Annotated in this window: 53 protein-coding genes, 1 tRNA gene and 1 pseudogene (1 of these 55 cut by a window edge); 32 read left to right on the forward strand and 23 right to left on the reverse strand. The window is 74.0% G+C overall.

Going from position 1 to position 55486, the window contains the following annotated elements:
- Positions 1 to 61: 61 nt before the first annotated feature.
- Complete coding sequence (locus IE329_RS14790) at positions 62 to 853, reverse strand: hypothetical protein (RefSeq protein WP_190211336.1); 792 nt, start codon at positions 851 to 853, stop codon at positions 62 to 64.
- A 323-nt stretch (positions 854 to 1176) separates the two neighbouring features.
- Between IE329_RS14790 and IE329_RS14795 the strand changes: the two genes are divergently transcribed.
- Positions 1177 to 2196 (forward strand): eIF2B alpha/beta/delta subunit family protein, encoded by a 1020-nt coding sequence (locus tag IE329_RS14795; protein WP_190211337.1) that lies wholly within the window; start codon positions 1177 to 1179, stop codon positions 2194 to 2196.
- Positions 2197 to 2489: 293 nt separating this feature from the next.
- Here the strand turns inward: IE329_RS14795 and IE329_RS14800 are convergent, their stop codons facing one another.
- Complete coding sequence (locus IE329_RS14800; protein WP_190211338.1) at positions 2490 to 3080, reverse strand: isochorismatase family protein; 591 nt, start codon at positions 3078 to 3080, stop codon at positions 2490 to 2492.
- A 129-nt stretch (positions 3081 to 3209) separates the two neighbouring features.
- Positions 3210 to 4523 carry a nicotinate phosphoribosyltransferase gene (locus IE329_RS14805; RefSeq protein WP_190211339.1) on the reverse strand — a complete coding sequence of 438 codons (1314 nt, stop codon included), beginning with the start codon at positions 4521 to 4523 and terminating at the stop codon, positions 3210 to 3212.
- A 369-nt stretch (positions 4524 to 4892) separates the two neighbouring features.
- Here IE329_RS14805 and clpS point away from each other — a divergent pair, with 369 nt between their 5' ends.
- The 7 genes from clpS (at position 4893) to IE329_RS14835 (ending at position 9718) form a co-directional block, all read left to right on the forward strand.
- The gene (gene clpS, locus IE329_RS14810; RefSeq protein WP_073923055.1) at positions 4893 to 5186 is read left to right on the forward strand and encodes an ATP-dependent Clp protease adapter ClpS; all 294 of its coding nucleotides are present in this window, start codon (positions 4893 to 4895) and stop codon (positions 5184 to 5186) included.
- Between the two features lie 85 nt (positions 5187 to 5271).
- Entirely contained in the window at positions 5272 to 5847 is a 576-nt protein-coding gene (locus IE329_RS14815) for a DUF2017 domain-containing protein (protein WP_073923056.1), read from the forward strand.
- A gap of 230 nt (positions 5848 to 6077) precedes the next feature.
- On the forward strand, positions 6078 to 7520 hold the full coding sequence (locus tag IE329_RS14820; protein ID WP_190211340.1) for an amino acid permease: 1443 nt from the start codon (positions 6078 to 6080) through the stop codon (positions 7518 to 7520).
- 35 nt (positions 7521 to 7555) lie between these two features.
- Positions 7556 to 7987, forward strand: coding sequence for a M67 family metallopeptidase (locus IE329_RS14825; RefSeq protein WP_190211341.1), 432 nt, complete (start codon positions 7556 to 7558; stop codon positions 7985 to 7987).
- Between the two features lie 171 nt (positions 7988 to 8158).
- Positions 8159 to 8278 carry a putative leader peptide gene (locus tag IE329_RS42030; RefSeq protein WP_329495163.1) on the forward strand — a complete coding sequence of 40 codons (120 nt, stop codon included), beginning with the start codon at positions 8159 to 8161 and terminating at the stop codon, positions 8276 to 8278.
- A gap of 98 nt (positions 8279 to 8376) precedes the next feature.
- Positions 8377 to 8655 (forward strand): MoaD/ThiS family protein, encoded by a 279-nt coding sequence (locus tag IE329_RS14830; protein WP_190211342.1) that lies wholly within the window; start codon positions 8377 to 8379, stop codon positions 8653 to 8655.
- A gap of 94 nt (positions 8656 to 8749) precedes the next feature.
- A complete protein-coding gene (locus IE329_RS14835) occupies positions 8750 to 9718 on the forward strand; it encodes a PLP-dependent cysteine synthase family protein (RefSeq protein WP_190211343.1) in 969 nt (322 codons plus the stop codon).
- Between the two features lie 268 nt (positions 9719 to 9986).
- On the opposite strand, the gene IE329_RS14840 is transcribed toward IE329_RS14835, so the two are convergent.
- The gene (locus IE329_RS14840) at positions 9987 to 10436 is read right to left on the reverse strand and encodes a type II toxin-antitoxin system PemK/MazF family toxin (protein ID WP_190211344.1); all 450 of its coding nucleotides are present in this window, start codon (positions 10434 to 10436) and stop codon (positions 9987 to 9989) included.
- Between the two features lie 225 nt (positions 10437 to 10661).
- On the opposite strand from IE329_RS14840, the gene IE329_RS14845 reads away from it, so the two are divergent.
- Positions 10662 to 10856: a MarR family transcriptional regulator gene (locus IE329_RS14845; protein WP_190211345.1), complete on the forward strand. Its 195-nt coding sequence runs from the start codon at positions 10662 to 10664 to the stop codon at positions 10854 to 10856.
- Positions 10857 to 11202: 346 nt separating this feature from the next.
- The gene (locus IE329_RS14850; RefSeq protein WP_190211346.1) at positions 11203 to 11949 is read left to right on the forward strand and encodes an MBL fold metallo-hydrolase; all 747 of its coding nucleotides are present in this window, start codon (positions 11203 to 11205) and stop codon (positions 11947 to 11949) included.
- A 228-nt stretch (positions 11950 to 12177) separates the two neighbouring features.
- Here the strand turns inward: IE329_RS14850 and IE329_RS14855 are convergent, their stop codons facing one another.
- Entirely contained in the window at positions 12178 to 13092 is a 915-nt protein-coding gene (locus IE329_RS14855; RefSeq protein ID WP_190211347.1) for a branched-chain amino acid transaminase, read from the reverse strand.
- Between the two features lie 142 nt (positions 13093 to 13234).
- Between IE329_RS14855 and IE329_RS14860 the strand changes: the two genes are divergently transcribed.
- Entirely contained in the window at positions 13235 to 14290 is a 1056-nt protein-coding gene (locus tag IE329_RS14860) for a helix-turn-helix domain-containing protein (RefSeq protein WP_190211348.1), read from the forward strand.
- Positions 14291 to 14330: 40 nt separating this feature from the next.
- Here the strand turns inward: IE329_RS14860 and IE329_RS14865 are convergent, their stop codons facing one another.
- The 4 genes from IE329_RS14865 to IE329_RS14880 form a co-directional block, all read right to left on the reverse strand.
- Entirely contained in the window at positions 14331 to 15617 is a 1287-nt protein-coding gene (locus tag IE329_RS14865; protein WP_190211349.1) for an LLM class flavin-dependent oxidoreductase, read from the reverse strand.
- Positions 15614 to 16651 carry an LLM class flavin-dependent oxidoreductase gene (locus IE329_RS14870; RefSeq protein ID WP_190211350.1) on the reverse strand — a complete coding sequence of 346 codons (1038 nt, stop codon included), beginning with the start codon at positions 16649 to 16651 and terminating at the stop codon, positions 15614 to 15616. Before IE329_RS14870 ends, IE329_RS14865 begins: the two co-directional genes overlap by 4 nt.
- Before the next feature lie 360 nt (positions 16652 to 17011).
- Positions 17012 to 18298 (reverse strand): PTS transporter subunit EIIC, encoded by a 1287-nt coding sequence (locus IE329_RS14875; RefSeq protein WP_190211351.1) that lies wholly within the window; start codon positions 18296 to 18298, stop codon positions 17012 to 17014.
- A gap of 974 nt (positions 18299 to 19272) precedes the next feature.
- Positions 19273 to 20562: a PTS transporter subunit EIIC gene (locus IE329_RS14880; RefSeq protein ID WP_190211438.1), complete on the reverse strand. Its 1290-nt coding sequence runs from the start codon at positions 20560 to 20562 to the stop codon at positions 19273 to 19275.
- A 362-nt stretch (positions 20563 to 20924) separates the two neighbouring features.
- On the opposite strand from IE329_RS14880, the pseudogene IE329_RS14885 reads away from it, so the two are divergent.
- From IE329_RS14885 to rdgB, 4 genes and pseudogenes are all read left to right on the forward strand, one after another.
- Positions 20925 to 21161, forward strand: a pseudogene (locus IE329_RS14885) (glucose PTS transporter subunit EIIB); the annotation flags it as partial.
- Between the two features lie 198 nt (positions 21162 to 21359).
- The gene (gene rph, locus IE329_RS14890; protein WP_190211352.1) at positions 21360 to 22085 is read left to right on the forward strand and encodes a ribonuclease PH; all 726 of its coding nucleotides are present in this window, start codon (positions 21360 to 21362) and stop codon (positions 22083 to 22085) included.
- A gap of 156 nt (positions 22086 to 22241) precedes the next feature.
- Positions 22242 to 22631, forward strand: a complete 390-nt coding sequence (locus tag IE329_RS14895) for a hypothetical protein (protein ID WP_190211353.1) — start codon at positions 22242 to 22244, stop codon at positions 22629 to 22631.
- 49 nt (positions 22632 to 22680) lie between these two features.
- Positions 22681 to 23289, forward strand: coding sequence for an RdgB/HAM1 family non-canonical purine NTP pyrophosphatase (gene rdgB / locus IE329_RS14900; protein WP_190211354.1), 609 nt, complete (start codon positions 22681 to 22683; stop codon positions 23287 to 23289).
- 69 nt (positions 23290 to 23358) lie between these two features.
- Here the strand turns inward: rdgB and IE329_RS14905 are convergent.
- The 3 genes from IE329_RS14905 to IE329_RS14915 all read right to left on the reverse strand — a co-directional run bounded on the left by IE329_RS14905 (position 23359) and on the right by IE329_RS14915 (position 24165).
- A tRNA-Leu gene (locus IE329_RS14905) sits at positions 23359 to 23443 on the reverse strand.
- A gap of 11 nt (positions 23444 to 23454) precedes the next feature.
- Positions 23455 to 23853, reverse strand: a complete 399-nt coding sequence (locus tag IE329_RS42035) for an HNH endonuclease (protein WP_190211355.1) — start codon at positions 23851 to 23853, stop codon at positions 23455 to 23457.
- Between the two features lie 111 nt (positions 23854 to 23964).
- Entirely contained in the window at positions 23965 to 24165 is a 201-nt protein-coding gene (locus IE329_RS14915; protein WP_190211356.1) for a hypothetical protein, read from the reverse strand.
- Between the two features lie 260 nt (positions 24166 to 24425).
- On the opposite strand from IE329_RS14915, the gene IE329_RS14920 reads away from it, so the two are divergent.
- Positions 24426 to 26918 (forward strand): chitinase C-terminal domain-containing protein, encoded by a 2493-nt coding sequence (locus tag IE329_RS14920; RefSeq protein WP_373311196.1) that lies wholly within the window; start codon positions 24426 to 24428, stop codon positions 26916 to 26918.
- 129 nt (positions 26919 to 27047) lie between these two features.
- Here the strand turns inward: IE329_RS14920 and IE329_RS14925 are convergent, their stop codons facing one another.
- Complete coding sequence (locus IE329_RS14925; RefSeq protein ID WP_190211358.1) at positions 27048 to 27755, reverse strand: hypothetical protein; 708 nt, start codon at positions 27753 to 27755, stop codon at positions 27048 to 27050.
- A 248-nt stretch (positions 27756 to 28003) separates the two neighbouring features.
- The gene (gene bcp / locus IE329_RS14930; RefSeq protein WP_190211359.1) at positions 28004 to 28480 is read right to left on the reverse strand and encodes a thioredoxin-dependent thiol peroxidase; all 477 of its coding nucleotides are present in this window, start codon (positions 28478 to 28480) and stop codon (positions 28004 to 28006) included.
- Positions 28481 to 28612: 132 nt separating this feature from the next.
- On the opposite strand from bcp, the gene IE329_RS14935 reads away from it, so the two are divergent.
- The 3 genes from IE329_RS14935 to IE329_RS14945 all read left to right on the forward strand — a co-directional run bounded on the left by IE329_RS14935 (position 28613) and on the right by IE329_RS14945 (position 30745).
- Complete coding sequence (locus IE329_RS14935) at positions 28613 to 28966, forward strand: DUF3618 domain-containing protein (protein WP_229927447.1); 354 nt, start codon at positions 28613 to 28615, stop codon at positions 28964 to 28966.
- 229 nt (positions 28967 to 29195) lie between these two features.
- Complete coding sequence (locus IE329_RS14940; RefSeq protein ID WP_229912727.1) at positions 29196 to 29498, forward strand: GroES family chaperonin; 303 nt, start codon at positions 29196 to 29198, stop codon at positions 29496 to 29498.
- A gap of 377 nt (positions 29499 to 29875) precedes the next feature.
- Positions 29876 to 30745 (forward strand): hypothetical protein, encoded by an 870-nt coding sequence (locus IE329_RS14945; RefSeq protein ID WP_190211456.1) that lies wholly within the window; start codon positions 29876 to 29878, stop codon positions 30743 to 30745.
- On the opposite strand, the gene IE329_RS14950 is transcribed toward IE329_RS14945, so the two are convergent.
- The gene (locus IE329_RS14950; protein ID WP_190211360.1) at positions 30733 to 31365 is read right to left on the reverse strand and encodes a hypothetical protein; all 633 of its coding nucleotides are present in this window, start codon (positions 31363 to 31365) and stop codon (positions 30733 to 30735) included. The genes IE329_RS14945 and IE329_RS14950 overlap by 13 nt on opposite strands.
- 194 nt (positions 31366 to 31559) lie before the next feature.
- On the opposite strand from IE329_RS14950, the gene IE329_RS14955 reads away from it, so the two are divergent.
- The gene (locus IE329_RS14955) at positions 31560 to 32744 is read left to right on the forward strand and encodes a winged helix DNA-binding domain-containing protein (protein WP_190211361.1); all 1185 of its coding nucleotides are present in this window, start codon (positions 31560 to 31562) and stop codon (positions 32742 to 32744) included.
- A gap of 96 nt (positions 32745 to 32840) precedes the next feature.
- On the opposite strand, the gene IE329_RS14960 is transcribed toward IE329_RS14955, so the two are convergent.
- Complete coding sequence (locus IE329_RS14960) at positions 32841 to 35240, reverse strand: transglycosylase domain-containing protein (protein ID WP_190211362.1); 2400 nt, start codon at positions 35238 to 35240, stop codon at positions 32841 to 32843.
- A gap of 398 nt (positions 35241 to 35638) precedes the next feature.
- Between IE329_RS14960 and IE329_RS14965 the strand changes: the two genes are divergently transcribed.
- From IE329_RS14965 to IE329_RS14985, 5 genes are all read left to right on the forward strand, one after another.
- Positions 35639 to 36508 (forward strand): ABC transporter permease, encoded by an 870-nt coding sequence (locus IE329_RS14965; RefSeq protein WP_190211363.1) that lies wholly within the window; start codon positions 35639 to 35641, stop codon positions 36506 to 36508.
- 70 nt (positions 36509 to 36578) lie between these two features.
- On the forward strand, positions 36579 to 37352 hold the full coding sequence (locus IE329_RS14970; protein ID WP_190211439.1) for an ABC transporter permease: 774 nt from the start codon (positions 36579 to 36581) through the stop codon (positions 37350 to 37352).
- Between the two features lie 93 nt (positions 37353 to 37445).
- The gene (locus tag IE329_RS14975) at positions 37446 to 38405 is read left to right on the forward strand and encodes an ABC transporter ATP-binding protein (protein ID WP_190211364.1); all 960 of its coding nucleotides are present in this window, start codon (positions 37446 to 37448) and stop codon (positions 38403 to 38405) included.
- A gap of 175 nt (positions 38406 to 38580) precedes the next feature.
- Positions 38581 to 39876 (forward strand): DUF445 domain-containing protein, encoded by a 1296-nt coding sequence (locus tag IE329_RS14980; RefSeq protein WP_229927448.1) that lies wholly within the window; start codon positions 38581 to 38583, stop codon positions 39874 to 39876.
- A gap of 99 nt (positions 39877 to 39975) precedes the next feature.
- Entirely contained in the window at positions 39976 to 41019 is a 1044-nt protein-coding gene (locus tag IE329_RS14985) for an adenosine deaminase (protein WP_268257283.1), read from the forward strand.
- 123 nt (positions 41020 to 41142) lie between these two features.
- On the opposite strand, the gene IE329_RS14990 is transcribed toward IE329_RS14985, so the two are convergent.
- Both IE329_RS14990 and IE329_RS14995 read right to left on the reverse strand, forming a co-directional pair.
- Complete coding sequence (locus tag IE329_RS14990; RefSeq protein ID WP_190211365.1) at positions 41143 to 42120, reverse strand: YidC/Oxa1 family membrane protein insertase; 978 nt, start codon at positions 42118 to 42120, stop codon at positions 41143 to 41145.
- 75 nt (positions 42121 to 42195) lie between these two features.
- On the reverse strand, positions 42196 to 42489 hold the full coding sequence (locus IE329_RS14995) for a DUF6412 domain-containing protein (RefSeq protein ID WP_073923084.1): 294 nt from the start codon (positions 42487 to 42489) through the stop codon (positions 42196 to 42198).
- Between the two features lie 159 nt (positions 42490 to 42648).
- Between IE329_RS14995 and IE329_RS15000 the strand changes: the two genes are divergently transcribed.
- Positions 42649 to 42930 carry a type II toxin-antitoxin system Phd/YefM family antitoxin gene (locus IE329_RS15000; protein WP_190211366.1) on the forward strand — a complete coding sequence of 94 codons (282 nt, stop codon included), beginning with the start codon at positions 42649 to 42651 and terminating at the stop codon, positions 42928 to 42930.
- On the forward strand, positions 42923 to 43345 hold the full coding sequence (locus IE329_RS15005) for a type II toxin-antitoxin system VapC family toxin (protein ID WP_373311190.1): 423 nt from the start codon (positions 42923 to 42925) through the stop codon (positions 43343 to 43345). Before IE329_RS15000 ends, IE329_RS15005 begins: the two co-directional genes overlap by 8 nt.
- A gap of 41 nt (positions 43346 to 43386) precedes the next feature.
- Here the strand turns inward: IE329_RS15005 and IE329_RS15010 are convergent, their stop codons facing one another.
- Together IE329_RS15010 and IE329_RS15015 are read right to left on the reverse strand one after the other, a co-directional pair.
- Positions 43387 to 44460: a Gfo/Idh/MocA family oxidoreductase gene (locus IE329_RS15010; RefSeq protein ID WP_190211367.1), complete on the reverse strand. Its 1074-nt coding sequence runs from the start codon at positions 44458 to 44460 to the stop codon at positions 43387 to 43389.
- Positions 44461 to 44523: 63 nt separating this feature from the next.
- Positions 44524 to 45603 (reverse strand): lytic polysaccharide monooxygenase auxiliary activity family 9 protein, encoded by a 1080-nt coding sequence (locus IE329_RS15015; RefSeq protein ID WP_190211368.1) that lies wholly within the window; start codon positions 45601 to 45603, stop codon positions 44524 to 44526.
- Between the two features lie 329 nt (positions 45604 to 45932).
- Between IE329_RS15015 and IE329_RS15020 the strand changes: the two genes are divergently transcribed.
- The 4 genes from IE329_RS15020 to IE329_RS15035 all read left to right on the forward strand — a co-directional run bounded on the left by IE329_RS15020 (position 45933) and on the right by IE329_RS15035 (position 50044).
- Positions 45933 to 46712, forward strand: a complete 780-nt coding sequence (locus IE329_RS15020; protein WP_073923088.1) for an HAD-IIA family hydrolase — start codon at positions 45933 to 45935, stop codon at positions 46710 to 46712.
- A gap of 98 nt (positions 46713 to 46810) precedes the next feature.
- Positions 46811 to 48049: a low temperature requirement protein A gene (locus tag IE329_RS15025; protein ID WP_190211369.1), complete on the forward strand. Its 1239-nt coding sequence runs from the start codon at positions 46811 to 46813 to the stop codon at positions 48047 to 48049.
- Positions 48050 to 48193: 144 nt separating this feature from the next.
- Positions 48194 to 48907: a uracil-DNA glycosylase gene (locus IE329_RS15030; protein WP_229927449.1), complete on the forward strand. Its 714-nt coding sequence runs from the start codon at positions 48194 to 48196 to the stop codon at positions 48905 to 48907.
- 102 nt (positions 48908 to 49009) lie between these two features.
- A complete protein-coding gene (locus tag IE329_RS15035) occupies positions 49010 to 50044 on the forward strand; it encodes a glycoside hydrolase family 6 protein (RefSeq protein WP_190211370.1) in 1035 nt (344 codons plus the stop codon).
- Positions 50045 to 50105: 61 nt separating this feature from the next.
- Here the strand turns inward: IE329_RS15035 and IE329_RS15040 are convergent, their stop codons facing one another.
- A complete protein-coding gene (locus IE329_RS15040; protein ID WP_190211371.1) occupies positions 50106 to 51383 on the reverse strand; it encodes a polysaccharide deacetylase family protein in 1278 nt (425 codons plus the stop codon).
- A 434-nt stretch (positions 51384 to 51817) separates the two neighbouring features.
- A complete protein-coding gene (locus IE329_RS15045; protein ID WP_190211372.1) occupies positions 51818 to 52417 on the reverse strand; it encodes a DedA family protein in 600 nt (199 codons plus the stop codon).
- A gap of 523 nt (positions 52418 to 52940) precedes the next feature.
- On the opposite strand from IE329_RS15045, the gene IE329_RS15050 reads away from it, so the two are divergent.
- On the forward strand, positions 52941 to 54056 hold the full coding sequence (locus IE329_RS15050) for an LLM class flavin-dependent oxidoreductase (RefSeq protein WP_190211373.1): 1116 nt from the start codon (positions 52941 to 52943) through the stop codon (positions 54054 to 54056).
- A gap of 56 nt (positions 54057 to 54112) precedes the next feature.
- On the opposite strand, the gene IE329_RS40605 is transcribed toward IE329_RS15050, so the two are convergent.
- On the reverse strand, positions 54113 to 55486 hold the 3' portion of the coding sequence (locus IE329_RS40605) for a putative bifunctional diguanylate cyclase/phosphodiesterase (RefSeq protein ID WP_229927450.1). 684 nt of this gene lie beyond the right edge of the window; only the last 1374 of its 2058 coding nucleotides appear in the window; its start codon lies off the right edge, out of view; the stop codon is at positions 54113 to 54115.

Genomic DNA, 55486 nt, shown 5'->3' on the forward strand with positions numbered 1-55486 from the left:
GGCCCCCGACGGCGCCGGGCGGCGCCCCGCCGGTCGCCCGGGCGGCCGGCGGCCCGTGCCCTCAGCAGGTGAGGCCGGCCTCCGCCGCGCCGACCCGGGCGCCCGGTCCGGTGCGGTCCGCGGCGGTCCGTGCGGTGCCCTGCGTCCCGGTGCCGGCCGGGCCGGCCCTCCGGGCCCGGTCGGAGCAGTCCATCCGGTCGGCCGCGGTGGTGCGTTCGACCTGGGCCGGGAAGCCCTCGACCGCGCGGCGCCTGGTCCGTTCGGCTGCTGCGGCCGCCGCCGCGCCCGCCGCAGCCGCGCTCGCCGCCGCGGCGGCGGAGGCCGCAGCACTTGCCGCCGCCGCTGCTGCGGCACTCGCGGCCGCCGCGGCCTTGGCGGTGTCGCGCCGGGTGCTGTCGGCGCGCGCGTCTCCCGTCCTGGTGCTGTCGGTCCGGGCGCTGCCGACTCTCGTACTGCCGGTTCTCGCGCCGTCCGCGTCCGCGTTCGCGGTGCCGGAACCGGTTTCGGGCGCGCCGTCCGTCCGTCTGCCGCGGGCCGCCCGGGCGGCGTTCTCCTCGACGGTCTGCCTGGCGGCGAGGTAGGCCTGGACGACCGCCATGCCGTACACCGGCTGGATCAGCTGGTGCCCTTTGAAGAACGGCCGGGCGGGGGCGAATCCGGCCGCGACCACCAGGTCCCGGATCTCGGCTATCTCGTCCTCGGTCCGGGCGGTGAAGCGGACCTCCCAGCCCTTCTTGTACGTATGACCCTGTTCGCCGCTGCGGCGTGCGAGGTCGGGCTGGCGGACGTATCCGGGGAGACGGCCGAGGCGCAGCAGAGCCGCGCGAAGGCCGGAGGTCTCGTCACGTGACATGGAGTAAGGGTAGGCAATCTTACGGACGGGAGTGACTCCCGTGAGGGGCTTCGGCGTATGGTCCTGGTCACCCACGGTCAAACGCCCTGGTCTGTGGTCCGGGCCGGCCGGTCCGACGGGCCGGGCCGCTCGCCGGAGGCGGCGTCGGGCAGCCGGAGAGGGGATGCCGGATCCGCCCACGATGACAACCTTAAGGCCGCCGATTACTCCGAACGAGTGAGGGTATGGGGACTTTAGCGCAGACCGGTCCCGGTTTCGCGACGGTTGGGTAACAGTGCGTCAGGCAACCGATGGCCGGACGGGCTGTTGGGGATGGTGTCGGCATGAGCTACCAGATCCCTTCGCCGCCGCCGTCTCTGGAAGAGCTGGCGAAGCGTCAGCAGAATGTCATCACCGCCGGCCAGCTGCGGGCCCGGGGTGTGCCGTCCCGGGTGATCAGCGAGCACTGCCGCCGGGGCGGCCCCTGGCAGCGGCTGCTGCCCAGGGTCTACCTGCTCCAGGACGGCGAACCGACCCCCGAGCAGCGGATCTGGGCGGCGTTGCTCTACGCCGCGCAGAACGGTCGTGAGGACGGCCGCCGGGGCGGTGCGGTGATCACCGGTGCGGCCGCCCTCGCACTGTACGGGTTCGCCGCCGTCCCGCGGTTGCCCGCCCTCACCGGGGTGGAGGTGCTGGTGCCGCGCCAGCGCCGGCTGAAGGACGCCGGGGAGGTACGGATCCGCCGCACGGCACGGGAGTTGGAGGCGCAGCAGGTGCACGGGCTGGCCTGTGCGCCGGTCGCCAGGGCGGTCGCGGACGCGCTCCGGGAATGGACCGACGCGGGCGGCCCGGCGGGCGGCGCCCAGCCGGTCCGGGCGGTGCTGCGCGAGGCGGTGGCGCTGCCCGAAGCCCGCTGCACGATCTCCGAGTTGCTCTCCGAGCTGATCGAGGCCGACCTGCTCGGCGAGGCCAGGATCCGGGCCGCCCTGGACGAACTGCTGACCGAGGCGCGGGAGTCGGCGATCGAGCTGGCGCTCCGTCTGGTCGACGACTGGCTGCTGCCCGTCCCGTTGGCCGGCCCCGAGCTGCGGATGCGCGGCGGGACCTTCATCGCCGTGCCGGACCTCTACTGGCCGAAGGCCGGCGTCGCGCTGGAGATCGACCCTGAGCTGCGCTGCGTCAGCGCGGGTGAGTCGGCCTGGGCGCGCGGCGGGAGGCACCGGCTGGAGTACGTGGGGGTGCGGGTGGTGCAGGTGTCGGGGCGGCGGCTGGCGGCCGAGCCCGAGGCGGTCGGCGCCGAGCTGCGGCAGGCCGTCGCGCTGGGCGGGACCGACCTGGTGGAGCTGCTGGCGGCCGGGCGCTGACCGCCCGCCCGGCGCCGCCGGGCGGTCCGTCCGTGCCCTTCGGCGCGTCGTTCACCTGCTCCTTCGTAGCGGTCCTGCCGTACCCGGCCGGTCCGTCACATCCCGACTTCCGCACCCGGCACGGCGCACCCGTCCGGTCGGAGCCGCCCGTGGCATCCGTCGCGTCCGTCGCGTCCGTCGCACCCGGCCGCGGCCGGCCCGCCGTACCCGGGCCGTTGCCGCGCCTCCCGGCGCCGGACAGTCCGCGCCTCCGGCCCCCGTCCAGGGCGACCCGCCCACCGTCGGGGTGAGGGCTACCCGCCCACCACCGGGGTGCCGACCAGTTCGACCCCCGCCGCCCTGAGCTCCGCCAGCGCGGCGGCGGTGGTGTCCGGTGCCACGCCCGCCGTGAGGTCCAGCAGGACGCGGGTGGTGAATCCGGCCCGCGCCGCGTCCAGCGCGGTCGCCCGGACGCAGTGGTCGGTGGCGATGCCCACCACGTCCACCTCGGTGACCTGGCGCTCGCGCAGCCACTCGGCCGCGCCCAGGTTGTTCTCGTCGAGGCCCTCGAACCCGCTGTAGGCCGCCGAGTAGGCGCCCTTGTCGAAGACCGCCTCGATCGCGCCGGAGGTGACGGAGGGCGCGAAGTTGGGGTGGAAGCCCACCCCCTCGGTGCCCGCGACGCAGTGCACGGGCCAGCTGTCGACGTAGTCGGGCTCGGCGGAGAAGTGCGCGCCCGGGTCGATGTGGTGGTCCCGGGTGGCCACGATGTGGTGGTAGGCGGGGGACGATTCGGCGATCAGGTCGGTGATCGCGGCGGCCACCTCGGCGCCTCCGGCGACGGCCAGGCTGCCGCCCTCGCAGAAGTCGTTCTGCACGTCGACGACGATCAGTGCCCGGTGCATGGGTCGCATCCTCGGTTGTGAAGGTGGTGGGGCAGGTAAGTGGTGGGGCTGGGTGCTGGCAACTCTAGGGAGTGACGTGCGCGGGCGGAAGTGCCGCGGGGCGCGTGCGCCCCGGCCCGCTCCGCCCGGTCAGGCGGTCCGCTCGGTCGCCAGGACCGGCTCGCCCTTCGACAGCTGGGTGGCGGACAGCGGCAGGGCGGCGAGGGACCGGAGGTGCCGCTCGCGGGCTGCCGCCAGCGGCTCGCGCCCCACGCTCTCGCCGTTCAGGACCAGCGGGACCTGCAGCAGGTGGCCGGCCAGCTCCTCGGGGACGGGGCCGGTGCCGATCACCTCGGCCTCGGCGACGCCGTCGGCGTCGGGCCGCCGGGCGGCCCACTTGCGCCCGCCGACGCTGCTCTTGGCGCCGGCCGAGCGCTTGGCGACCGGCACCAGCGGCCCGCCCGGGACGCTCTCCCTGGCGACCAGCTTGTAGACCATCGCGCAGGTCGGGTGGCCGCTGCCGGTGACCAGGCTGGTGCCCACCCCGTAGCCGTCGACGGGGGCGGCGGCCAGCGCCGCGATGGCGTACTCGTCCAGGTCGGAGGTGACGATGATCCGGGTCTTGCGGGCACCGAGGTCGTCCAGCTGGCGGCGGACCCGGTGGGCGAGCAGGGTCAGGTCGCCGGAGTCGATCCGGACGGCGCCGAGCTCGGGGCCGGCCACCTCGACGGCGGTGCGGACGGCCTCCTTCAGGTCGTAGGTGTCGACCAGCAGGGTGGTGCCGCGGCCCATCGAGTCGATCTGCGCGGTGAAGGCGTCCCGCTCGGTGTCGTGCAGCAGGGTGAAGGCGTGCGCGGCCGTCCCGGTGGTGGGGATGCCGTGGGTGAAGCCGGCCTCCAGGTCGGAGGTGGCGGTGAAGCCGGCCACGTAGGCGGCCCGGGCGGCGGCCACCGCGGCGCTCTCGTGGGCCCGCCGGGCGCCCATCTCGATGCACGGGCGCCCGCCGGCGGCCGAGGTCATCCGGGAGGCGGCGGCCGCGACGGCCGAGTCGAAGTTGAGGATCGACAGGATGACCGTCTCCAGGATCACCGCCTCGGCGAAGCTGCCCTCGACGGTGAGCAGCGGCGAGCCGGGGAAGTACGCCTCGCCCTCGGGGTAGCCGTGGATGTCGCCGGTGAAGCGGTAGTCGGCGAGGAAGCGCAGGGTCTCCTCGTCGACCACGCCCTGGTCGGCCAGCCAGTCGAGCTGCGGGGTGGTGAAGCGGAAGTTCTCGACCGCGTCCAGCACCCGGCCGGTGCCGGCCGTCACGCCGTAGCGGCGGCCGTTGGGGAGGCGGCGGGTGAACACCTCGAACACGGAGCGGCGGTGCGCGGCTCCGCTGCGCAGGGCGGCCTGCAGCATGGTGAGCTCGTAGCGGTCGGTGAGCAGCGCGGTCGAGCCGGCCGCGCGTGAAGTGGCGTCCATGGGGAGGATGCTACTACCACTTAGCGTCAGTTTGACGATTTCTCCGTGCGGATGTTCCGGCGAGCTTCGAATGTTCGTGCGCCCGTTACCCGGCACCCGCTCCGCCGCCGGTTCCCGGCCGCCGTGCGCGCGCGTCCGCCGGCCTGTCCCGCGGCCCGTTCCCGCCACCCGCCCCGGTCCCCGGCCACGGCCCGTCCCGCCCGGGGGAGCGCGGACCCGCCCGCCCCGCCCGGCCGCGTCCGGCCGTTCCGGCAGGGTCTGTCCGGTTCCTCCCGGCGATGGCGGGCCGGAATCGCCCACGGGTCCCCCGGATGGCAGCATGGGGAGCGAAAGAGCATGTGGGAAAGCGTGCGAGGAGGAGAGCCAGCGGTGAGTGTCGCGCCCGTCGAGATCGAGCGCCCGGAGGTCGAAGGCCTGCCGGTGGTGGAGCCGGACACACCGTGGGTGACGATCGTCCACAACGACCCGGTCAACCTGATGAGCTACGTCCAGTACGTCTTCCAGGCCTACTTCGGCTACCCGAAGGACAAGGCCAGGAAGCTCATGATGGAGGTGCACACCAAGGGCCGGTCGGTGGTCTCCAGCGGCTCCCGCGAGGAGATGGAGCGCGACGTCCAGGCGATGCACGGCTACGGCCTGTGGGCCACCCTTCAGCACGACTGACGGCCCGGCGCGGCCCGCGGGAGCGGGCCGGACGCGGGCGCACCGGTGCTACCGAGCAGACGACGAGACGGGCTGACCGATACAGATGGCTGGGTTGTTCGAGAGTGCCGGCGGCGGTGGCGCGGCGATCGCGCTGGACGAGCTGGAGGCCTCCATCCTGCGCTCGCTGGAAGTGCAGATGCTGGAGCTGATCGGGCCGGGGCCGGGGGAGGGCAGTGACGACCCGCTGGCGGCCCTGTTCGCCGAGGGCCCGAGCGAGGCCCCCAGCGACCCGGCGCTCGCCCGGCTCTTCCCGGACGCGTACGGCGAGCCCGGGGCGCCCGCCGACGCCGGCACCCGGGAGGCGGCCGCGGAGTTCCGCCGCTACACCGAACTCGACCTGCGGGCCCGCAAGCGCGACAACGCGCTGCACGTGGTGCGGGCGCTGGACGGGCTCGGCGGCGAGGGCGGCGTGCTGAAGCTCGCGGCGCCGGACTGCCTGCACTGGCTGGGCGCGCTGAACGACCTGCGGCTCACCCTGGCGGCCCGGCTGGAGATCACCGAGGAGGACGAGCAGGGCCTGTACCGGCTGCCCGACAGTGACGAGCGCAAGCCGCTGGTGATGGCCTACCTGTGGCTCGGCGGCATGCAGGAGTCGCTGCTGGAGGCGATGGCCGACTGACCCGCCGTCCGCCCGCGCGGGCGGCTGCTCCACGGCCCCGCCGGGCGCTCCGGCGGGCCGCGCGCGACCCTTCGACCCTCTGTCCGGATGCTGGACAGGGGGTCCTCGCATTACCGGGTGAACCGGGCGAAACGCTGACCTGACATGCTCAAATATCGCTCAGATGCGCACCGGTATCCGGGCACCGCGTGGTACGACTGCTCCACCCCACGAGAGCAGGACGGTGCACCATGGCCGAGCAGACCTACGACGAGGTGTCGGATCCCCGACCGGACGAAGAGGGCTACGCCCGCGGCCTGGGCAGCCGGCAGATCCAGATGATCGCGATCGGCGGCGCCATCGGCACCGGCCTCTTCCTGGGTGCCGGCACCGCGATCTCCAAGGCGGGGCCCAGCCTGATCCTGTCGTACGCCGTCGCGGGCGTGGTGATCTTCGTGATCATGCGCGCGCTCGGCGAACTGCTCACCTACCGGCCGGTGTCGGGCAGTTTCGCCGAGTACGCCCGGGAGTTCCTCGGCCCGTTCGCGGGGTACGTCACCGGCTGGACGTACTGGCTGTTCTGGGTCGTCACCGGCATGGCCGAGACCACCGCCGCCGCGGTCTACGTGCGGTTCTGGGAGCCGGGCATCCCGCAGTGGTGCAGCGCGCTGGTCTTCCTGCTGCTGCTCTACGCGGCCAACCTGATCTCGGTGAAGCTGTTCGGCGAGATCGAGTTCTGGTTCTCGATGGTCAAGGTGACGGCCATCATCGGCATGATCCTGATCGGCGTCGGGGTCCTCACGCTGGGCTTCAGCGACGCGGGTGACACCGCGTCGATCACCAACCTCTGGCAGGACGGCGGCTTCTTCCCCAAGGGGATCGGCGCCACCGTGATGACCCTTCAGATCGTCATGTTCGCCTACCTCGGCGTCGAGCTGGTCGGTGTCACGGCCGGTGAGAGCGAGGACCCGCAGAAGACCCTGCCGCGCGCCATCAACACCCTGCCCTGGCGGATCGGCCTGTTCTACATCGGGGCCCTGACGGTCATCCTGTGCGTGGTGCCGTGGACCGAGTTCCAGCCCGGCGTCAGCCCGTTCGTCGCAGCCTTCGGCAAGATCGGCATCCCGGCGGCGGCCGGCATCATCAACTTCGTGGTGCTCACCGCGGCGCTCTCCTCCTGCAACTCCGGGATGTACTCCACCGGCCGGATGCTGCGCGACCTCGCCCTGCGCGGCCAGGCGCCCCGCCGGATGGGCACGCTGAACGGCCGGCGCACCCCGGCGGCGGCGATCACCGCCTCGACCCTGCTGATGGGCCTGGGCGTGGTCCTCAACTACCAGGTGCCCGCCAAGGCGTTCGAGTACATCACCTCGGTCGCCACCGTCTGCGGACTGTGGACCTGGGCGATGATCCTGATCTGCCAGATCCGCTACCGCTCCTCCTGGCAGCGCAAGCACCTGCCGGAGCCCGGCTTCAAGGCGCCGACCGGCGTCTGGTCCAGCTGGGCGGCGCTGGCCTTCCTGGTCCTGGTGGTCGTCCTGATCGCCTTCGACGAGGACAGCCGGATCTCGCTGTACGTCTTCCCCGCCTGGGCCGCCTTCCTGGTGATCGGCTACCAGGTGCTCAAGCGCCGCAGGCCGGAGGCGGTCCACGGGGTGCCGCACGACCACCTGCACGCCGGCGGCGGACGGTGAGTCCGGGCCCGGGACGCGCTGGCTATCCTGACCGCATGCTGACCATCACCCGCGAACTGCACGACGCGATCGTCGCCCACGCCCGGGCCGACCACCCGGACGAGGCCTGCGGCGTCATCGCCGGACCGGCCGGCACCGGCCGGCCCGAGCGGTTCATCCCGATGCTCAACGCGGCGCGCTCGCCCACGTTCTACGAGTTCGACTCCGGCGACCTCTTCAAGCTCTACCGCGACATGGACGACCGGGACGAGGAGCCGGTGGTCGTCTACCACTCGCACACCGCCACCGAGGCCTACCCCTCGCGCACCGACGTCTCGCTCGCCTCCGAGCCGAACGCGCACTACGTGCTCGTCTCCACCGCCGAGGGCACCGGCCCCGGCGACCCGTTCCAGTTCCGCTCGTTCCGGATCGTGGACGGGGAGATCACGGAGGAAGACGTCCAGGTCGTCGAGGCCTACCAGCCCTGACCGCACCCACCTGGATTCCGGCCCGCCGGGCGCCCACCAGCGCCCGGCGGGCCTTCACGTGCCCCGGGCCGGACGACCGCCGTTCACCCGAATCTCATCAGGAGATACGGAAACATCCGGATCGCGAGACGGGAATGTCGGAGCGGGGCCGGGAATCTATACGATGAGCCCATGCGTTCCGTCGATGTGAGCACTCAGGCACCGGGCACCCGCCTCGTGGCGCGCCTGCACGTCGACCTGTGCCGGCTCGCCAGCGCGATCTGTCCCGGTACGTCCGCCGGCTCCCGCTGAGCCGCCCGCCCCGGCCTGCCGCCCGGCACCGACGCCCGGGGCCACCCCCTGCCGCGCCCCTGCGGCCCACCCATCCCGACCTGCACAGGAGCGCACTCATGGCCATCGAGGTCCGCATCCCGACCATCCTCCGTACCTACACCGACGGGGCCAAGTCCGTCGAGGGCTCCGGCGCCAACCTCGGCGAGCTCATCGCGGACCTCGACGCCCGCCACCCCGGCATCGCCACCCGGCTGCTGGAGGGCGGCGACCTGCGCCGCTTCGTGAACGTGTACCTGAACGACGAGGACGTCCGCTTCCTGGAGGGCATCAGCACCGCCGTCGCCGACGGCGACAGCGTCACCATCCTCCCCGCCGTGGCCGGCGGCGCCCGCTAACCGAGCCCGGGCCCGTCCGCCGGCACCCGGCGGACGGGCCGCCGCGCTCCACCACCCTCACCCACGCCGCACCCGCCCGCCGCCGGAGGCTCCCTTGCGTTACGACAGCCCGCTCGAAGCCGTCGGCAACACCCCGCTGGTGCGGCTGCCCCGGCTCTCGGCCGCCGTCCCTGGGAACGAGGCCGGCCAGGTCTCGCTCTGGGCCAAGCTGGAGGACCGCAACCCCACCGGCTCCATCAAGGACCGCCCGGCCCTGCACATGATCGAGCGCGCCGAGGCGGCCGGGCTGCTCACTCCCGGCTGCACGATCCTGGAGCCGACCAGCGGCAACACCGGCATCTCGCTCGCCATGGCGGCCAAGCTCAAGGGCTACCGGATGGTCTGCGTGATGCCCGAGAACACCAGCGAGGAGCGCCGCGAACTGCTGCGGATGTGGGGCGCCGAGATCATCGGCTCGCCCGCCGCCGGCGGCTCCAACACCGCGGTGCGGATCGCCAAGGAGATCTCCGCCGAGCACCCCGACTGGGTGATGCTCTACCAGTACGGCAACCCGGACAACGCGGGCGCGCACTACGCCACCACCGGCCCCGAGATCCTCGCCGACCTGCCGACCGTCACCCACTTCGTGGCGGGCCTCGGCACCACCGGCACCCTGATGGGCGTGGGCCGGTTCCTGCGCGAGAAGGTCCCCGGTGTGCAGATCGTGGCCGCCGAGCCGCGCTACGACGACCTGGTCTACGGGCTGCGCAACCTCGACGAGGGCTTCGTCCCCGAGCTGTACGACGCCGAGGTGCTCACCACCCGCTTCAGCGTGGGCTCGGCGGACGCCGTCCGCCGGACCCGTGAGCTCCTCCAGGAGGAGGGCATCTTCGCGGGCGTCTCCACCGGCGCGATCCTGCACGCGGCCGTCGGCGTCGCCCGCAAGGCCGCCGCGGCCGGCGAGCGCGCCGACGTGGTCTTCGTGGTCGCGGACGGCGGCTGGAAGTACCTCTCCACCGGCATCTACACCGCGGAGAGCACCGAGGACGCGGTGGAGGCCCTGCAGGGCCAGCTCTGGGCCTGACCGGCCCGGCGCCCGGCCCCCGCCGCACGCGGGGCGGGGGAGTGGCGCCGCGGTTCGCGCCCCGGTGGGGCGTGCCCCGGGCGGGCTCCCGGGCCGCCCGCGCGTCCGACGGCCCGCACGTCTGAAGACCCCCGCGTCCGAACACCCGCGCGTCCGAAGACCCGTGCGTCCGACGATCCGCCCGCCTGACGACCCGCGGACCGACGCCGGGCCCCCGCAGGGCCCGCGCAGGGCCCGCGCGCCGACGGCCCGCGCCGGTCCGGCCCGGTCAGCCGCCGCGCCGCGCCCGCGCCCAGGTCCGCTCGTCGAGCGGCCCGACCCGGCGGCGGAAGGCGGCCAGCGGCACCTCGCGCTGCTCGTCCGTCTCCAGCCAGCTGGTCCGGCCCCGGGCGTCGCCGACCGTGTCGGGCGGCAGCGCCAGCACCCCCGGGCGCTCCGCGTGGTGCTTGCTGGTGATCTTCGCGACGGTCGCCGTCCGGCCGTTCACCCGCAGGACCAGGCACGGCCGGTCCTTGGCCCCCGGACCGTCCTCGAACGGGACCTCGGCCCACCAGATCTCCCGCGGCGCCGGCCGCCCCGCCGCCCCGCCCCGCGCCGGCCTGGCCCCGCCCCGCGGCGGGCGCCCCGGCCCGGGGCCCCGCCGCGACCTGCGCGCCAGCACTCCCACCAGCACGGCCAGTCCCACGGCCGCCGCGCCGGCCACCCAGTACGCGTTCACACCCAGTACCCGTTCATCCGCCCGACCGTACCCGGCCGGGCCGGGGTCCGGCACTCCCCCCACCACGGTGACCGCCGTGACAGCCGGGCATTTATCCGTTCTCTGCTCCTGATTCGTCACAAAACAGTCACCGGGGCCGATCCCCGGCGAAGTCGCCCCGCCGGGCGGAAAGGCTGGACCCGCAGCCGAGGCCGGCCTCGGAGCTCCCCGCCCGAAGGTGGCCCCATGACCGCGCACCGTGCCGACCTCTGGTCGTACGCCGAGATCGCCCGCCACATCAGCGTCCAGCCCGAGACGGTCCGCAACTACCGCCGGCACGGGCTGCTGCCCGAGCCCGACCTGCACGACGCGGCCGGACACCCCCGCTGGTACGCCGACACCATCAGGGCCTGGGCCCGCAACCGTCCGCGCCACCGCTGACCGGCCACGCCCCCGCCCGCCCCCGGCCCCACCGCCGGCCCGCCGCCGCGGCCCCCGCCGAGGCACCGCCCGCACCGTCCCCGGGCCCGGCGTGCACCCCCGGCCCCGGCGCGCCGGGGGACGCGCGCGCCGTCCGCCAACGCCCCCGTCCCGCAGCGTTCTGGTGATTCCAGCCACAGCCCGGCACGGAGACGGGGGCAAAGTGCCTCTGCGCCCTTACTCTCGACACGCGAACGCAGTGCTACCGACCGGTGTACCGACGGGTAGCGACGGGCCCGCCGGACGACCGGGCCCGGACAGCCATGACCAACAGCAGCCAGGACGTGTCGGGGCGGAGGGGCTCGGTATGAAACTGACCGTGGTGGGGTGCTCGGGAAGCTTCCCGTCCACCGAATCGCCGTGCTCCAGCTACCTCGTGGAGGCCGACGGCTACCGAGTCGTGCTCGACCTCGGCAACGGCGCCCTCGGCGCCCTGCAGCACTACTGCGGCCTGTACGACGTCGACGCCGTCCTGCTCAGCCACCTGCACGCCGACCACTGCATCGACCTCTGCGCCTACTGGGTCGCGCGCAACTACCGGGCCGAGGGCTGCCCCGAACTCCTCCCCGTCTACGGGCCGGCCGGCACCGCCGAGCGCCTCGCCCGGGCCTACGACATGCCCGAGGAGCCCGGCATGCGCGAGGTCTTCGACTTCCGCACGCTGCGCCCCGGCAGCTTCGCCCTCGGCCCGCTGCGGATCACCGTCGCCCAGGTCAACCACCCCGTCGAGGCCTATGCCTTCCGGGTCGAGCACCGGGGCAGCTCGCTCGTCTACTCCGGCGACACCGGCGAGTGCGCCGAACTCGTCGAGCTCGCCCGCGACAGCGACCTCTTCCTCTGCGAGGCCGCCTACACCGACGGGCGGGACACCTACCAGGCCGTCCACCTCAACGGCCGCGAGGCCGGCGAGCACGCCACCGCGGCCGGCACCCGCCGCCTGGTCCTCACCCACATCCCGCCGTGGACCGACGCCGAACGCAACCGCAAGGACGCCGTCGCCGCCTACGCCGGCCCTGTCGAGGTCGCCCGGCCCGGCGCGGTCTACGAGATCTGACCGCTCGGCGGCCCTTCGCGGGAGTCCGGGAATTCCTCCGGATCCACCTGCCACCCCCCGGGCCCCCGCACGTCCTTGTGAGTGGGCGGCACGGAAGCCGCGCACGGTCGCCGGGCCCGTCGACACCCGCACCGTCACGGTGGAGGCGGTCTCCGACGAACTGGCCGGCGTCCCGGCCAGGGCCGCCGCCGCGGCCGGGCCGGGCGGACCAGGAGGGCCGGGGGCGGGTCACTCCACCAACGTCAGCCAGCGCCGGTAACGCGGGTCGGCGCCCGAGACCGCGGCGCCGTACGTCTCCCGCAGCCGGTCGGTGACCGGGCCGGGCGCGGCGGGCAGCTCGCGGTCGTCCAGCGAGCGGACCGCGACCACCCCGGCCGCCGTGCCGCAGACGAACAGCTCGTCCGCCGCGTACAGGTCCGAGCGCAGCAGGTTCTCCACCCGGACCGGCAGGCCGAGATCGCGGGCCAGCGTCAGCACGGTGTCCTGGGTGATGCCCTCCAGCGCCCCCGCGCTGGCCGGCGGTGTGCGCAGCACCCCGTCGCGGACGGCGAACACGTTCTCCCCCGTGCACTCGCTCACCGAGCCGTCCGGACCCAGCAGCAGCGCCTCGTCGTAACCCGCGTCGTTCGCCTCCCGGCGGGCCAGCACCGAGTTCAGGTAGGGGCCGGTGGCCTTCGCGGCGGTCGGCACCGCGTTCGGGTCGTTCCGCCGCCAGCTGCTGGTCTTCAGAGTGATCCCGGCGTCCGCGCCCGGGAGTTGGCCCTGCCATTCCCAGCTCGCGATCGACACCGTGACCGGCGAATGCCGCATGTCGATCCCCATCGAGCCGTACCCCAGGAACGCGAAGTGCCGCAGATAGCAGGACCGGTGGCCGTTGGCCCGGACCAGCTCCGCCGTGGCCTTCGTCAAGTCGTCCGTACTGTAGGGAAGTCGCATGCGCAGCATATGGGCGCTGCGCTCCAGCCGGCGCAGGTGCTCGGGCAGCCGGAACACCGCCGGGCCGTCCGCGGTCTCGAACACCCGGGTGCCCTCCAGCACCCCCGTGCCGTAGTGCAGGCCGTGCGTCAGCACATGGGTCCGCGCCTCGTGCCAGGGCACCAGCGCGCCGTCCAACCAGATCGTCGAAGCTTCGGGAAGAGCCATGCCCACCATGGTGGCCACCGCGGCCGGCCGGGTCAGCCTCCCCGGCGCGGCCGGAACAGGCGTGGCCGGGAGCGGAACCGGCGGCCGTCTCGCCCCTCGGAAAAGCAGGACCGGCCCGCCCGTGCCTCACTAGGCTGCGCCGATGGAGCGCACCGAGCACGCGCAGACGCCCGCCGACAGCGACGCCGTCCGGCTCTACGCCCGCCTGCTCACCGACCCCGCCGGCCCGCCCGGCGCTCCCGGCCCCGGCTGGGACGGCCCGCGACTCGCCGCCGCCACCGCCGAACTGCGCGCGCTCGGACTGCTCCAGCCCACCGCCGCCGACACCGGCGGGCACGCCACGGTCTCCGTCGACACCGCCGTCCGCCAGCTGCTGCTCGACGCGGACCAGCAGATCGGCGCGCTGTTCGACGCCGTCCGCCGCACCCGGGACACCGTCGAGCGGCTGCACGACGGCTACCTGCTCGTGCAGGAACGCCACCGCGCCGAGCACCCGCTCGAACTCGTCCGGGGGGCCGACCGGATCGCCGCCCTGCTGGAGGACGCCGCCCGCGGCGCCCGGACCGAGGCGCTCTCGCTCCGGCCGGGGCAGGACGCCTCCGAGCCGGCCCTGGCCGGCAAACTCGCCCGCGAACGCCTCGCCCTCGCGCACGGCGTGGCGATGCGCACCGTCTACCCGGCCGCCGCCCTGCGCCGCCCCACCGTCCTCGCCCACCTGCGGGAACTGACCGCGGCGGGCGCCCAGATCCGGGTCGCCCACACCCTCCCGCTCTGGCTGATCGGCATCGACGCCCGGGTGGCGATCCTGCCCGCCCCCGGTTCGGTCCACGCGCCCGGTTCGGCCCCCGCCGCCGGGGCCGGCCCGCCCGAGGCGCCCGGGCCGCAGGCCGCGGCGGCCGTCGTGGTCCGCGAACCGGCCCTGGTCGCCATGGTCCGCGAACTCTTCGAGTACTTCTGGGCCGGCGCCTGGACCCCTCCCGAACTCCTCGCCGGCAGCCGCACCCCCGCCGCACCGGAGGGCCGCCACCACGAGGTGCTGCGGCTGCTCGCCGCCGGACTCACCGACGCCGCGATCAGCCGCAAGCTGGAGGTCTCCGAGCGGACCGTCCGGCGCCTGGTCGCGGAGCTGATCGCCGACCTGGGAGCGGAGAGCCGCTTCCAGGCCGGCGTCCACGCCGCCCGCCTCGGCCGGCTGTAGGCCGCGCGGGCCGCCCCCGCAGGGGCGGCCCGCCCCGGGCTCAGCGCCCGCCCGGGGACGGCAGCCCGAGGTGCTCGCGCAGCGTCCGGCCGGTGTACTCGGTCCGGAACACCCCGCGCTCCTGCAGCAGCGGCACCACCTGGTCGACGAAGTCGTCCAGCCCGCCCGGGGTGAGGTGCGGGACGAGGATGAAGCCGTCCGCGGCGTCGTTCTGCACGTGCTCGTCGAGCTGCGCCGCGACGGTGCGGGCCGAGCCGATGAAGGACTGCCGCCCGGTCAGCTCGATCACCAGTTCACGGGTGGTCAGGTTCTTCTCGGCGGCGGTGGCCCGCCACTTGGCGGCGATCTCCAGCGGGTCCCCCAGCCGGGTGCGGCCCTGCACCAGCGCGCTGTCCGGCACCGGGTCGGCCGCCGGCAGCGGCCCGTCCGGGTCGTGGTCGGAGAGGTCGACGCCCCAGACCTGCTCCAGGAACGCGATCGCCGTGCGCGGCCCGACCTGGGCCCGGCGGATCTCGGCCGCCCGCTCGTGGGCGTCCGCGTCGGTGTCGCCGAGCACGTAGGTCACCCCGGGCATGATCTTCAGCTCGTCCGGCTTGCGCCCGTACGCGGCGAGCCGCCGTTTCACGTCGGTGTGGAAGGCCTGTCCGGCCGCCAGCGTGCTGTGCCGGCTGAACACCACGTCCGCGGCCGAGGCCGCGAACTCCCGCCCCTCCTCGGAGTCGCCCGCCTGGATCACCACCGGGTGCCCCTGCGGCGGGCGCGGCAGCGACAGCGTGCCCGTCACGTCGAACTGCGGCCCCGCGTGGCTCACCTCCGCGCCGTCGGCGTCCCAGAACTCCCGGGCGAGCCGGACGAACTCGGCGGCCCTGGTGTACCGGTCCGCGCGGTCCAGGTAGCCGCCGCGGCGGAAGTTTTCCCCGGTGAAGGCGTCCGAGGAGGTCACCACGTTCCAGGCGGCCCGGCCCTCGGACAGGTGGTCGAGCGAGGCCAGCCGCCGGGCCAGCTCGTACGGCTCGTTGAAGGTCGCGTTCACCGTCGCCGCCAGCCCGAGCCGGTCGGTGACGGCCGCCAGCGCGTTCAGCACGGTGATCGACTCCGGCCGGCCCACCACGTCCAGGTCGTGGATCCGGCCCTTGACCTCCCGCAGCCGCAGGCCCTCCGCGAGGAAGAAGAAGTCGAACTTCCCGCGTTCGGCGGTCTCGGCGAGATGCCGGAACGAGGAGAACTCGATCTGGCTGCGGGAGGCCGGGTCCGTCCACACGGTGGTGTTGTTGACCCCGGGGAAGTGGGCGGCGAGGTGGATCTGCTTCAGCGGACGGCCGGTCATCGGGACACCTCGGCGGGGGAGCGGGTGGTGGCGGGGGCGGGAGCGGCGGCTGCGACCGGGTCGGGGCCGGCGGCGTACCGGCTGGCCGGCCGGGCCAGGCCGAGGTGGTCGCGCAGGGTGCGGCCGGTGTAGGCGGTCCGCAGCAGTCCGCGGGCCCGCAGGGCCGGCGCGACCCGGTCGGCGAACGCGGCGAGATCGCGGCCGGGGTCGGCGGGGACGAGGTGGAAGCCGTCCACCCCGCCGGTCCCGGCGATCCGCTCGGTCAGTGCGTCCGCCGCCACCGCGTCGGGGAGGGCGAGGCCGAGCCGCAGCAGGATCCGCAGCTGCTCGCCGGCCTGGAGCCGGAGCCGGTCGGCGGCGGCCCTGGCGGCCTCCGGCCCGGGGGCGTCGAGCAGGACGACGTCGGCGTACCGGGTCGCCAGGGCGGTCCGCTCGGGCAGGTCGTCGGCGTTCAGCGCCACCACCACGACCGGGCGGCCCTGGGGCGGGCGCGGGGTGATGGACGGGCCGCGGACCGAGAAGTACCGGCCCTGGAAGTCGGTGTAGTGGAGCTTGTCGCGGTCGACGAAGCGGCCGGTGGCGACGTCGCGGATCTCGGCGTCGTCCTCCCAGCTGTCCCAGAGCCGGGCGGCGACCTCCACGGCGTCCGCGGCCTCGGCCCAGAGTTCCGGCGGCGGCGCGACCGGCCGCCGGCCGAAGGCGCGGGCCTCCTCCTCGGTGCCGGAGACGGTGACCAGCCAGCCGGCGCGGCCCTCGCTCACCCAGTCCAGGGTGTTGACGGAGATCGAGGTGTGGAAGGGCTCGGTGTGGGTGGTGGTGACGGCCGGCACCAGGCCGACCCGGCCGGTCGCCGGGGCGAGCCGGGCGAGGGCGGCGAGGGCGTCCGGCCGGTGCGGCGCGGCGGTGAAGGAGTCGTCCAGGGTGACGAAGTCCAGGGTGGCGCGCTCGGCGGCGAGGGCGAGCGCGGTGTAGTGGCCGGCCCGGACGTGTCCGGGGCTGTCGAGGGCAGCGGAGAAGTGCAGCTGGCGGGGCATGGGGCAGCCTTGATTTCCTCGTGCGGGTACGTGGCGGGGAGCCCTTGGCGGGCGACACGAGTTGCTGGGGGCGGGCAGGGCCGGGCGGGACGTCAGCCGGGCGGCCGCGGGGAAGGGGTCAGGCGCGACACGCCGCGGACCACACGCGACCGAAGTCGATGTGGCTGCGGGTGACCAGAATGCGCCGGGCCTTCATCGCCCCAGTGGACCAGCGATCTTGCCGATTCGTCAACCGTCTTCCGGCGGACGCCCCGTCCGGCCCGGGCCGGACGGCCCCGGGCGGGCACGGGAACACCCCGCCCCACCGCTCGGGCAGCGAGCGGCGGGGCGGGGTGCGGTGGAGCGTGGTGCGGTGGGGCGTCAGGCCTTGGTGACGTCCTCGACCTCGTCGTCGTCCTCGCGACCGGGGGTCTTGAGGTCGAACTTGGCGATCGCGAAGCGGAACAGGAAGTAGTACAGGGCCGCGAAGACCAGGCCGATCGGGACGATCATCCAGGGGCTGGAGGCCTTGTTCCAGGCGAGCGCGTAGTCGATCAGGCCGGCCGAGAAGGTGAAGCCGTCGTGCACGCCGAGGGCCCAGGTGACGGCCATCGAGACGGCGGTCAGCAGCGCGTGGATGACGTACAGGGCGGGGGCGATGAAGACGAAGGCGAACTCGATCGGCTCGGTGACACCGGTGACGAAGGAGGTCAGGGCCAGCGACATCATCATGCCCATCACGGCCTTGCGGCGGTGCGGCTTGGCGGCGTGCGCGATGGCCAGGGCGGCGGCGGGCAGCGCGAACATCATGATCGGGTAGAAGCCCGACATGAACTGTCCGGCGGTCGGGTCGCCAGCGAAGAAGCGGTTCAGGTCGCCGTGCACGACGGTGCCGTCGGGCTGGGTGAAGTCACCGGTCTGGAACCAGGCGTAGGAGTTGACGAACTGGTGCATGCCGACCGGCAGCAGACCGCGGTTGACCAGGCCGAAGGCGCCCGCGCCGAGCGCCCCGGCGCCGATCAGGGTGTCGTTCAGGCTCGTGATGGCGTCGCCGACGGGGCCCCAGAGGAGGGCGAACAGCACGCCGACGGCGGTGCCGACGAAGGCCATGATGATCGGGACCAGCCGGCGGCCGTTGAAGAAGCCCAGCCAGTCGACCAGCCGGGTGCGGTGGTACTTCTGCCAGAGCACGGCGGCCAGCAGGCCGATCACGATGCCGCCGAGGACCCCCGGGTCCTGGAAGGTCGCCGCCTTGTCCTTGCCGGGCAGGATCTCGTACGGCGTGATCGGGAAGGCGGTCAGCACGTTCTTGTAGACCAGGAAGCCGACCAGGGCGGCGAGCGCGGTGGAGCCGTCGGCCTTCTTGGCGAAGCCGATCGCGATACCCACCGCGAACAGCAGCGGCAGGTTGTCGAACACCCCGTGGCCGGCGGTGGAGAAGACGGAGGCGACCTTGTCCCAGCCGAGGCCGTCCTTGCCGAAGACGTCGTCCTGGCCCAGACGGAGCAGCAGACCCGCGGCGGGCAGCACGGCGATCGGGAGCTGGAGGCTGCGGCCGACCTTCTGCAGACCCTGGAGGACGCTCTGGCCGTACTTCTTGGCGGGGCTCGGCGACGGGGCCGGGGCCGGGGCCGCACCGGGCGCCGGTGCCTGCGCAGACGTAGTCATGGGGGAGGTTCCTTACGGCAGGGGCGGTCGGGTGGTGCAGGGGACGAGGACCGCCGCGAACTGGTCTACACCACACGTGGTGTAGACCAGTTTTCTAGCATGAGCCGAGAAGGGGGGGAACCCCGGATAGGGGCGCGGGCCGGAAGCGCTATGAAATCGAAACCTTCCCGAGGATTCGCGATCATGATTCCGCGGGCCGGATTGGGACTTTGGCGATTTGCGCAACAAAATGCCCGCCCGGTGCCGGCCGGCGGGTCCGGGCGGGCGGTGGTGGACGAACGGTCGGCCCCCTGGGGATGTCCGCGCGGCCGTCTCCGCCGGCGGGGCGCAGGACCGGACGACGGTGAACGGCGGGCGGCCGTCGTGAAGGCCGGGTGAGCACGGTCCGGACCGGCCGGCCGGCGCCGCCGGGACGCCCCGGGCGCCGACTGCAGGGGCCTGGCCTGCGGCGGTGTGCGCGGCGCTCCGCCTGACCGGACATCATCACGAACAAGTAGCCTGCCACGAACCGGGGGCGATGGAATCCGAAGTGGTCGATCATCGCCGGAACTGCACAACTTCGCCCGGATCACGACACGTGCCGCGCGGCCGGGCCCGAGGGCATTCCGCGGATTTCCGGCCCCCCGCCGTCCGGCCGCCCGGAACGGCCGCCGGGACCGCCCGGAATGCCGCCGACCTGCCCCGGGACGACTCCCTCGGGGCCGCCGGGCGGCCCGCCCGCCCCGCCGTCACCGCCCCGCCGTCACCGCCGCCCGGCCCCGGGGCGGGCCCCTCGAGCACCGGTCCCCGCCGCCCGGCCCCGGCGGCACCGGCCGCCCGGCCGGCTCCTCGGGCAGGAGTCGGCGAATGGGCGTGGAATTCGGCCGCCGGAATTCGGTGCGGGCGTTTGTGCCGGTCGCCTTCCCGGCCGTTCCGGAACGGAAAAGGCCCCCGGACCGAAAGGGCGGGGGCCTGCTCCGCGGGAGAATTCCCGGCTACGCCTTGGTGACGTCCTCGACTTCGTCCTCGTCCTCTCGGCCGGGCGTTTTCAGATTGAATCTCTTGATGATGAAGAGGAACAGCAGGTAGTAGACCACCGCGAAGCAGAGGCCGATCGGGATGATCAGCCAGGGCTTGGTGGCCAGCGACCAGTTGATGACGTAGTCGATCAGGCCGGCCGAGAAGCTGAAGCCGTCGTGCACCCCCAGCCCCCAGGTGACCGCCATCGAGGCGCCGGTCAGCAGGGCGTGCACCGCGTACAGGGCGGGGGCGATGTAGGCGAAGGAGTACTCGATCGGCTCGGTGACGCCGGTGACGAAGGAGGTCAGGCCGACCGACAGCATCAGGCCGTAGATCTCCTTGCGGCGGTGCGGCTTGGCGGCGTGCGCGATGGCCAGGGCGGCTGCGGGCAGGGCGAACATCATGATCGGGAAGAAGCCGGAGGTGAACTGCCCGGCCGTCGGGTCGCCCGCGAGGAAGCGCGGGATGTCGCCGTGCACCACCTCGCCGTTCGCCTTGGTGTAGTCGCCGAACTGGAACCAGACGAAGGTGTTCAGCAGCTGGTGCATGCCGATCAGCAGCAGGGTGCGGTTGGCCACGCCGAAGATCCCGGCGCCGCCGGAGCCGAGGTCGACCAGCCACTGGCTGAAGTCGGTCATGGCCCGCCCGATCGGCGGCCAGATCCAGACGGCGAGGCTGCCCAGCACCATGCCCATCAGGGCGGTGATCATCGGGACCAGGCGGCGGCCGTTGAAGAAGCCGAGCCAGTCGACCAGCTTGGTGCGGTGGAACCGCACCCAGAGCCAGGCGGAGAAGAGGCCGATCAGGATGCCGCCGAGCACGCCCGGGTTCTGGTAGACGGCGGCCTCGGCCTTCGCGTTGGCCACGTCCACGCAGGCGTTGGCGACCAGCTTGGTCGGCGCCGGGCAGTCCTCCGGGAAGGACTGGAGGATCTTGTAGTAGACCAGGAAGCCGACCACCGCGGCGAGCGCGGTGGAGCCGTCGGCCTTCTTGGCCATGCCGATCGCGACGCCGATGCAGAACAGCAGCGGCAGGCCCAGCCCGGAGTCCAGCAGGGCGCCGCCGGCCGCGGCGAAGACCTTGGCGACGTTGTCCCAGCCGAGGCCGTCGGCCCCGAAGACGTCGGGCTGGCCCAGCCGGTTCAGGATGCCCGCGGCGGGCAGGACGGCCACCGGCAGCTGGAGGCTGCGGCCCATCTTCTGGAGGCCGCCGTAGAAGCCGTGCCACCATTTCGCCTGTGACGATGCGGCGCCCGCTGAACTCATCATGGCCCTCCGAGAGCAGTGCCCGGTCCGTGTCGGTCGGCGTGAGCTCCCGGAACACCTGGGGCGTTTCCCGCGTTCACCGGAGTGGACGTAAGATTGGTGTAGACCACTCGGGGCGCCGTGGGTGGCGCGCCGGGCGGCCGGAGGTCCCGCTCCCCGCCATCCTCGGACGAAGATCCAGAGGGCGCGCGCCGAAGTGCGCCAAACGTGGACTAACCTGGCAAACCGGTCGAACTCGGGTGATGCTGGTCGCGCTGCTGACGCAACACGGCACATGAGCCCGCGTCAGCACCGACCCCACACCGCAGCACAAGGCAGTACGGCACCCGGCAAAGCAGCCGACGCCGAGACAGAGGGAGAAAGACATGGCCAGCAAGGCTGAGAAGATCGTCGCCGGTCTCGGCGGCATCGACAACATCGAAGAGGTCGAAGGCTGCATCACCCGCCTGCGCACCGAGGTCAAGGACGCCTCCCTGGTCAACGAAGCAGCCCTCAAGGCCGCCGGCGCCCACGGCGTCGTCAAGATGGGCACCGCCATCCAGGTCGTCATCGGCACCGACGCCGACCCCATCGCGGCCGACATCGAAGACATGATGTGACCTGACCCCACGGTCACCCACACGGCCCGCCCAGCAGCACCCGCTGCCGCGCGGGCCGTCCGCGTATACGGCCGCCCCCACGCCCCCGTGCCCGCCCCCGTACGCCCCCGCCCACCTGCCCCTACGCCCGCGCCGGCCCGCGCCGCACACCCCCGCCGCACACCGGCGGCACCCCGCGACCGACTACGCTCGGACGCTATGTCACGCATCGACGGCCGCACCCCCGACCAGCTCCGCCCCATCACCATCGAACGAGGCTGGAGCAAGCACGCCGAAGGCTCCGTCCTCGTCTCCTACGGCGACACCAAGGTGCTCTGCACCGCCAGCGTCACCGAAGGCGTCCCCCGCTGGCGCAAGGGCAGCGGCGAAGGCTGGGTCACCGCCGAGTACTCCATGCTCCCCCGCGCCACCAACACCCGCGGCGACCGCGAAGCCGTCAAGGGCCGCATCGGCGGCCGCACCCACGAGATCAGCCGCCTCATCGGCCGCTCGCTGCGCGCCGTCATCGACCACCGCGCCCTCGCCGAGAACACCATCGTCCTCGACTGCGACGTCCTCCAGGCCGACGGCGGCACCCGCACCGCCGCCATCACCGGCGCCTACGTCGCCCTCGTCGACGCCGTTTCCTGGGCCCGCGACAAGAAGATCCTCCGCGCCAAGGGACAGCCCATCACCGGCGGCGTCAGCGCCGTCAGCGTCGGCATCATCGACGGCGTCCCGATGCTCGACCTCCAGTACGAGGAGGACGTCCGCGCCGAGACCGACATGAACATCGTCTGCACCTCCGACGGCCGCTTCGTCGAGGTCCAGGGCACCGCCGAGGGCGCCCCCTTCGACCGCGCCCTGCTCGACCAGCTCCTCGACCTCGGCACCCTCGGCTGCGCCGAACTCGACGAGATCCAGCGCAAGGCCCTCGGCGCCTGACCGGGCCGACCCGCCGCGCGCGACACGGGCTCCGGACATCGGCTGCTGTACAGGCCGGGCCCGGAGCCCGTACCGTTCCCGCAGCACCCCGAACCGGAACCGCCGGCACGTCACCAGCGTCATTCCCCGCGGAACCCGCGCACCCAGGAGGACCGGATGCCCCAGAGCATCGCCCGCCCCGCCACCCTCGCCGCGGCGGCGCTCATCGCGATCCTCCCGCTCAGCGCGGTCAGCTGCTCGGCCGCGCAGAAGGCCCTCGACTGCGGCAACACCGCCATCAGGATCAGCAGTGACATCACCGACGTCACCACCGCCTTCAACAACGCGAGCAACGACGCGGCCGCCGCCGGACAGGCCCTCCAGAAGCTCAAGAACGACCTCGACCAGCTCGGCAAGAACTCCAAGAACACCGACGTCTCGAAGGCCATCACCGACCTCACCACCCAGGTCGACAAGGTCCAGCAGGCCGTCGACGCCAAGCAGGTCCCCGACCTCAAGCCGCTCGGCGACGCCGCCGGCAACCTCACCCAGGTCTGCACCGGCTGACGCCGCGCCCGGCCCGGACACCCGCCCCGACTTGGCTAGGGTGGAGCCCATGAGCACCCGCCGACTCGTCCTCGCCACCCGCAACCAGCACAAGGTCACCGAGCTGCGCGCCATCCTCGGCGCCGCCGGACTGGACGTCGAGCTGGTCGGCGCCGACGCCTACCCCGAGATCCCCGACGTTGCCGAGACCGGCGTCACCTTCGCCGAGAACGCCCTCCTCAAGGCGCACGCCCTCGCCAAGGCCACCGGACTGCCCGCCGTCGCCGACGACTCCGGCCTCTGCGTCGACGTCCTGGGCGGCGCCCCCGGCATCTTCTCCGCCCGCTGGGCCGGCAAGCACGGCGACGATCGCGCCAACCTCGACCTGCTGCTCGCCCAGCTCTCCGACATCGCCCCCGGGCACCGCGGCGCGCACTTCGCCTGCGCCGCCGCCCTGGCCCTGCCCGACGGCACCGAGCGGGTCGTCGAGGGCACCCTGCCCGGCACGCTGCGCACGGCCCCGGCGGGGGACGGCGGCTTCGGCTACGACCCGGTGCTCCAGCCGCTCGGCGAGACCCGCACCTGCGCCGAGCTGACCGCCGACGAGAAGAACGCGATCAGCCACCGCGGCCAGGCCTTCCGGGCGCTGGCGCCGGTGGTGCGGGAGCTGCTGGGCTGACGGAGCGTCCGCCGACACGTCGAAGGCCCGCTCGGAGTGATCCGAGCGGGCCTTCGTTTCTGAGGCAAGTGCGGCCGGAGGGATTCGAACCCTCACGGGCACAAGGCCCACTGGCACCTAAAGCCAGGGCGTCTGCCGATTCCGCCACGGCCGCATGCGCTCAGTCTAGGGGGTCTGCCGCTCCGTGGACACTGTCATTTGCCGCTGCGGCGGTACCTGACCGGCCTTCATGGATGACGCCCGCCTGTTCTTGTTCCTGCCGCAGCAGGTGTCCGTGGTGGCGTGGCAGTTCGGGCGGAGCAGCCGGACGTTCTCGGCGCGGTTGTCCGACCGGTCCCCGCTGATGTGATCCACTTCGAGGGTGAGCGGCCTTCCCTGCCGCTCGGGCCCGATCCCGCAACCTTCGCAGACCTCCGCCCGGCCGAGTTCGGACAGGGCCTGCCGGATCCGGCTTCCCGGGAGCCGCTTGAGTCCCTCTGCGCGCCGGACGAGTATCTCCTCGGGGCGGAACCTGCTCGGGAACTTCCTGCCGCGGTTGTGCGCCTGGCCGGTGAAGTGCGACATGTCGATCCCGAAGCGCCTGAGCCGGCGCCCGGTGTGGGCTTGGGTGCCTCCGGTCTGACGCCGGCCCAGGTGGCGGACGGCGCCGGCGATGCTGTGCGAGGCCGCCGCGGCCTACTCCAGCGGTTCCTTCGTGCATGTCGTGCCGGTCGGCCTGAAGCGGGAGGCGTCGATCGCCCACTCGGCGAGCCTGTCGCACAGGTGCCTGCGGCTGCAACGGTTCGGCTCGCGTCCCGGCACGAGCAGGGCCTCGTCCGGCGAAGCCGCTGCCGCCACCGCTGCCTGCACGGCTTCCTGGTCGTACTCGACGGTCATGCGGGTCCCTCCGGGTCGAATGGCGCACCCGTCCCCCGCTCGTAGAAACGACTGTTGGGGCGTCTGGGTCGCGGGTATGCAAGAGAGTTGGGCCGGCGCAGGGCGCTGAGGTGGCAAGTTGGTAACTTCTTTGCCAATTGGTACGGACCTATTGACCGGAGTGGTCCAGACCACATAGCTTCAGCGCCAATCTTGTATCCCCCACGTGCGTGCTCCCCACAGGTACGCGCCGGCACTCTCTCCTGGAGGACCGAGTGTTGATCCGAAGCACGGCCGAGGAGCGTCCCACCGCTGCTCGCCGCGAGAAGAGCCCCGGCGTCCGGGCGGGCCTCGCCACGCTCGCCGCCGCCGGGCTGGCCGGCCTGCTGGTCGCCACCCTGGGCGCGGCGCCGTCGCAGGCGTCGGCCACCGTCGACAACGCCAGCTGTCGCCCCGACGGCATGTACACCACGCCCGGCGTGGACGTGCCCTACTGCTCCGTCTACGACGAGGCCGGCCGCGAGAAGATGGGCGCCGACCACCAGCGCCGCATCATCGGCTACTTCACGGGCTGGCGCACCGGTAAGGACGGGACCCCCGCCTACCTGGTGAACAACATCCCGTGGGACAAGGTCACCCACCTGAACTACGCGTTCGGGCACATCGGCAGCGACAACAAGCTGTCGGTCGGCACGGACGGCCCGAACAACGAGGCCACCGGGATGACCTTCCCCGGCGTGGCCGGCGCGGAGATGGACCCGACGCTCCCGTACAAGGGCCACTTCAACCTGCTGACCAAGTACAAGAAGCAGTACCCGAACGTCAAGACGATGATCTCGGTGGGCGGTTGGACCGAGACCGGCGGCTACTTCGGCGACGACGGCAACCGGGTCAACTCCGGCGGCTTCTACTCGGTGACCACCAACGCCGACGGCACCGTCAACCAGGCGGGCATCGACACCTTCTCGGCCTCGGCGGTCGACTTCATCAAGAAGTACGGCTTCAACGGCGTCGACATCGACTACGAGTACGCGACCTCGATGAAGGACGCGGGCAACCCGCAGGACTGGACCCTCGCCAACGCCCGTCGCGGTGCGCTGGCCAAGGGCTACGCGGCGCTGATGAAGACGCTGCGCGAGAAGCTCGACCGGGCCGGCGCCGCCGACGGCAAGCACTACCTGCTCTCGGTCGCGGCCCCGTCCTCGGGCTACCTGCTGCGCGGCATGGAGACCTACCAGCCGGCGCAGTACCTCGACTACGTGAACATCATGTCGTACGACCTGCACGGCGCCTGGAACAAGTACGTCGGCCCGAACGCCTCGCTGTTCGACGACGGCAAGGACGGCGAGCTGGCGGCCGCCAACGTCTACGGCACCGCGCAGTACGGCGGCATCGGCTACCTGAACGCCGACTGGGCGTTCCACTACTTCCGCGGCGCGATGCCGGCCGGCCGGATCAACGTCGGCCTGCCGTACTACACCCGCGGTTTCAAGAACGTGACCGGTGGCACCAACGGCCTCTGGGGCACGGCGAGCGCCACCACCTGCCCGGCCGGCGCCGGTCTCACCGCGTGCGGCGACGGTGCCGTCGGCATCGACAACATCTGGAACGACAAGGACACCGCGGGCAAGGAGTCCCCGGCCGGGTCGAACCCGATGTGGCACGCCAAGAACCTGGAGAAGGGCGTCGTCCCCGACTACCTCGCCAAGTACGGCGTGACCGACACCGCGCTGCAGGGCACCTACACCCGCAACTACAGCTCCTCGCTGGTGGCGCCGTGGCTGTGGAACGACACCAAGAAGGTCTTCCTCTCGACCGAGGACGAGCAGTCGGTGGGCGCCAAGGCCGACTACATCGTCAACCAGGGTGCCGGCGGCACGATGATCTGGGAGCTCGCGGGCGACTACAAGTGGGACGCGGCCGCCAACGGCGGCAAGGGCCAGTACGTGCAGGGCTCGACGCTGACCTCGCTGATGTACGACAAGTTCAAGGCCGCCTCGCCGTACGGCGCGACCCGCTCCACGATCGCGCTGCCGCAGCAGACCCTGCCGATCGACGTGACGTACACCAACTTCGCGCTGGGTGACTCGAACTACCCGATCAACCCGAAGATCCACATCGTCAACAACTCGACGCTGACCCTGCCGGGCGGCACCGAGTTCCAGTTCGACTACAGCAACTCGGCCCCGGGCAACGCCAAGGACCAGTCCGGCTTCGGCCTGACCGTCATCAAGCAGGACAACCCGGGCCCGGGCAACGTGGGCGGCCTCAAGGGCACCTACAACCGCGTCTCGGTGAAGCTGCCCGGCTGGCAGTCGCTGGCGCCCGGCGCCTCCGTCGACCTGGACTTCACCTACTACCTGCCGGTCTCGACCCCGGCCAACTGGACGGTGAACGTCGCGGGCACGCTCTACGGCCTGACCGGCGACCTGACCCGCGGCGCGACCGGCGGCACCTCCTCGCCGAGCCCGACCGCCACGGCCACCGCCTCGCCGACCGTGACGGCCTCGCCCACCGCGACCGCCTCGCCGACCGCCACGGCCACCGCGACGGCCTCGCCGACCGCGACCGCCACGGCGACCGCCTCGCCGACCGCGACGGCCACCGCCGGTGCCTGCACCGGTGCCCCGAGCTGGGACGCCGGCGCCACCTACGCGACCACCACCAAGGTGTCGTGGAAGGGCCACTACTACAGCAACAAGTGGTGGACCAAGGGTGAGGACCCCACGACCACCGGTGCGTGGGGCGTCTGGAGCGACCTCGGGGCCTGCTGATCGGATGACAGCGGCTCACCGAGGTGAGTGACGGCGGTGGCGGTGCACCCGGTCGGGGGGTGTGCCGCCACCGCTTCGTCGTCCCCCGGCGGTCCGGCCGCCGGGATCAGCGCTCGACGGCCGCCGGGATCAGTGCTCGATGTCGGAGCGCATCGCGATGAACAGCGCGGCGGCCTCCTTGACGGTGCTCTTCGGGAACAGCGCGACGCCCGCGGTGGAGGCGTCCGCCCAGCCGCAGAGCACGTCGGTGGTGGCGGCCTCGGGCAGGCCCAGGCACTCGACCGAGCCGCCCAGCGGCCCGGGCCCGTACGGCGCGGCGGTGCCCGGGCTGCCGGTGGAGCCGCCGTCCAGCGCGTAGTCGATCAGGCCGCGCCACAAGTGCTCGCGGCGCTTGTTCGGGTCCTCGGGGACGTTGTCGACCGCGACCAGGAGGATCCGGCGGCCGTCGCCCTTGGCGGCCGGCGCGTACTCCGAGACGACGAGGTTCATGCCGTCCCGCATCTCCCCGGGGTCGATCGCCACGTCGGACACGGCACCCTGCCCGGTGTACACGGCCAGTCCGCCGGCCGTCCGGGCCGCCGCGACCTTCCGCTTCCCGGCCGGGGCCGCGGTGGCGGTGGGGGCCGGCGCGGGGGTCTTCCCCGTCGCGGGCGGGGTGGTGGCGGGGGCGGCGGCCGGGCTGCTCGGGGCGGGCCCGGTCGCGGCGGGGCCGTCGGCGACCCCGGGGGTCTCCTCCGGTCCGCAGGCGGTGAGCGCCAGGGCGAGGGCCGCACCGGCGGCGGCCAGGCTCAGGCGGGCGGGAAGGCGGCGGGCGGTGACGGGTCTGTGGCTCGGCACGGTCACTCCAGGGGCGCGGCGGGAACCGGGCTGCTGGACCCGGTGCGCTGAACCCTAGGGGTACCCGGGTGGGGTGTGGGTGCGACTACGCGCGTTCAGGACACCATCGATACAGCTTGGTGACAGATCCGCGGGGGAGCGACCCGGCCGGGCGCCGCCGGGCGGCCGTTCGGTGCGGGGCGGCCGGTTCGGCCGGGCCGCCGGGGGCCCGGCGCGCCCCGCCCGGGGCGCGCCGGTGCCGGGACGGATCAGGCCGCGGCGATCTTCAGGTCGCGGAGCAGCTTGGCGACGTGGCCGGTGGCCTTCACGTTGTACAGGGCGTGCTCGACCTTGCCCTGCTCGTCCACGATCACGGTGGAGCGGATCACGCCGACGACGGTCTTGCCGTAGAGCTTCTTCTCGCCGAAGGCGCCGTAGGCCTCCAGGACGGACTTGTCCTCGTCGGCGAGCAGGGTGACCTTGAGGTCCTCGGTCTCGCGGAACTTGCCGAGCTTCTCGGGCTTGTCCGGGGAGATGCCGATGACGTCGTACCCGGCGCCGGAGAAGGCCTCCAGGTTGTCGGTGAAGTCGCAGGCCTGGGTGGTGCAGCCGGGGGTGAGGGCGGCGGGGTAGAAGTACACGATCACCTTGCGACCGAGGTGGTCGGCGAGGGACACCTGCTTGCCGTCGGCGTCGGGCAGGGTGAAGGCAGGCGCGGTGTCTCCGGCCTGGAGGCGCTCGCTCACGGTGGATCTCTCCTCGTGTGGACTGGTGGTCGTACCACGGCAAACTTACCTCTGTTGGTGGGTGGGGCCGCGCGTGGCGCCGGGTCAGCTGACAAACTGGGGCGGTCGCACAGGACAACATCGGTGAATGGGGTGGCCCTAGTGGGCGAGGCGAGCACGAAGGACAAGGCGGACACGCGGACGGCCGCCCAGATCGAGGCGGACATCGCGCGTACCCGCACCAAGCTGGCGTCGACCCTGGACGAGCTCGCGGTGCGGGTGCACCCGTCGACGGTCGCGGCGCAGGTGAAGGCGAAGGCGGTGGCCTCGGTCGAGCAGAAGGCCGGCCGGGCGTACGTGGCGGCGAGCGGGGCGGTCGAGAAGGCGAAGGCGCAGTTCACGGACGAGAAGGGCCGTCCGCGCAAGGAGCGGATCGTGCCGGCCGCGCTGGTGGGCGTCGGCGTGGTGCTGCTGCTGGCGTCGGCCCGCAAGCGCCGGCGGGGCTGAGTCCCGCGGCGCCCGCCGGGCCGGCCCTCGCGGGTGCGGCCCGCGGTGCCGGGGGCGGGGGTGCGGGCCGGGTGCGCCGGATGTGCGTACCCGGCCTTCCGCATGCCGGGCCAGGGTCACGCGGGCGCACGCGGGCGGGTACGGTCGGGGCGTGAGTACCAACGACGCGCGGACCCCGCAGGACGAAGCACCTCGCCATGACCGGCTGGGCGAGAAGCTGCCGATCAAGATGCTGCACGACCGGGTGCTGGTGAAGACCGAGGGGGCGGAGGGCGAGCGCCGTTCGACCGGCGGCATCCTGATCCCGGCGACCGCCGAGCTGAGCAAGCGGTGCACCTGGGCGGAGGCGGTGGCGGTCGGCCAGAGCGTCCGTTCGGTGGAGCCCGGTGACCGGGTGCTGTACGACCCGGAGGACAAGCTGGAGGTCGAGGTGCGCGGCGCGACGTACGTGCTGCTGCGCGAGCGTGACCTGCACGCGGTGGCGGCGACCCGGTTCGGTGACACCGAGGGGTCCACCGGCCTCTACCTCTGACCCGCCGCGTTCTCGGGCCCGGCCGCGTCCGCCGACCCGCCCGCCTTCTCCGGCCGCCCGCTGCTTCCGGCCGTCCGGTGCCCCCGCGGGCCTGCGCCCGGGGCGGGACCGGCTCCTGACGGCCCGTCCCCACGGCGCCCCCGCCGGCGGGTTCGGTGCCGTCCGACGGCGGAGCAGCGGATGCGTGGCCGGCGCCGGCGGCGCAGGCTGGGCGTATGCCCGAGCCGCGCCGTCGACGAGTACCGGTCCGGCCGCCGCGGAGCAGGTTCCCGGGCGCCGGCCGGCGGCCCGGGGCCGGGCGGCCGGGCGGGGCGCCCGGGCCGGCGGCGGGACGGGCGGAGGGCGGCCTCGGCCCGCTGCTCCGGAAGGCCGCGTACGTGCTGGCGCCCGGGACGCTCGTGATCGGCCTGCTGTACTACTTCGGGAGCACCTACACGGCCGCGTACTACGCGTTCTTCGGTGTGCCGACGAGTGACCTGTCCTTCTCGGTCCAGGGGTATCTGGCGAACAGCGCGAACGCGGTGTTCCTCCCGGTCTGGTCGGTGCTCTGCTGCGCGCTGGTGGTCACCCTGGTGCTCTGCGCGGCCGACGGCAGGGTGCGGCTGCGCCGTGGCGCGGCCGGGTGGCGGCGGGCGTACCCGGTGCTGCTCCTGGTGGGGCTGGCGCTGCTGCTGCTCGGGTTCGCGGTCTTCCTGGAGCCGCCCTGGTGGTCGCGGTCGGTGCTGTCCCGGCTGCGGCCGGGCTGGCCCAGGGAGCTGGTTCCCCCGCTGGTGGTGGCGGCGGGGGCGGGCCTGGCGGTCGGCGCGGTCTCGCTGCGCCGGCTGGGGAGGCGGCCGGTGGGGGGCGGTGCGCCGGGGGAGCGGGTCTGGACGGCGACCGCGGCGGTCCTGGTCGCGATGCTGGTGCTGACGGTCTTCTTCGCGCTGGCCCGCTACGCCGGCGACACCGGGCGGGCGAGGGCCGGCGCGGACGCCGCCTCGGGGTTCAGGGGCGGGACGTTCGCGCTGCTGTACCTGCGGCACCCGATGGTCTACGACGTCACGGGCATCTCCTTCCACGACATGGGTGAGGGGGGCGGGCCGTTCCGCTACCGGTACGCGGGGTTCGTCGTGCTCGCGAAGTCGCCGTCCAGCTACTACCTGGTCTCGCACGAGTGGCGGCCGGGGAACGACGTGACGGTGGTCCTGCCGGAGGACGATTCCGTGCGGGTGGAGGTGCGCGGGAACTCCGCGCGTTACGGCGAGTAGCCGGTGGCGGCCGGGGTGCGGACGGCGGTCGGGGTGGCGGGGGCGGTGGTGCGCCGCGGCGAGGAGGCGGGCGATCCGGTGGGCCGCGGGGTGTCCGGTCCGCCGGTGGCCGTGCCGGAGAGCAGACCGAGGATGTCCGGGCCGGTGGTCTCGACGCGCAGGTCGGCGGTCTTCAGGCCGGCGGACTTCGGGACGAAGCGGACGGCGACCGTGCAGGAGGCGGTCGCCCCGATGGTGGCGCCGGTGCAGTTGTCGTCCGTCACCTGGAAGTTGCTGTTCGACAGGACGACCCGGCGTACGGTCACCGATGCCTGGTCCGGCTCGTCGGGGGCCGCTCCGCGGAACACCAGGTTCTGCAGGGGCGGGCCGGACGAGCCGACGGAGGTGGTGGGGAAGTCGACCTTCTGCACGCCGCCCTTTCCGCCGCTGCCGGGGAACAGGGTCTCGACCGTCGTGGGCCGGGTGGTGGCGGCGGGCGAGGAACCGGTGCCGGCGTCGTCCGGGCCGGTGCCCTGGCAGCCCAGGGCGAGGAGCAGCAGGCCCGCGGCGAGCGACAGCCGGGCAGTTGCGGGAGCGGTGGCGGTAGCGGCGGGGGGAGCGCCGGCGCGCGATCTCGGCAAGGGTTCCTCCATGGGTGCCCGGAGCACGGCTGACCTTGTTCGTATGCGGTCATGTTTGCACGGCCGGGCCCGGCCGTGCCGTCTCCGGGGGCGGTTTCGGCCCGTGGCCACCCGGTTGGCACCGACCGGCACCGGCCGGCCGGTCCCGCCGATCGCCGTGATCGGGCGGGACGGCTGCATTACTGTCCCCGGGTATGACCGGAACGAGTGGCAGTCGCCCGAGGATCAGTGACGAGCAGCGCCGGGCCCGGCTGGGGGAGCGGCATCTGCTGGTGCCCGCCCGGCGGGCGGAGTCGGTGGAGCAGGTGGCGGACGCGGTGGTCGGGCTGCACGCGACGGACGCCGCCACGGTGTACCTGTCGGCCTGCGCGCGGCTGGCCGAGCCTTCGGCGGCCGAGGTGGAGCGGGCGCTGTACGACGACGTGACCCTGGTGAAACTGCTGTCGATGCGGCGCACGATCTTCGCGGTGACCGAGGGGTTCGCGCCGTTCGTCAGCTCCTCGACGGCCCGGGCGATCGCGGCCAGGGAGCGGGCGACGCTGGTGAAGCACCTGCGGGACTTCGCGGAGGGCTGGGACGAGGCGCGGCTGGCCCGGACCGAGCGGGCGGTGCTGGCGGCGCTGGAGGTGCGCGGCGAGGCGACCACGGCGGAGCTGTCGGCGGACGTGCCGGCCCTGCGCGAGACCATGCTGATGGCGGAGGGCAAGCCGTACGAGGCCCGGCAGAGCGTGGGCAGCCGGCTGCTGCGCCTGCTGGCCTCGGACGGGCACGTCCGGCGCTGCCGGCCGCGTGGCTCCTGGCTGAGCAGCAACTACCCGTACGCGCCGGTGCGGCAGTGGCCGGAGCTGCCGGTGCGCGAGTCGAAGGCCGAGGTGGCGCGCCGCTGGCTGGCCTCGTACGGGCCGGCCACGGTCGAGGACCTCAAGTGGTGGACGGGCTGGACGCTCGGGGACACCCGGCGGGCGCTGGCGGACGTGGGCGCGCAGGAGGTGGCGATGGGGGACGGCGTCGCGGGGGTGGTGCTGCCCGGTGACGTGGGTGTGGTGCGGGCGTCAGGGCCGTGGGCGGCGCTGCTGCCGGCGCTGGATCCGACGGTGATGGGGTGGCGGGGCCGGGACTGGTACCTGCGGGCGGAGGACGTGCCGGCGCTGTTCGACCGGGCGGGCAACGCGGGGCCGACGGTCTGGTGGGACGGCCGGGTGGTGGGCGGCTGGGCGCAGCGGGCGGACGGTGAGCTGGTGTGGCGGCTGCTGTCGGACGTGGGGGCGGAGGCGGAGGCCGCGGTGGCGGCGGAGGCGGTCCGGCTGGCGGGGTGGCTCGGCGAGGTGCGGGTGACGCCGCGGATCCGGACGCCGTTGGAGCGTGAGCTGGTGCGGTAGGCGGGTGCCGGCCCGGGGGCGGGGTGGGTGCCCCCGGGCCGGGGCGGCCCGGGGCTGTCGGTCCAGGGCTGACGTATGGGGCTCACGGTTTGGGGCTCACGGCTTGGGCGGGGGCGGGGAGGGCGGGAGCGCGCCGGCCGGGGTGGGGCCGGCGGCGCCGGGCGGGGTCGGTGCCGGGGACGGCGTGCCGCGGCCGGGGGCGCTGCGGCTGGGGGTGACGACGGGGCTCGGCTGGGGGGTGGGGCCCGGCCCCGGCGGCGGGGTGGGGCTGCCGGCGGGGTTGCCGGTGGGCGCGGGGGTGGGGGTGGGGCTGGCGGCGGCCGTGGGGGTGCCGGCCGGGCGGGTGCCCGGGATGGTGGTGCCGCCGGTGCCCGGGGTGGCGGTCGGGCTGGGCTGGGTGTTGCCCTGGGTGGGGTGCAGGTCGAACTGCTGGACCCGGCTGCCTTCGAGCGCGTCGGACATGTAGGAGGTCCAGATCTCGGTGGGGAAGGTGCCGCCGTTGATCCGGGTCAGGCCCGCGGTGCCGGCCAGCGACTCCTTGGCGTGGGTCTTCGGGTTCTCCCTGAACAGGCTGACCGTGGTGGCGAGTTCGGGGGTGTAGCCGGCGAACCAGGCGGCCAGGTTGGCGTCGGTGGTGCCGGTCTTGCCGGCCGCCGGCCGGCCGAGGGCGAGGGCGGCGGCGCCGGTGCCGCGGCCGCTGATCACGTCGCGCAGGACTCCGGTGACGGCGTCGGCGGTGCCCCGGTCGAGGGCGGTGGTCGGTTCGTGCTCGGGCAGCCGGGGGATGTCGGAGTAGCCGGTGTGTTCCAGCTTGAGGACGGACCACGGGCTGAGCGCCTGGCCGTGGTTGGCGAGGGCGGCGTAGACGCCGGCCAGGTCGATGGCGCTGGGGGTGACGGTGCCCAGGGTCATGGAGGTGTTGGCGGGGTCCATGCCGGGGACGTCGGCCGGGATGCCGAGGCGGACCGCGGTGTCCCGGACCTCGGGCAGGCCGGCGTCCACCCCCTCCTGGGCGTACACGGAGTTGACCGATTTCACCATGGCGAGCCGCAGGGACACCGGGCCGTAGTCGATGTCGTCCTCGTTGGGCGGGTCGTAGGGGGTGGGGCCGCCGACCACGTCGCGGCCGCTGGTGCCGTCGTAGACGGTCTCGGTGGTGATGCGGCGGCCGTCCTGGGTGGTGGCCTCGCCCTCGATGGCGGCGGCGAGTTCGAGCGGTTTGAAGGTGGAGCCGATCTGGTTGTCCTGGCGCAGGGCGTCGTTGAACGGCTGCCTGGCGTAGTCGGGCCCGCCGTAGGCGGCGACGATCCGGCCGGTGGCGGTCTCGACGGAGGCGCCGGCGACCCGGACGTCGGTGTCGGTGCCGGGCCGGGCCCGGGGGTCGAGCTCGTCGGTGAGCTCCTGCTGGACGGCGGCGGCGAAGGCGTCCTGCTTGGCCTTGTCGAAGCTGGTGGTGATCCGCCAGCCGCCGGCCTTGAGGGTGGCGGCGTCCACGGTGCCGGTGCCGGCCAGGTAGGTGTCGGCGATGTCGACGAGGTAGCCGGTCTGGCCCGCGAGTCCGACCGCGGGCTTGGGGTCGACCGGTTCGGGGAAGCTGGTGGCGGCCCGGGTGGCGGGGTCGAGGAAGCCGAGCGAGACCATGCCGTCCAGGACGTAGTTCCAGCGGGCGACGGCCCGGGTGCGGTTGGCGGGGGTGGCGTTCTTGACGTCGTACGCGCTGGGGGCCTGGAGCAGCGCGGCGAGGTAGGCGCTCTGCGCGGTGGTGAGCCGGGAGACGTCGGTGCCGAAGTAGGCGTTGGCGGCGCTCTGGATGCCGTAGGCGTTGCGGCCGAAGTAGCTGGTGTTGAGGTAGCCGGCGAGGATCTGGTCCTTGCTCTGCTGCTGGTCGACCTTGAGCGAGATGAAGAGTTCCTTGACCTTGCGGGAGAGGGTCTGGTCCTGGGTCAGGTAGTAGTTCTTCACGTACTGCTGGGTGATCGTCGAGCCGCCCTGGGTGCCCTGGCCGGTGACGGTGTTCCAGCCGGCCCGGACCATGCCTTTGAGGTCGACGCCCTTGTTGCGGTAGAAGGTGCGGTCCTCGGCGGAGACCACGGCGTGCTGGGTGTCGGCGGGGATCTGGTCGAGGGTGACGTCGCTGCGGTTGACGGCGCCGGTGCGGGCGAGTTCGGTGCCGTCGGCGTAGTAGTAGATGTTGTTCTGGGCGACGGCGTGGGCGTTGGCGTCGGGCACGGGGACGATCAGGTAGAGCGTCACGAAGGCCGCGATGCCGAGCAGGAGCAGGCCGGCCAGGCCGGTGAGGAGCATCCGCCAGGTGGGGATGGCGCGGCGCCAGCCGGGCAGGGCGCGCCGGGCCCGGCGGCGGTCGGTGCGGCGGGCGCGGCGGCGGTCGCGCCGGGTGCCGTGGGCGGGGCCGCCGGCCGGTGGCCCGGTGAGCGCGGGGGGTGTGCCGGTGTCGGGCTGCGGGTCGGGCCGGTGGTCGGCGGGCTCCTGGCTCATGGGGTGATTATGTCGATTTGAGCGGTGATCAGGTGGTTCTTCCGGGAGTCGTGGCGGGGCGGTTCGACGCCGGCCGGGGGCGGAACCGGGCGGTGCGGGCGGTCCGGTGGAGGCGACGGCGCCGAACGGGGGCGCGGGGGACGGCCGGTGAGGTCCGGGGGCGGGGAATTCGGCTGCGCCGGATGATCGGTGGCGGTACGGTGAAAGGTGGGAACCGCATAGCGCAGCCAGTGGGTGCGAGCTCCGCCCGCCGCCCGGGTCACCCCGGGGTCCGGCCGGTCGGAGCCTCTCCGGCGTGCGTCCGCGCGTGTCGGCGGGTGTCCCGGAGTCGTCCGGGCAGGGCGTCGCCCCTGGTCCGAGCCCTTGACCCGCTCCCATTAAGTCGACAAGGAGACAATATGCCGGTATCAGCGAAGCCCGGCGGACCGCCCCGCGGCCGCCCGCCGCGGACGGCCACCGCCGGCGCCGCCCGGGTCTACCTCGCGGTCGCCGCGGGCAGCTTCCGCCGCTACTCCACCTACCGGGCCGCCACCTTGGCCGGCGCCTTCACCAACACCGTCTTCGGCTTCATCCTGGCCTACAGCTTCCTCGCGCTCTGGCAGGCCCGGCCGGGCCTCGGCGGATACGACACCGCCCAGGCCGTCACCTACATCTGGGTCAGCCAGGCCCTGCTGGTCACCGTCGCGGTCTGGGGCGGCGGCTTCCAGGACGACGTCCAGGAGCGCTTCCGCACCGGTGACATCGCCGTCGACCTCTACCGCCCGGTGGACTTCCAGGGCTGGTGGCTGGCCGGCGACCTGGGGCGGGCCGGCTTCCACCTGGTGGCGCGCGGCGCCGCCCCGATGATCGCGGGGGCGCTCGTCTTCGACCTGCGGGTGCCGCACGACCCGCTGGTCTGGGCCGGGTTCCTGCTGTCGGTGCTGCTCGCCGTGCTGGTCAGCTTCGGGCTGCGGTACCTGGTCGTGCTCACCGGCTTCTGGCTGCACGACTCGGACGGCGTGCGGTCGGTGATGCTGGTGGTGTCGATGTTCTTCTCCGGGATGCTGCTGCCGATCGGCCTCTTCCCCGGCCTGCTCGGTGAGATCGCGCCGCTGCTGCCGTGGGCCTCGCTGGTGCAGGTGCCCACCGACGTCTTCCTGGAGCGCAGCACGGGGGCCGGCCTGCTCGGCGCGCTCGGCTTCCAGGCCGCCTGGGCCGTGGTGCTGCTCGCGCTCGGCCGGATCGTCCAACTGCTGGCGACCCGCCGGGTGGTGGTCCAGGGTGGCTGACACCGTGACCGGCGCCGGGGCGGAGACCCTGCTGGAGCGCGCCCGCTGGTCGGTGCGGGCCTGGTGGCTGATGGCCGGGATGTGGACCAGGGCGGTGATGTCCTACCGGGCCTCCTTCGTGCTGATGCTCGGCGCCAACATCATGATCACCTCGCTCGACTTCTTCGTGGTGGTGCTGATGTTCCAGCACACCGACCGGCTCGGCGGCTGGACCCTGCCCGAACTGGGCTTCCTCTACGGGACGTCCGGCATCGCCCTCGGCATGGCCAACCTCTTCGTCGGCAGCACCGACGCGCTCGGCGCGCGGATCCGCGCGGGCACCCTCGACACCATGCTGATCCGGCCCGCCCCCGCGCTCGCCCAGCTCTGCGCCGAGCGCTTCTCGCTGCGCCGGCTCGGCCGCCCGGTGCAGGCCGCCGCGGTGCTGGCCTGGTCGCTGACCGCGCTGGACGTGGCGTGGACCTGGGACCGCGTGCTGCTGGTGCCCGTTCTGCTGCTCTGCGGGACGGTCATCTTCTCGGCGCTCTTCATCGGCTTCGCGACCCTGCAGTTCTGGTGGGGCGAGGCCAAGGAGATCCAGAACTCCTTCACCTACGGCGGCGCCACCCTGCTGCACTACCCGCCGACGATCTTCGCCAAGGAGCTGGTGGCCGGGGTCGTGTTCGGGATCCCGCTGGCCTTCGTCAACTGGCTGCCCGCCCTGCGGATCCTCGACCGCCCCGACCCGCTCGGGCTGCCCGCCGCCTTCCAGTACGCCTCGCCGGTGGCCGCCGCGCTCTGCGCCTACGTGGCCGGCCTGCTCTGGCGGGCCGGGCTGCGGGCCTACCGGGGCACCGGCAGCTGAGCGCCCCGGTACGCCCTCCAGCACGCCGCCCCGGCAGCGCGCTCCACCCCCTGCCGGCCCCAGCACCGCCGGCCCCAGCGAAAGGACCCAGGCATGGCACTGATCGAACTTGAGGACGTCCGCCGCAGCTTCACCGTCCGCACGCGTACCGGCCGGCTGCGGCGCGAGAAACGCGAGGTCCACGCCGTGGACGGGCTGACCTTCGACATCGAGGCCGGTGCCTGCGTCGGCTACATCGGCCCCAACGGCGCCGGGAAGTCCACCACCATCAAGATGCTCACCGGCATCCTCGTCCCCTCCTCCGGGCAGCTGCGGGTGGCCGGCGTCGACCCGGCCCGGGAGCGCACCGCGCTCGCCCGCCGGATCGGCGTGGTCTTCGGCCAGCGCACCACCCTCTGGTGGGACCTCCCGCTGCGCGACTCCTACGAGCTGGCCCGCCGGATCTACCGCATCCCCGACGCGCGCTACCGGGCCAACCTGGACCGCTGCGTCGAACTCCTCGAACTCGGCGGCCTGCTGGACACCCCGGTACGCCAGCTCTCGCTCGGCCAGCGGATGCGCGGCGACCTCGCCGCCGCGCTGCTGCACGACCCGCAGGTGCTCTACCTGGACGAGCCGACCATCGGCCTGGACGTGGTGAGCAAGGGGCGGGTCCGGGAGTTCCTGCGCCAGGTCAACCGCGAGCAGGGCACCACCGTGCTGCTCACCACCCACGACCTGGTGGACATCGAGCAGCTCTGCGACCGGGTCATGGTGATCGACCACGGCCGGCTGGTGCACGACGGCGACCTGGCCGGCCTGCACGCGGTGGGGATGAGCGAACGCACCCTGGTGGTCGACCTCGCCGAGGCCCGGCCGCCGATCGAGGTGGCCGGCGCCCGGGTGGTCAAGGTGGACGGGCCGCGCCAGTGGCTGGCCTTCCCCGCGCAGCAGAGCGCCGCGCCGGTGGTGGCCGCGGTCGCGGAGCGCTACCCCCTGGTCGACCTGTCGGTCCGCGAACCGGCCATCGAGGACGTGATCGCCAAGATGTACGCCCGGGTGGCGATCGGCTGAGCCGGCGCCCCGGCCCCGGCCCCGGCCGGCGAGCGGCCCCGGCAGGTCCGGGGCCGCCTGACGGCCGGTCACCCGGGGCCGGGCGCGACGGGGCTCCCGGGGCTCCCGGGGCGCGCGGCGCGCTGGGGAGGGGCGGGGAGGATCACCCGCGCCGGGTACGGGGCAGACTGGCGGGGTGAGCGACGAAGCGTCCGACGGAGCGGGCCCCGGTGTGAGGTTCACCGCGGCCGACGAGGAGAAGAGCCGCGGCGTGCGGCGGATGAAGGCCATCGCGACCGGCCTGCTGGCCTTCGCGAGCCTGGTCTTCGCCCTGGCGACCTGGGCGAAGGCGTCCGGCGCCGGCGCCTGGGCCGGCTACCTGGCGGCGGCGGCCGAGGCCGGCATGGTGGGCGCGCTCGCCGACTGGTTCGCGGTGACCGCGCTGTTCCGCCGCCCGTTCGGCCTGCCCATCCCGCACACCGCGATCATCCCGACCAAGAAGGACGCCTTCGGCAAGTCCCTGGGCGACTTCGTGGGGGACAACTTCCTCTCCGGGCAGGTGGTCCGCGGCCGGCTGGCCGCGCTGGGCATCGCCCGGCGCCTCGGCGAGTGGCTGGCCGCCCCGGGCAGCGCCGAGCGGGTCACCAAGGAGGCCTCGGCGGCGCTGCGCGGGCTGCTCGCGGTGCTGCGGGACGAGGACGTCCAGGCGGTGGTCAGCGAGGCCGTCACCCGGCGGGCCTCGGCGACCTCGGTGGCCGAGCCGATGGGCCGGATGCTCGGCAAGGTGGTCGCCGACGGCGGCCACCACGGGGTGGTCGACCTGGTCGCCGTCCGGGTGCACGACTGGCTGACCGAGAACCACGAGGAGGTCGTCCAGCGGGTCACCCAGAAGACCCCCGGCTGGACGCCCAGGTTCATCGACCACCAGGTCGGCGAGCGGGTCTACAAGGAGCTGATGCGGTTCGTCACCGACATCCGGGACGACCAGCGGCACCCGGCCCGGGGCGCCGTCGACAACTTCCTCGCCGACTTCGCCGCGGAGCTCCAGCAGGACCCGGAGACCATCGCCCGGGTGGAGCGCGCCAAGGCCGACCTGCTGGCCCGCGCCGAGGTGCAGGACCTGATCGCCTCCACCTGGGCCGCCGTCCGCTCACTGGTGATGACCGCCGCCGAGGACGAGGACAGTGAGCTGCGGCTGCGCATCACCCGCGGCATCCGCGACTTCGGCGCCCGGCTGGCGGGCGACACCCGGCTGCAGGCCAAGGCGGACAACTGGCTGCAGGACGCCGCGCAGTACGTGGTGGACACCTACCGGGACGAGATCACCTCGCTGATCTCCGAGACGGTCGCCGGCTGGAACGCCGAGGACGCCTCCCGCAAGATCGAGGCCAACGTGGGCCGGGACCTCCAGTTCATCCGGATCAACGGCACGGTGGTCGGCGCGCTGGCCGGCCTGCTGATCCACACGGTCGCGGTGGCGCTCGGCGGCTGAACCCGGACGGCCGTGCGGGCGCGTGGGTTCCCGGTGCCGCCGCGGGCTCGCGTAGCCTTGCGGGATCTGATGAGACGCGCGTAGAGAGAGAGTCACACCGTGGTCCAGCCGGACGGGAAGAGCGGCATCGAGGCGTTCATCGCGGGCATGCCCAAGGCGGAGCTGCACGTCCACCACGTCGGATCGGCCTCCCCCCGGGTGGTCGCCGAACTGGCCGCCCGCCACCGCGGCTCGAAGGTGCCGACCGACCCGGCCGCGCTCGCCGAGTACTTCACCTTCACCGACTTCGCCCACTTCATCGAGGTCTACCTGAGCGTCGTCGACCTGATCCGCGACGCCGAGGACGTCCGGGCGCTGACCTACGGCGTCGCCGAGGACATGGCCCGCCAGCAGATCCGGTACGCCGAGCTGACCGTCACGCCGTACTCCTCGGTCCGCCGGGGCATCCCGGACGTCGCCTTCATGGAGGCGATCGAGGACGCCCGCAGGTCGGCCGAGAAGGACCTCGGCGTGGTGCTCCGCTGGTGCTTCGACATCCCCGGCGAGGCCGGCCTGGCCTCCGCCGAGGAGACCACCCGGCTCGCCGTCGACCTCGCCCCCGAGGGCCTGGTCAGCTTCGGCCTCGGCGGCCCCGAGATCGGCGTGCCCCGCCCGCAGTTCAAGCCGTACTTCGACCGGGCCCGGGCGGCCGGCCTGCACAGCGTGCCGCACGCCGGCGAGAGCACCGGCCCGGAGACCGTCTGGGACGCCCTGCGGCTGCTCGGCGCCGAGCGGATCGGCCACGGGACCCAGTCGGTGAAGGACCCGGCGCTGGTCGACTGGCTGGGCGAGCACCGGATCCCGCTGGAGGTCTGCCCCACCTCCAACCTCGCCACCCGGGTGGTGGAGCGGATGGAGGAGCACCCGATCCGCCAGATGGTCGACGCCGGGCTGCTGGTCACCGTGAACAGCGACGACCCGCCGATGTTCGGCACCGACCTGAACACCGAGTACGGCGTCGCCGCGCAGCTGCTCGGCCTGGACGAGGCGGGCGTCGCCGCGCTGGCGAAGAATGCCGTCGAGGCGTCCTTCCTGGACACCGCCGGCAAGAAGCGGCTGGCCGGCGAGATCGACACCTACCTGGAGGGGTGGGACCGGGGCTGAGCCCCTGGGCCCCTGGGCCCCTGAGTCCCTGAGTCCCTGAGTCCCTGAGTCCTTGGGCCCCGGCCGGTACGTCCCGGCCGGCCCCGGTGGGCCCGCCCCCCACGGGGCGCCCCCACCGCCGGGTCAGCCGGACTCGGCGGCCCCGGCCGCCTTGCCGACGCTGCCCTTCCTGACGTTGCCGGAGGAGGGCTTCGCGGCCCGCGGTGCCTTCCTGGCCCCCGGAACCTTTGCGGCGGCCGCCGAGCCGGTCCGGCCCGCCCGGGCGGGCGCGGCGGGCTTGGCGCCCTGTACCGCCTCGGCGCCCTGCACCGCCTTCGTCCCCTGCGCCGGCTGCGCGGCCCGCACCGGCTCGGCGAGCTTCACGGTCCGCCCGGGCCCGGCGTCCGGCCCCGCGTCCGGTCCGGCCGGCAGCGCGGGCGCCGGCGTGCCGCGGTGCAGCCAGGCGCGCTCGGCGGAGCTCCAGGCGGTGGTGGTGACCAGGTAGAGCCCGGCCGCCAGCGGGACGAGCGCCGCGAACAGCACCGTGCCGAAGGACAGGTACGGGAGCAGCGCGGCCCCCGGGGCCGGTGCGGCGCCCGCGGCGGTGCCGGAGCCGGGCAGCCCGGTGCGCCGGGCCCGGCGGAAGTTGGCGTAGCCGACGGCCGCCAGCGCCGCGTACAGGGCGCCGAAGACCGCCAGCTGCGCCGGGCCGTGCGCACCGCTCACGTGCATGCCGAGCGGGACGCCGAGGACGGTGTGGTCCAGCAGGTCGTTGGGCGTGGTGAAGAGCCGGTACATCACCGAGAAGAACGGAATCTGCACCAGCATCGGCAGGCACCCGGCGAACGGTGACGCCTTCTCCTTCCGGTACAGCTCGGCCAGCGCCTCCTTGAGCTTCTCGGGCTTGCCCTTGTGCTTGCGGTTGAGCTCCGCCACCTGCGGGGCGAGCCTGCTGCGGGCCTTCTCGCCGCGGGCGGCGGCCCGGGCCAGCGGGTGCAGGGCGAGCCGCACGCAGACGGTGAACAGGATGATCGCGGCGGCGGTCGGCAGGACGTGCGCGAGCGCGGACACGGCGGTGTGGGCCAGGCCCACCGCCGGGTCGAGGATCGACAGGACGGACATGGTGAAGAGAGCCCTCCGGGGTCTCGGGATGCGAGAGGTCGGCGGAGGACGGCCGCGCGGGGTGCGGTGGGGTGGTTACGCGGCCGCCGGGGCCGCGCCCGGTGCCCTGGGCCGTCGGCGGCCGCGGGCGTCCGGATCCCGTTGCGGGAGGAAGGCGGTGCGCAGCGCGTGGCGCCGCAGGGTCCCGTCGCGGACGGCGGCCGGGGCCCGTGCCCCGAGCAGCCGGCCGGTGGCGAGGGTGCCGGCGACGACGCCGGAGAGCAGCACCAGGGCGGCGGCGGCCGCGACGGCGGTCAGGCCGGACGAGCTGGTGAGCAGTTCGCCGGTGAGGACCCGCAGGAGTCCGAGCAGGGCGGCGAGCAGGGTCATCGTCGTCCTCCTCCTGGTGCGGGCCCGGCCGGTGGGCGGGGGTGCGGGCGCGGGGCCGCGCGTGCTGTCGTCGAAGACGATGGTACGGGTGCGCGGCCGGTTCGTACGAGCCGTTGCGGGACTGTAGCCATCGGTGCTACGCGGGGCTACCGTGGAGGGATGAAGACGATTACCCAGCGCGAGTTCCGCAACAACTCCGCCGCGGTGATGGACGCGGTGGAGGCGGGCGAGACGTTCCACATCACCCGCAACGGCGTCGAGGTCGCCGAACTGCGCCCGGTCTCCGGCCGTCGGCGGCTCAGCGCGGAGGAGCTGGTGGCCCGGCACGGCCGGCTGCCCAGGGTCGACTACCAGCAGATGCGCAAGGAGGCCGAGGAGGTCTTCGGCTCCGAGGACCTGCTCGGCGAGGACGACGACCCGTTCGAGCGTCGCCGTGGCTGAACGCCGCCGAGTGGCCCGGCGCCGTTCCGCCGGGGTGCTGGACACCTGTGTCTACATCGATCTGGCGCTGCTCGACCCGGCGGACCTGCCGGCCGTCCCGGAGCTGACCGCGATCACCTTCGCGGAGTTGCAGCAGGGCGTCGCGATGGCCCGCGACCCGCTCAGCCGGGCCGCCCGGCTGGAGGTGCTGGGGGCCGCGACGGCCGACTTCGACCCGTTGCCCTTCGACGCCGCCGCGGCCGCCCGGTACGGCACCCTGGTGGCGCTGACCATCGCGGCGGGGCGCCAGCCGCGCCCGCGCCGGATCGACCTGATGATCGCCGCCGTGGCCTCGGCGAACGGCCTGCCGCTGTACACCCGCAACATCGCCGACTTCCGGGGGCTGGGTGCGGCGGTCGAGGTGATCGCGGTCTGACCCGGCCGGGGGCCCGAGGGCGTGCCAGGGCCGGACACGGCCTAGCGGGGCAGTCTCACCACGGTGCCGGTGGCGGCGGCGGCGCGGGCCGCCTCCAGCACGGTCAGCGTGGTGACCGCGTCCCGGGGGTCGACCGGCGGCGGCGCCGTGCCGGCCAGGGCGGCGGCGATGCCCGCGTAGTAGGCGGGGTAGTCGCCGGGGAGGGTGGGGAGCGGCGCGGCCTTCTCGTTGCTGCCGAAGGCGCCGTAGTGGGCCTCGTCGTCGGCGCCCCACGGGCGGGTGCCGTCGGGCCGGTGACCGGCCTTCAGCTCGTCCTCCTGCGGGTCCATGCCGAACTTGACGTACCCGGCGCTGTCGCCGAGCACCCGCAGGCGCGGGCCGGCCAGCGCGGTGATGGCGCTGGTCCACAGGTGGGAGCGGACGCCGCCGTCGTGGGTGAGGGCGAGGAAGGAGTCGTCGTCGACCACGGCGCCGTCCCGGCGGGTGTCGATCTCGGCGTACACGCTCTCGACCGGCCCGAACAGGCTGATCGCCTGGTCGACCAGGTGACTGCCGAGGTCGTAGAGGGTGCCGCCGGCCTCGGCCGGGTCGGCCAGTTCGCGCCAGCCGGCCTTGGGCTTGGGCCGGAACCGCTCGAAGCGGGACTCGAAGCGGTGCACGCGTCCCAGGGCGCCGGTCTCCACCAGGTGCCGGGCGGTCAGGAAGTCGCCGTCCCAGCGGCGGTTCTGGAAGACCGAGAGCAGCACGCCGCGGCTCTCGGCGAATTCGCAGAGGTCCAGGGCGGCGGCCGCGGTGGCGGCCAGCGGCTTGTCGACCACGGTGGCCAGCCCGGCCGTGAGGGCGGCCCGGGCCAGCGGGACGTGGGTGCGGTTGGGGGAGGCGATCACGACGAGGTCGAAGGCGTCCGGGTCGGCGAAGAGGTCCTCGGGGGTGTCGAGGGCCCGGGCGTCGGGGTGTTCCGCGCGGAGCTTCTCGCGGCGTTCCGGGTTGGCGGTGACCACGGCCTCCAGCCGTAGCCCGGGGGTGGTGGCGATCAGCGGCGCGTGGAAGGCGGAGCCGGCCAGGCCGTAACCGACCAGGCCGACGCGGAACGGGGGGCGGGGCGCGGTGCTCATGGCTCCCACTCAATCACCGCGCCCGCCGCCCGTCGCTCCGCCACCACGGCCGCGACGGCGTTTTCAGCGCGCGTGGGCGCCGGGGGTGCGGCGGCCGCGGCGCAGCACGAAGACGGTGGCGCCGGCGAGCAGGAAGGCGGATCCGATCGAGGCGAGGATGCCGAGCGAGCGGTCGGAGCCGGTCTGGGCGAGCTTCTCGGCGTCGGCGACGGTGGTGCCGTCCGCGGCGACGGGCGCGGTGCCGGGGGTGGTCGCGGCGCCGGCGGGCGGTGCGGCGGCGGGGGCCGTCGCGGGGGCCGTGCCGGTGCTGCCGGTCACGGCGGCCGGTACCGCGGTGGCGCCGCCCGGGGCGGCGGGTGCGGGTGCGGTCGGGGTGCCGGCGGTGGTGCCGCCGGTGCCCGGGGCGGTCGGGGCAGGGGTGGCCGGGGTGCTCGGGGTGGCCGGGTGGGAGTGGCCGGCCCCGGCGCCGGCCGGCGGGACGGGCGTGCTGCCGGGGCTGCTGCCGCTGCCGTCGAAGACCACGTCGGAGCAGGAGTAGAAGGCCTCGGGGCTGTCCGAGCGCTGCCAGATCGCGTAGACCAGCTGGCGGCCGGTCCGCCCGGCGGGGATCTTGGCGGGCAGTACGTAGGAGCCGTCGGCGAGCTGCGGGTCGGTGACCGTCGCGAAGGGCTGCGCGTCGAGGTTCGACCAGGCCAGTGGCTTGGCGGGGTCGTAGCTGCTGTTGGTGAGGAACAGCTGGAAGGTGCCCCTGTGCGGGGCGGTGGCCCGGAACCTGAAGGTGAAGTCGCTGCCCGGGGTGAGGTTGGTGGCGGGCCAGTCGGCGCGTGCCAGGTCCATGCCCTTGTACATCTCGTTGCCGGCGCTGCAGAGCTTGCCGTCGGGGATCAGGCCCCGGTGCTGCCCCGCCGCGTCGCCGATCCGCAGGCTCATCCAGTCGTAGAGCGCCGCCGTGCCGCCGGCCGCGACGGCGGCCTTGCAGGCGGCCGACTTCGGGTTCTCGGCGCCCTCCAGGTAGCAGCCCTCGACCCGGCTGAGCGGGTTCTGCATGGAGCCGTGGGCGACGGCCTCCGGGGCTGCGGCGGTGCCGGCCAGCGCGCAGCAGGCGAGGGTGAGGAGAACGGTGGTCAGGCGGCGCTTGAGCATGGGCGGGGGACTCCTTCCGAGGAGCTGGGTCCGAGGGTTCGGTGCCCCACGCTAGCCCCGCCGGACGGCCGCGCTGAGGGGTGATCAGTGCGGTTAGGGGCGGCTTAAGGAGCCGTTGAGGGGGCCGCGCGGGCGGGGGCCCACGTCCGGTGGGCGGGCAGTGCTGCCGTCGGGCAGGTGTGCGGATTAGGCTGTGCCCCGTTGGGGCAGCCAGCAGTACCCCCGGTCGCCCGGTGTTCCCTGCGGGAGTCCGGGTGGGCGGGGCGCGCACCGGAGACGTTGCGCAGCTCGTTTCGTACGACCATCGCAAGACTTCGGGAGACACGCACGTGGCAGACCGCAAGCCCATCGAGTCCTGGCTGACCGACATGGACGGTGTCCTCATCCACGAGGGCACGCCGATCCCCGGCGCGGAGGAGTTCCTCCGCCGGCTGCAGGAGTCCGGCAAGCCGTTCCTGGTCCTCACCAACAACTCCATCTACACGCCGCGTGACCTCAGCGCCCGTCTGGCCGGCATGGGCCTGAACGTGCCGGAGGAGCGGATCTGGACGTCCGCGCTCGCCACCGCGAAGTTCCTCAAGGGTCAGCGCCCGGGCGGCACCGCGTACGTCATCGGCGAGGCCGGCCTCACCACCGCGCTCTACCAGGCCGGTTACGTGCTGACCGACAACAACCCGGACTACGTGGTGCTGGGCGAGACCCGCACCTACAGCTTCGAGGCCCTCACCAAGGCGATCCGCCTGATCAACGCCGGTGCCCGGTTCATCTGCACCAACCCGGACGAGACCGGCCCCTCCACCGAGGGCGTGCTGCCGGCCACCGGCTCGGTCGCGGCGCTGATCACCAAGGCGACCGGCGTCGACCCGTACTTCGTCGGCAAGCCCAACCCGCTGATGATGCGCGAGGCGCTGAACAGCGCCGGCGCCCACTCGGAGACCGCCGTGATGATCGGCGACCGGATGGACACCGACATCGTCGCCGGCATGGAGGCCGGCATGGAGACCATCCTGGTGCTGACCGGCCTCACCGCCGCGGCCGACGTGGAGCGCTTCCCGTACCGGCCGACCCGGGTGGTCAAGTCCATCGCCGACCTGATCGAGATGATCTAGGGCCGGACGGGCCCTGGCGGCCGACGCCCGAACGGGCCCCGCTCCACGGCTGCCGGCCGCGGGGCGGGGCCCGCCGTTCCTTGAGGGGGGAAGGGATCATGAGTCTTCCGGAGGCAGGACCGCGACCGGCCCAGGCGGCCGAAACGCCGGAGCCGGCCGGGCCGGCCGGCGAGGAGCAGCAGGCCGGCGGGGAGCCCGCCGGCGGTGCGGAGAAGCGGGTCACCTGGGCGGAGCTCTACTTCGACCTGGTGTTCGTCTTCGCGATCACCCAGGTCTCCGCGCTGCTGCACCACCACCACGACTGGGCGGGCGTCGCCCGGGCGCTGGTGGTCTTCGTCCCGGTGTACTGGTGCTGGGTCGGCACCACCGTGCAGGCCAACATCCGGGACGTGGACAACGTCCGCGACCGGATCGGCATCTTCGCCGTCGGCCTGGCCGGGCTGTTCATGGCGCTGGCGCTGCCGGGCGCGTACGGCCGCCGGGGGCTGCTCCTCGGCGGGGCGTACTGGGCGGCGCGGCTGGTGCTGCTCGGGATGCTGGCCCGGATGCCCGGCGTGCTGCGCGGCCCGTACGGGATCGGCGCGCTGGTGAGCGGCCCGCTGCTGCTCGCGGGCGGGCTGCTGGACGGCGGACCGCGACTGCTGCTCTGGTCGCTGGCGGCGCTCTGCGACCTGTCCGCGCCGGTGCTGCTGCGCCGCCGGCCGGCCCGGGTGGCGTACCACCCGGCCCACATGCCGGAGCGGTTCGGCCTGTTCCTGCTGGTCGCGCTCGGCGAGTCGATCGTCGGCACCGGTGCGGCGGCCGCCGGGGCGGCCCTGGACGCGGCCGAACTGCTCGCGGTGGCCGCGGCGTTCACCATCTCCTGCGGCCTGTGGTGGCAGTACTTCGTCTACGCGGCGGACGCGATGCGGCACGCCGTCACGGTCGCCGAGTCCCGCCGGGACGTCATCCGGCGGGTCTTCCAGTACGGGCACCTGAGCCTGCTCGCCGGGGTGATCGCGGTCGCGGTCGGGTTCGGCGAGACGGTCGCCCACCCGGGGCAGGCGCTCGGCGGCGGCGCCGCCGGACTGCTCTACGGGGGCTGCGGCCTGTACCTGCTGAGCTTCGGCTACACCCGCTGGATGATGTTCCGGAAGGTGTCCGGCACCCGGATCGCCGCCGCCGGCCTGGTGTTCGTCCTGGTGCCGCTGGTGATGCGGCTGCCCGCGCTCGCCGCGCTGCTGGCGCTGGCCGCCCTGCTGGTCGCGCTGAACGTGGTCGAGCACCTGCGGGTGCGGCGGGCGGCCGCGGCGGCTGAGCGCGCGGAGCCGGCCCGCGCGGTGCCCGGGCCGCGCTGAGGGGGGCCCGGGCCCGCCGAGGCGGGAGTTGTCGGTGCGGCTGTGTAGCGTTCGGGGTGGAAGAAGGACGTACCGGGCAGCGCGCGGTACGCCTAGGTCGGGGTGGCGCGGCCGTGTGCCGCCGCCTGGTGGGAGGTTGAAGTCGTGACGGACACTGTCGAGGCCGGCGTGGGTGCGGGGTTGGAACTGCCGGAGTCCTGGCGCGGGGTGCTGGCCGACGAGGCCGGCAAGCCGTACTTCGCCGAACTGGCGGCCTTCGTGGCGGCCCAGCGGGCCGAGCACCAGGTCTTCCCGCCGGCCGGCCAGGAGTTCTCGGCGCTGGACGCGACGCCGTACGACAAGGTCCGGGTGCTCGTCCTCGGGCAGGACCCGTACCACGACGACAACCAGGCGCACGGCATGAGCTTCTCCGTCCTGCCGGGTGTGAAGACCCCGCCGTCGCTACGCAACATCTTCAAGGAGCTGGACGCCGACCTCGGCGTCCCGGCCCCCGACAACGGGTACCTGATGAGCTGGGCGGAGCAGGGCGTGCTGCTGCTCAACGCGGTGCTCACGGTCCGCGCGCACGAGCCCAACTCGCACAAGGCCAAGGGCTGGGAGAAGTTCACCGACGCCGTGATCAAGGCGGTCAGCGACCGCGAGGAGCCGGTCGTCTTCGTGCTCTGGGGCAACTACGCGAAGAAGAAGCTGCCGCTGATCGACACCTCGCGGCACGTGGTGGTGCAGGGGGCGCACCCCTCGCCGCTGTCCGCGAAGCTGTTCTTCGGCAGCCGTCCGTTCTCGCAGATCAACGAGGCGCTGGAGGGCTTCGGCGTCGACCCGATCGACTGGCGGGTGCCGGACGTCAAGGCCGGCTGAGCGCCGCCGCCGGGGGTGGCGGCCGGCGTGCCCGTCACCCCCGCGGCCCCGTCCCGTCCCCGTGGCAGACTTGATCCGACACGGGGACGGGGAGGGGCTCTTTTGCTGCACGCCGGATGGCGCGGCCCGCCGCGCGCGCCCGTCGTGGCCGCGCTCGCGCTGGCCGCCGCCCTGGCGGCCTGCGAGGCGGCGCCGCCGTCCGGAGCGCCCGCCGCGCCGCCCCCGGCGGCCACCGGCACGCCCGGCGCCGGAAGCCCGAACGGGCCGGACGGCCAGGGCTTCTACGTCTCCGACCGGACGGCCGCGGCCCGCCGGCTCCCCGAGCTCCGGGCGCAGGGCCGCACGGCGGAGGCCGAGGCGGTCGCCCGGCTGGCCGACGCGCCGTCCGCGCACTGGCTGGTCGGCGGGGACGACCGGACGGCCGTGGAGGAGCTGAGCCGCGCGGCCACCGCCGCGGGCCGCACCGCCCTGTTCGTCGCCTACGACATCCCGCAGCGCGACTGCGGCAGCTTCGCGGCCGGCGGCGCCCCCGACGCGGCCTCCTACCGTGCCTGGGTGGACGCGCTCTCGGCCGGCCTGGCCGACCGCCGGGCCTGGGTGGTGCTGGAGCCGGACGCCGTCCCGCACGCCCTGGACGGGTGCGGCCCGAAGGGCGTCGACGCCGCGGAGCGGTACGCGCTGCTGGCCTACGCGGTGGCGGAGCTGAAGCGGCACCCGCGGGTGCGGGTGTACCTGGACGCGGGCAACGCGGGCTGGGCGCAGGACCGCACCGCGCTGGTGGACGCGCTGAACCGGTCCGGGATCGGGCAGGCGGACGGCTTCGCCGTCAACGTCGCCAATTTCTACAGCACCGAGCAGAGCGCCGCGTACGGCGCCGGGCTGTCCGCCGCGCTCGGCGGGAAGCACTTCGTCATCGACACCAGCCGCAACGGCAACGGCCCGCTGGGCAGCGGCGCCTGGTGCAACCCGCCGGGGCGGGCGGTCGGCGAGACACCCACCGAGCGGACCGGCCGGCCGGGCGTGGACGCCTACCTCTGGGTGAAGATCCCGGGGGAGTCGGACGGTGACTGCGGGCGCGGCGAGCCCGGGGCGGGCCAGTTCTGGCTCGACTACGCCGTGGGCCTGGCCACCCGGTAGCGGACCGGCGGCGGTCCGGCGCCCCGGCGCCCGGGCCGGCGCAGCCTGCCGCAGCCCTGCCTCAGCCGGCCGCGCCGAGGAAGCTCTCCCAGCCGCCGGCCGGTGCCTGGCCCACGTTCAGCGACCGCAGCTTGCGCAGGGTGGACTGGTCCTGCGCCTCCAGCCAGTCGACCAGCTGCCGGAAGGACACCAGCCGCACCTCGGGCTTGCCCGCGACGGCCTTCAGGGTCTCCTCCACGGCGTCCATGTAGATGCCGCCGTTCCACTGCTCGAAGTGGTTCCCGATGAACAGCGGCGCCCGGTTGCCGTTGTACGCCCGGTCGAACCCGGCGAGGTAGCAGTCCCGGGCCTGGGCCCGCCACTCCGGGTACTTGGCCGGGTCGCCCTTGGTGCTCCCGGCGGACTGGTTGGCGAGGATGTTGTAGTCCATCGACAGCACCTGGAAGCTGTGCCCTGGGAACGGCAGGCCCTGCAGCGGGAAGTCCCAGATCTTGCCGTCCTGCACCTTCTGCGGCCAGACCTGGAGGCCGCCGGACGAGCTGGCGTCGTACTTCCAGCCCAGCGCGGCGGCGGTCGGCAGCAGGCCCTTCTGCCCCTCCAGGCAGGGGGTGCGGCCGCCGACCAGCTCCTTGCGGTAGTCGAAGGGCAGCGGGTCGACATCGGTGAAGCCGGTGTTGGTCCGCCACTGGGTGACGAAGGAGACGGCCTGGTCGATCTCGCTCTTCCAGTCCTCCGGGGTCCACTTGTTGACGCCGTTGCCGTCCGGCCGGGTCGAGCAGAAGTGCCCGTTGAAGTGGGTGCCGATCTCGTGCCCGGCCAGCCAGGCCTGGCTGATCAGCTTGATGGTGCTCTTCACCGCGCCCTCGGACAGGTACGGGATGTCCGAGGCGCCGACCGAGTGCTTCGGCGGGTGGTAGAGGTCCGACTTGCCCTTGGGCAGGGTGTAGATGCCGGACAGGAAGAAGGTCATCGCCGCCTTGTGCTCCTCGGCGAGCTTGAGGAAGCGGGGGAACTGGCCGTCGTCGGTGCCGCCCGCGCCGTCCCAGGAGAACACCACGAACTGCGGCGGGCGCTCGCCCGGCTTGAGCTTCTCGGCCTTCGGCTGGTTCGGCTGGGCGCCGGTGTCGGCGGTGGAGCCGTCCCCGATCGGCGTGCCCTTCACCGGGCCGCCGCCCGGGGTGCCCGGCTTGCCGCCGCCGGCCGTCGTGGCGCCCCCGGAACCCGTGCCCGGCCCGGCGTCCGACCCCGGCCCGGATCCGCCGGAGCAGGCCGTGACCGCCCCGAGCGCCGCCGTGGCGACGGTCGCGCTCAGCATGGTCCTGCGCGAGATGCCGGTCATGGTCTCCCCTGCTGCCAGATGCCCGGCATGGCACGGCGAAGCCCAGGAAAACGTCCTGCGGGCGGCCCCCTCGGACGGGTCTGCGGGGGCGTCGGCAGGACAGCTGGCTGCACCGGTCATATAGGACATTAATGAGTATTCCGCCATCAGCATGTCATGCGGAGATGGGGCCGACCAAGGCTTCGGTCCGCCGTTACCCATCACGCGGGCGGCGGTCGGGAGGCTGCGGGGGGAGACGTTCTGTTGCCGTCCTGTGACGGAGCCGCCGGACCGTCAGGCGGGCGCGGTGGCGGCGCGGACGGCGGGGCCGCGGCCCCCGGGCGGGGGCGGCGCGGGCAGGCCGGTCGCGGGCGGGGCGGGCAGGCCGGACGCGGGCGGGGCGGGGCGGGTCGGCCGGTCGCGGGCGGGGCCGGTCGCGGGCCGGGCGGCGCCGGTCAGACGGTCGCGAGCCGGCGGTTGCGGCGCACCACGCGGGCGACGGCCGCGCTGATGGTGGTCGCGGCGGCGCAGGAGACGGCCAGGCTCAGCCAGGCGGTGTCGAACCAGTGGCTGTTCAGCCAGCCCAGGGTCACGATGTAGGCGGCCCAGATCAGCGCGGCCAGCGCCGACCAGCGGAGGAACTTGCGCGGGTGCGAGGGCGAGTGGCCCATCGCGAGGTCCAGCACCGTCCGCCCGGCGGGCACGAAGCGGGCGACCACCACGATGGCGGCGGCCGCGCCGGTGGTCCGTCCGTCCAGCGCCTCCTGCACCCGGGCGACGCTGGCGGCCAGCTGCGGCCGGTGCTCCAGCCGCCGCCGTACCGACGGCGCGCCGCGCCGGGCCAGGCTGAGCAGCAGGATGTCGCCCAGGAAGGACGCCATCGCCACCCCGGCGGCCAGCATCAGGGGAGCCCCGTCGATCCGGGCGGTGTTCAGCACGGCCAGGATGACCAGCGTCCCGCTGGGGATGAGGGGGAGGAAGGCGTCACCGAGTACCGCGAACAGTGCCACGGCGCAGATCCACGACGATCCGACCAGTGTGGTGATGATGTCCAAGGCACTACTCCCTCCAGACCGGCCCGGGGGAGCAGGTGGTTGCAAGGGGCAACGCTAGCGCCTCGACCTTTCATGCCATGAAGCACCCCCTCTGTGGCAGGGCTCACAGACAGGCGCGAGCCCCTGGGGCGGGGTGCCGCTCCAGGGGCTCGCGGGGATCGAACGGAGCTGGTCCAGCCCGTTGACCTTGCTTTCGGGTGCGGATCCGATGCGCGATCCGCCCTCATCGGTAGCCTGCCGGACGTGACGGCCGAGGGCGAGCCCTGGGGCTGGCGACTTCCCGCGCTGGCGCGAACTCGCCACCCGTGATCGCGTGCTGTCTGTCAGTCAGCGCCCGACCTGCCGAACGACCGGTCGACGGGGGTGCCGGGCCGTCCGGCCGCCGGGCGCCCTGCCCGGTCCGGGCCGTCCGGACGCCGGCCCCGGCCGGCGCCCCCCGGCGGCGGGAACAGGGCGCCGCCCCGGGCGGTTGTCCCCCGACGGCGGGGAGGCCCGCTCGTACACGATCAGGAGGCCGGACGGCATGAGCACCGAGGACCAGCAGGCACGCGAAGCGGGGCAGCCGGCCCGTCCCGGCATCGGCGCCGGCGCCGGAGCCGTTCACGGGGTGGTCCGGGGCACCGCGCCCGCGCCGCTGTCGATCCTCGACCTCGCCCCGGTGGGCGCCGGCCACACCCCGGCCGAGGCCCTGGTCGCCACCACCGAGCTGGCCCGCAGCGCCGAGGCCTGGGGCTACCACCGCTTCTGGGTCGCCGAGCACCACGGCATGCCGGGGGTGGCCAGCTCCACCCCGGCCGTCCTGCTCGCCCACCTGGGCGCGCACACCAGCACCCTGCGGCTCGGCTCCGGCGGGGTGATGCTGCCCAACCACGCGCCGCTCGCGATAGCCGAGCAGTTCGGCCTGCTGGAGGCGCTCCACCCGGGCCGGATCGACCTCGGGCTGGGACGCGCCCCCGGCACCGACCAGGCCACCGCCAGGGCGCTGCGCCGGGGCCTGGCCGAGGGCGCCGACGACTTCCCCCAGCAGCTCGCCGAGCTGACGCACTTCCTGGACGGGGACTTCCCGGCCGGCCATCCGTACGCCCGGCTGACCGCCGTCCCCAAGGGCGACGGCCGCCCGCCGCTCTGGCTGCTCGGCTCCTCCGGCTTCAGCGCCCGGCTGGCCGGTCAGCTGGGCCTGCCGTTCGCGTTCGCGCACCACTTCAGCGGCAACAACACCGTGCCCGCCCTGGACCTGTACCGCTCCAGCTTCCGCCCGTCCGAGGTGCTCGCCGAGCCGTACGCGCTGATCGGCGTCAGCGCGGTCGCGGCCGACGGGGAGGCCCAGGCCCGCCGGCTCGCCCGCTCGGCCGGCCTGGGGATGCTCCGGCTGCGCCTCGGCAAGCCGGGCCCGATCCCGACGCCGGAGGAGGCCGAGTCCTACCCGTACAGCGCGGCCGAGGCGGACTTCCTGGACGACTGGCTGTCCAACGTCGTGCTCGGCTCGCCGGGGGAGGTGGCGGACGGCCTGGAGGCGCTGCGCAAGCGCACCGGCGCGGACGAGCTGATGGTGACCTCGCACATCCACGGCCACGAGGCGCGCCGCCGCTCGTACGGGCTGATCGCGCAGGCGTACGGGCTGACGGCGCAGGTGGCCTAGCCCGGCGGGCACCCCGGCGCGGCCGGGCAGGCTGCCCGGCCGCGCCGCACAGGACCCTAGGGCCGCGCCTCGCCGGCGCGGGTCCCGCGCAGTATGTCGGCGACCAGCGCGGCCTCGCCCGGACGGGCGAAGTACCAGCCCTGCGCGGTGTCGCAGCCGGTCAGCCGGAGCCGCTCGGCCTGGGCGGCGCTCTCGATGCCCTCGGCGGTCACGGTCAGCCCGAGCGCGTGGGCGAGCTGCACCATCGCGCGGACGATCTGCTCGTCCGCCTCGGTGCGCCGCGACCCCTGGCCGGGACGCCCGGGCACCGGGTCGCGGAAGCCCTCGATGAAGGTGCCGTCCAGCTTGAGGACGTGCACCGGCAGCCGGGACAGGTACGCCAGGTTGGAGTAGCCCGTCCCGAAGTCGTCGATGGCGATCCGCACGCCCATGTCGGCCAGCGCCTGCAGGGCCTGCAGCGGGCGTCCGCCCGGGCCGAGCAGGGCGCTCTCGGTGATCTCCAGCTGGAGCAGCCGGGCCGGCAGCCCGCTGCTCTCCAGTGCCTGGGCGACGTCGGCGACGACGTCGGAGTCCCAGATCTGGCGGGCCGCCAGGTTGACGCTGACGAAGGTCTCGGTGTCCGGGAACTCCATCAGCCAGCGCCGGGCCTGACGGCAGGATTCCTCCAGCACCCACTTGCCGAGCGGGACGATCGCCCCGGACTCCTCGGCGAGCGGGATGAAGCGGTCCGGCGAGAGCGTCCCGTAGCGGGGGTGGCGCCAGCGGACCAGCGCCTCGGCGCCGTGCACCACGCCGTCGGCGAGCCCCACCAGCGGCTGGTACTCGACCGAGAACTCGCCCCGCTCCAGGGCCGGGCGCAGGGCGGTGGTGAGCAGCTGGCGGGTGAGCTGGTGGGCGCCGCGGTCCGGGTCGTAGAGCGTCCAGCGGGCCCGGCCGTCGGCCTTGGACCAGTACAGCGTCGAGTCGGCGTCCTTGACCAGGTCGGTCGGCGTGGTGCCCTCGACCGGGCGTTCGACCACGCCCACGCTGGCGGTCACCACCAGCTGGTGGCCGGCCACCTCGAAGGGCTTCTGCAGGGAGGCGACCAGCCGGCCGGCGAGGGCGGTGAGCTGTTCGTTGCCCTCGCTGTCGGCGACCAGCACGGCGAACTCGTCGCCACCGAGGCGGGCCACCAGCCGGCCCTCGCCGCGGGCGAAGCCGATCTCCAGCCGGGCGGCGACCGCCACCAGCAGCTGGTCGCCGATGTGGTGGCCGAGGGTCTCGTTGATGGCGGCGAAGCCGTCCAGGTCCAGGTAGCAGAGGCCGACCCGGCGCCCGTTCGGCTGCCGCTCACCGGCGGTGGCCGGGGTGGTGGCCCGGGCGGCGGCGGCCGGGCGGCCGCCGTTGCCGTTGGCCCTGCCGTTCGCACCGGTGCCGGCGCTGATGCCGGG

Origin of the sequence: Kitasatospora indigofera, assembly GCF_014655955.1 — a bacterium.
GTDB classification, from domain to species: domain Bacteria; phylum Actinomycetota; class Actinomycetes; order Streptomycetales; family Streptomycetaceae; genus Kitasatospora; species Kitasatospora indigofera.

What these genes read in the sequence shown, in the direction of transcription:
- IE329_RS14790 (WP_190211336.1), bottom strand. Translation starts at nt 853, where the DNA reads ATGTCACGTGACGAGACCTCCGGCCTTCGCGCGGCTCTGCTGCGCCTC.
- IE329_RS14795 (WP_190211337.1), top strand. Translation starts at nt 1,177, where the DNA reads ATGAGCTACCAGATCCCTTCGCCGCCGCCGTCTCTGGAAGAGCTGGCG.
- IE329_RS14800 (WP_190211338.1), bottom strand. Translation starts at nt 3,080, where the DNA reads ATGCACCGGGCACTGATCGTCGTCGACGTGCAGAACGACTTCTGCGAG.
- IE329_RS14805 (WP_190211339.1), bottom strand. Translation starts at nt 4,523, where the DNA reads ATGGACGCCACTTCACGCGCGGCCGGCTCGACCGCGCTGCTCACCGAC.
- IE329_RS14815 (WP_073923056.1), top strand. Translation starts at nt 5,272, where the DNA reads ATGGCTGGGTTGTTCGAGAGTGCCGGCGGCGGTGGCGCGGCGATCGCG.
- IE329_RS14820 (WP_190211340.1), top strand. Translation starts at nt 6,078, where the DNA reads ATGGCCGAGCAGACCTACGACGAGGTGTCGGATCCCCGACCGGACGAA.
- IE329_RS14825 (WP_190211341.1), top strand. Translation starts at nt 7,556, where the DNA reads ATGCTGACCATCACCCGCGAACTGCACGACGCGATCGTCGCCCACGCC.
- IE329_RS42030 (WP_329495163.1), top strand. Translation starts at nt 8,159, where the DNA reads ATGCGTTCCGTCGATGTGAGCACTCAGGCACCGGGCACCCGCCTCGTG.
- IE329_RS14830 (WP_190211342.1), top strand. Translation starts at nt 8,377, where the DNA reads ATGGCCATCGAGGTCCGCATCCCGACCATCCTCCGTACCTACACCGAC.
- IE329_RS14845 (WP_190211345.1), top strand. Translation starts at nt 10,662, where the DNA reads ATGACCGCGCACCGTGCCGACCTCTGGTCGTACGCCGAGATCGCCCGC.
- IE329_RS14850 (WP_190211346.1), top strand. Translation starts at nt 11,203, where the DNA reads ATGAAACTGACCGTGGTGGGGTGCTCGGGAAGCTTCCCGTCCACCGAA.
- IE329_RS14855 (WP_190211347.1), bottom strand. Translation starts at nt 13,092, where the DNA reads ATGGCTCTTCCCGAAGCTTCGACGATCTGGTTGGACGGCGCGCTGGTG.
- IE329_RS14860 (WP_190211348.1), top strand. Translation starts at nt 13,235, where the DNA reads ATGGAGCGCACCGAGCACGCGCAGACGCCCGCCGACAGCGACGCCGTC.
- IE329_RS14865 (WP_190211349.1), bottom strand. Translation starts at nt 15,617, where the DNA reads ATGACCGGCCGTCCGCTGAAGCAGATCCACCTCGCCGCCCACTTCCCC.
- IE329_RS14870 (WP_190211350.1), bottom strand. Translation starts at nt 16,651, where the DNA reads ATGCCCCGCCAGCTGCACTTCTCCGCTGCCCTCGACAGCCCCGGACAC.
- IE329_RS14875 (WP_190211351.1), bottom strand. Translation starts at nt 18,298, where the DNA reads ATGACTACGTCTGCGCAGGCACCGGCGCCCGGTGCGGCCCCGGCCCCG.
- IE329_RS14880 (WP_190211438.1), bottom strand. Translation starts at nt 20,562, where the DNA reads ATGAGTTCAGCGGGCGCCGCATCGTCACAGGCGAAATGGTGGCACGGC.
- rph (WP_190211352.1), top strand. Translation starts at nt 21,360, where the DNA reads ATGTCACGCATCGACGGCCGCACCCCCGACCAGCTCCGCCCCATCACC.
- IE329_RS14895 (WP_190211353.1), top strand. Translation starts at nt 22,242, where the DNA reads ATGCCCCAGAGCATCGCCCGCCCCGCCACCCTCGCCGCGGCGGCGCTC.
- rdgB (WP_190211354.1), top strand. Translation starts at nt 22,681, where the DNA reads ATGAGCACCCGCCGACTCGTCCTCGCCACCCGCAACCAGCACAAGGTC.
- IE329_RS42035 (WP_190211355.1), bottom strand. Translation starts at nt 23,853, where the DNA reads ATGTCGCACTTCACCGGCCAGGCGCACAACCGCGGCAGGAAGTTCCCG.
- IE329_RS14915 (WP_190211356.1), bottom strand. Translation starts at nt 24,165, where the DNA reads ATGACCGTCGAGTACGACCAGGAAGCCGTGCAGGCAGCGGTGGCGGCA.
- IE329_RS14940 (WP_229912727.1), top strand. Translation starts at nt 29,196, where the DNA reads ATGCTGCACGACCGGGTGCTGGTGAAGACCGAGGGGGCGGAGGGCGAG.
- IE329_RS14955 (WP_190211361.1), top strand. Translation starts at nt 31,560, where the DNA reads ATGACCGGAACGAGTGGCAGTCGCCCGAGGATCAGTGACGAGCAGCGC.
- IE329_RS14960 (WP_190211362.1), bottom strand. Translation starts at nt 35,240, where the DNA reads ATGAGCCAGGAGCCCGCCGACCACCGGCCCGACCCGCAGCCCGACACC.
- IE329_RS14965 (WP_190211363.1), top strand. Translation starts at nt 35,639, where the DNA reads ATGCCGGTATCAGCGAAGCCCGGCGGACCGCCCCGCGGCCGCCCGCCG.
- IE329_RS14970 (WP_190211439.1), top strand. Translation starts at nt 36,579, where the DNA reads ATGGCCGGGATGTGGACCAGGGCGGTGATGTCCTACCGGGCCTCCTTC.
- IE329_RS14975 (WP_190211364.1), top strand. Translation starts at nt 37,446, where the DNA reads ATGGCACTGATCGAACTTGAGGACGTCCGCCGCAGCTTCACCGTCCGC.
- IE329_RS14990 (WP_190211365.1), bottom strand. Translation starts at nt 42,120, where the DNA reads ATGTCCGTCCTGTCGATCCTCGACCCGGCGGTGGGCCTGGCCCACACC.
- IE329_RS14995 (WP_073923084.1), bottom strand. Translation starts at nt 42,489, where the DNA reads ATGACCCTGCTCGCCGCCCTGCTCGGACTCCTGCGGGTCCTCACCGGC.
- IE329_RS15000 (WP_190211366.1), top strand. Translation starts at nt 42,649, where the DNA reads ATGAAGACGATTACCCAGCGCGAGTTCCGCAACAACTCCGCCGCGGTG.
- IE329_RS15010 (WP_190211367.1), bottom strand. Translation starts at nt 44,460, where the DNA reads ATGAGCACCGCGCCCCGCCCCCCGTTCCGCGTCGGCCTGGTCGGTTAC.
- IE329_RS15015 (WP_190211368.1), bottom strand. Translation starts at nt 45,603, where the DNA reads ATGCTCAAGCGCCGCCTGACCACCGTTCTCCTCACCCTCGCCTGCTGC.
- IE329_RS15025 (WP_190211369.1), top strand. Translation starts at nt 46,811, where the DNA reads ATGAGTCTTCCGGAGGCAGGACCGCGACCGGCCCAGGCGGCCGAAACG.
- IE329_RS15040 (WP_190211371.1), bottom strand. Translation starts at nt 51,383, where the DNA reads ATGACCGGCATCTCGCGCAGGACCATGCTGAGCGCGACCGTCGCCACG.
- IE329_RS15050 (WP_190211373.1), top strand. Translation starts at nt 52,941, where the DNA reads ATGAGCACCGAGGACCAGCAGGCACGCGAAGCGGGGCAGCCGGCCCGT.